Raw genomic sequence first — 45270 nt, forward strand, 5'->3', positions numbered from 1 at the left:
AATATGAATTCGTTGAAAATAAAAAATAAAGATTAATAATTGAGAAAAAACAAAATAGAGAAAAAATATCTAGTTAAAATTTAAAAACAAGAAAAATTAAGAAAAAATGGATTTATTGACAAACCCCTTAAAAAAAGTTATTTTGTGCTTTAAAAAAGAAAAAAAGAATATTTCTTATATTGATAAGATTAAACTAATCAACATGGAAATAATTGAGTAAATAAAGTTTGGTTCTGTTTGTTTAACAACAGTAGTGTTATTATTGTTTACTTTATTAGATTCAGTTACATTAAAGTCTTGATTTTCACTAGGATATGAATTTAAATAAATATCAATGTTAGAATGATTTTTATTTAAATTATTAAAGTAGTCATAATCAAAGTTACAATTGGAACATGATGTTTTTGCTGAAGTATAGGAAGACCATTTTTCGAAATATTCATCACTTTCATTTTCAAAATCATCAGTTTCGTTATCATATTTATCTAATTCAGAATCATCGTCTTCATCATCAGTATAATTTTCATCATCTTCATCATAGTTTTCTTCATTTTCATAGTCTACTTCATTTAATGAGTATTCATCTATTTCATTACTTGTATCATTTTCTTCGGATTCTGTATCTTGTGAGTATAAATCTATATCTAAATCATTAAAATCATATTCATAATCATATGATTCATTATTTTCATCTATCCAATCAATATCAGTATCTATTGTATTAGAATCTTGGGATTCATCATAATTTGTGTTGACTTGATCAATAGCAGATACATTTCCAATTATAGTTAAAAAAAACAATAAAATAATGAATATTCCTAATATTCTTGTAAATCTATTATATTTCATAACATATCACATCTGTGTATAATATTTTTTACATTGTATAGTATATATTACAAGTATATATAGTTTTTTATTAAATTAGTTTATAAAAACTTTAAGTATTTTTCTTAAATTTATTTAATTTTGATTTTATTATATTAATTTCTAGTTTAATGATGAAATTAATTATAATTTAAGAATCTTTATAATTATATGATTTTATTTATTAATTTCAAGCATGATTAATGATTTTGAGTTAATATATTTTAATTGATAATTTTTAAAAAAAAGTTTTATAGCTTAAAAAATAGAAAAGTAAAGTTTAAACTTTATTTTTCACGTTTAATTAGAGTAGGAACCACAATTATAACTAATGCTAATAGTAATATTAATGGATTACCAGTTGGTGGTAGGTTATTATCATTTTCACTAATAGTGTCTGTGATTTCCCTACCTGTTGCTGAACCTTTTGCAGATGTAATTTTGTTTAATAAATCATCATATGTATTATTAATATTTTCATCAATATCATATTCATCATCAGTATAATTTTCATCATCGGTTGTGTTATCATCTTCTGCTGGATTTTCATCATCGGTTGTGTTATCATCAGAATTAGTGTTATTATTTGGATCTGATAAAATATCTTCGTTTACTTGGCCAATGTTATTTTGAGAATCAGTTATTGGACTATTAATTTCAGCTGCACTAACAACACTAATTGAAATAATAGCTAACATTAATATTAATAATGTGGTTATTATTTTTCTATTTTTCATATTATCATCTCTTATTATTATTTAATAGATATGTTATTATAATAATATATTATCTAATTTGTTATTTATATATAAATTATATATATTTTTTTTAATGATAAAATAAACAAATTTAATCCCAATTATAATAAAAAAGCTTATTTTAAGAAATTAATTAAAACAAATATCTATTTTAAAAAAATTAATAAAAAATATATAAATTTTTATAAGTTAATGTAAATTTTTTAATAGTTAATTTAACATATTTGTTTTGCAAAATAATAATTGATTATTTTTGAGTATTATTTTTATTTAAATCGAGCATCGGACTTTTGAGACTTAGCTTTTTCATGTTTTGTTTCAAACCAGCCTATTTTTAATTCATCAATTGTATCTTCATATAATTGAGGAACATATGGTTTAATATCAAGAAGTGGTGTCCCATCTAAAACATCGATATTTGAAATATGTAGAATATTATCTTCAATTTTATCTATTTTTACAACACTAGAACCAATACGGTTTGGTCTTTTTGGGGATCTTGTTGCAAAGACTCCATGAGTATTATTATCCATAAATGGTTTTACTTCAAGCATATAACCATCAACTTCATGTAATAAATAAATTAAATGAATATGAGAAAACCCATCAAGATCTTTTAGTCCATCTTTGTATTTTTCTTTTATTTCGATTTTTCCTTTAATACCTTTGGCACCTGTTGGTTGAATGGGCATTCCTTCTATTTCTGTGAATTGAGTATGTATAGTACCAATTGATTCTAGTTCGATTTTCATAATTTATATATTCGACATTATTTTTTAAATATTTTCCCTTATAATTTCTTCGATATGAAGTAATTTAGGTAATCGATTAAATTTTCTTTAAATGATGTAAAAACGAAAGGATTATATACAATTCGATTTTAAATAAATAAATGAAGTTGATGAAATAAAGATATTTCACAATTATAAGTCAACTTATTTAAAAGAGGATTGATAAAATGGAACTTAGTGCAAGAAATCAATTAAATGGTAAAATTACAAATGTTGAGATTGGTGCAGTAATGGCTAGTATTAAACTTGAAGTAACAGAACCTGGTATAATTACAGCTATGATTACAAAAGAATCTGCTGAAAAATTAGGTTTAACTGAAGGAGATGATGTTACAGCTATTATTAAATCAACTGAGGTAATTATTGGAAAATAAATCAATGTGGATAGTGTTGGTATAATTAAATTCCAACATATCCTAGTAATATTAAGACTATTAAAATAGCAAAAAGTATTAAAAAGATTTTTTTAATTCTTTTAACAAGTGTATAAACAATTAAAAATAAGATTAATAATTTGATTATAAAAATTAATGTCAAAATTATCCTCCTGCAAGAATAGTTTTACTTCCTTGGTTAGAAATTTCTTCTTTTTTAAATTCAACATCGTACTTAACATTTTCAATAACTTCTTTTAATGCATCAAGGGTTTCTTCTCTATGTGATCCTAAAACAGCTACTAAAAATAAACTATCTCCAGTGTAAAATTCACCAATATAATGAATAACAGATATTTCATGAACATTAAATTTAATTTTTGCTTTTTCAACAATTTCCTTAATTTCTTTTAATGTTTTTTTCTTATTAGGTGTGGTTAGTATAAGTTTTTCTAAATCAAAGTTTTCTTCTTTTCCACGAACAATACCTTCAAAAGTAAAAATAGCTCCAGAATAATCAACTTTTTTACTTTTTTTTAAATCATCGATTAAATCAGCTATTGTTATTTTGTCCTCTTTTGCTTCAATTAATTTTACAACCATAATAATCACTTATTTATTTAAATCACTAATTTCTTTTATTGATAAGTTTTTTAATCTTTCAATACCATTTATCTCATTTATAACTTTAATAGTAGCATTAGGAACTAATTCTTCCCAGTTAGAATTTTCAATCATTCTTTTTCTAACTTCGGTTCCTGATAAATGAAATCTATCATAAAGTGGGGGATTTTTAACATTAAATCCATTTTCCTTAAATAATTGTTTAACTAAGGAATTACCTGAATAAACAACTGAAAATGGAGGAGTCATCATTTTAACATGAGATGGCCATATTGCATTATAATTAATATCTTCCATAGGTATAATATAATATCTACTTGGATCAATATTAGATTCAACAAATGCTTTTTTAAGCATTATTACACGTTCACCTGCAGTAAAAGGATTTTTAAGTTCATAACTTAATTGAGCACTACCAATTCCAATTATAATTTCATCAACTTCTTCTAAAATTTTATTAATAACTTGCATATGTCCTTTATGTACAGGTTGCATCCTACCAATTAATATTCCACGAACTTTATTCATTAATAACCACCTAAAATTAAGGTTCTAATTTATCTAAACATCTAATAAAATTATTTGCAATTTGTAATTTTTGAGCATATGTATCGTCAATAGAAACTTCCATTAATAATGTGTTAATTCCTTGTTTAGCAATAGGCTTTGTGACTTTTTTAGGGCTACTACCTTCACTAAATTTATAATCAACTAAACCTACATCATTACAAATCTCTTTTACATATGAATCTACTTTATCAGTTCTTTTAGAAAGACTAAATATAAAATAAGAATACTCATAAGTTGGATTTATTTCATGAACGTCAACAACAATAAAAGGATTGTCTTCTTTAATATTCGGTACAATAAATTTATTAGCTAATTTTTCACCAGCTAAACGAGTATCATCACGACTAGTAATATTATCTTTTGTTTGAACATAATAAATTACAAACTTTTTATTAAGGTTATTGGTTTCATTTGTAGTTATATTATGCAATGTTTGATTTATAGCTTCATGAATTTCATGTTCTCTTGGATGAACACCTAAAATTATTCCAATAGTGTTATTAGAAGAAGTATTTCCAGCTACAACTTTATAAACTGTTCCATTATTATTTGATCCAACCGTGGTAACATTATAACTTTTTGTAACTTCATTATGTGTTGTTAAAAGAAGTGTAATGTTGAAAATAACAATAGCTATTAGAATTACTAATATTATTTCATATTTTCTTTTTTTATTCATAATTTACCTAAAATTATTTTATTAAACCATTTTTTGTTTTTATTAATTAAAATACTTTGTTGCTATAACTAAACTTATATTAAACCCTTTTTAATATAATATATAATTGAATAAATTATGGAGATATCATAATGAAAACTAAAAATATAATTATAATTGCATTAGTTGCTATTCTTCTTATTGTTGCAGGAGCAGTATTTTCTTCAGGAATTTTAAAAAATGATGAAAGAATCACTACTCCATTTAAAACTGAGTTTATGGAAGGTAATTTTACTGGACATGTTAAATTAGTAAATGATTCTGAAAAATTTATGCATTCTTATGAAGATCATGAGAATAATATTACTTATAATATTTCTACTGTCGATAATGCTTCTGCTTTAATGGAAATTTATCAATTACAAGGTGCTAAAAACCCTGAAAAAAGAACATTTAATGGTACTGAATGGAATATTTACTTTACTCAAGCTGTTCCATCTAATAATTCATCAGATACTAGTGGTAAATCTATGAATATTATAATCTGTGAATCACAAAGTGAAAAACAAGGATATATGATTTACATGATTTTTGGGAATAATTCTAAAGTTAATTATACTTTAAACACATTTTGTGAAGCATATGAGGATTATGCAGAACCTTTAATTCAGAGTATAACTTTAAAAGAAAGTAAACATGTTCCAGCTATTAGTGAGCAGTTTGGTTTAACTGATGAGCAATTTGCTCAACAAATGGATTTAGTTCATCAATATATGGCTGGAAATACTTCTGCTTTAGAAACTGGAGAATAAGATGAGAATTACAGTTTTTCATGCAGATGAATGTGATAGAAAAAAATGCACCTCTATTAAGATGGAAAAGTTAGGATATTGTAAATTAATTTATGATATAAATAGAATACCATCAGGGTCTATTGTATTAAATCCTTATGCAGAAAAGGCTGTATCATATGAAGACTATAAATTTGTTGAAAAACGAGGAATTGTAGGGCTTGATTGTTCTTGGAATGAAGTTTCAAGTTCTAAAAAATTCTTTTCTTTATCAAAATATCATAGGTCACTTCCTTTTTTAATAGCTACTAATCCAGTTAATTATGGTAAACCTTGTATTTTATCCACGGTTGAAGCTATTTCAGCTACATTGTATATTACTCGTTTTAAAGATGAAGCTCATAAAATATTAGATGGTTTTAAATGGGGTCATACCTTTTTAGAACTTAATCATAATCTTTTAGAAACCTATAGTGAAGCTGATACAAGTGAGGAAGTAGTTAAAATTCAAAATGAATTTTTGGAATCTCATGAATGATTTTATATTAATTTTCTATGAGTCATATTATTTTATTTTCGAAGGAATTAACTAAAGCTTTAAATACTACTAAAACTAAATACTTTATTAATAGTTATAAGTACATCTTATGACATTTATTCTAATTTATTTTCATGATTACAAAGGGAGGAGTTACTTATGGCAAGATTTGAGGAAGCTGAAAACAGAATGTTCAATGTAAAAATTTGCTTAAAATGTAATGCTCGTAACCCTGCTGCTGCAACTACTTGCAGAAAATGTGGTTACAAAGGTTTAAGATTTAAAGCAAAAGAATCAAGAGGATAATCATATTCTCTTACTTTTTTTTATTATTTTTATTTGTTTTTGGGTTATTTTTTTATCACGATTAATTTAATATACTATTTTTAATAAAACTTATTTTAGGTTGTTCTTATGAATGATGTTGAAAATTATATCAAGGATATTTTAAAAGAAAGAAAAATTCATTTTACTTTAATAGATCCTGATGAACAAACACCAAAAGAAGCTTTAGAAATAGCCACTGCAGCTATTGAAGGAGGTACTGATGGTATTATGATTGGAGGATCTACTGTTGAAGGAGATGATGTTGAAAAGACTTGTAAAATATTGTCTGATAATATTGCTGTTCCAATTATTTTATTCCCAGGAAATATTAATAGTGTAAGTTCATATGCTGATGCAATATTTTTCATGAGCTATGTTAATTCTACAAATCCTTATTGGATTAATGGTGCTCAATCTTTAGCAGCACCACTTGTTAAAAAATCTGGAATTGAAGTTTTACCTATGGGTTATATGGTTGTAGAACCTGGTGGAACTGTTGGTTGGGTGGGAGATGCTAAATTAGTCCCAAGAAATAAACCTAAAATACCTTCAATTTATGCAATGTCTTGTGAGTTATTTGGAATGAAATTCTTTTATCTTGAAGCAGGCTCAGGTGCAGATAAAGCAATTCCTACTAAAATGATTGCATATTCAAAAAAAGCTACTGATGATATGATTCTTTTAGTTGGTGGAGGAATTCGTGATGCTGAGGCAGCTTATAGTGCAGCTCGTGCTGGTGGAGATATTATTGTAACTGGTACTGTTGTAGAGGAAACTAATAATGTTAAAACTAAAATATCTGAATTAACTCAAGCTATTAGAAAAGCCTCAGAAGAGTAGTTTTCAGCTACTCTTACATCTTATTTTTATTTAATTTTAAACATAGTCTTATTAGGTGTGCTTATGTTAAATTCATTATATATTAAAGCAATTGCTAAAAGAGGCACAATTAAAGAAATTATACCAAACAATGAATCTAAATTATCAATTGAAGATTATTGGGAAGATAAAAAAATTTTTGAAAGTCCTGCTAAGTTTTCTATTGGGGCAGGAGATGGAAGTTATAATAAAAAAAAATTTTTAAATTCTAATTTTTATGCAGTTGCAGCAGAATCGTTAATTTTTGATAATGAACTTAAACAAATAGAATATTGTGACTTAGAACAAATTGAACCTGTTTCTTTTCTTGATGAACTTCTAAGTTATTATATGTCTATTTTTGAGTTAAAATGTTCACTAAGAGCAATTCGAGATTATAATGTTGATTATTATTATATTGATGGTTCAATTTATGGAGATTTATTAAACCCTTATCCTAAAGGGGCTAAATCTCCTTTTAACTTTAAAGAAGATATTTCTGGTGATGTTTTAGATAGGTTTGTAAAGGCAATTCATGAAATGGAAGATGATGGTTTATCTTTTATGAAAATCAAAAAACATCCTTTATTAAAACCGTTTAATAAAAATATTTATGAAAGAGATTTATATTTATCTTCTTTTGAAAGATTATTAGTTTTAAAAGAATTATTGGAATATCCAAAACAAATAATATCTATTTCAAAATCTTCATCTGCTAATGATATTTTTGAGAGCAATATTCCAGATATAGCTATTTTTGATAAATACACTACAAAACAAGGGATTTCATCTAAAATACTTTATTTAACTGTTAGTAATAAGGTTAACGTTACTTTTCCAGTTTATGATAAATTTTTTAAGGAATTAATATTTACAGTATTTTATGCACGTTTAGAAGATAATAAAAGTGTATTAAAAATAGAACTTCCATATGAAGCTTCTCGTGATGAGGTTTATTCTATTGTGGAAAAAATTAAGAAGTATTCAACAGATGGTTATCCATATTTACTTAATAAAGCTCACAATGATGTGGTTATAACAGATAGAAATATTAAAGAACTAATTAAAATTGCTAAAATTAATGAAAAAACAAATAGGGAAATGTTAGGTTAGATATTATGACAATTGGAATATGTGTTGGTGAAACATCACTTTCAGAATTAACTTTTATTTCAAATGACATGCCTCGTGTAGGAGAGTATGTTTTAATTGATTATGATGGAAGAAGTGTTTTGGGAATGATTGAAAGTATGGTTCGTGGAAATGATGCATTAAATGCTGATGTTCATGATGTAAATGATATTAAAAAAATGACACAAATGATTGGTGATGATTATTATATTAGAGGTAAAGTTAAATTATTAGGTGATGTTAATGATAATTTAAGATTACCTAGAACTCCTGTACCTCCTGGAACACCAATTAAAATTGCTGATAATGAAATTCTAAAAGAAATATTCAAGGTAAATAATCCTTTAAGATTAGGAACACTTGTAAATCAAATGGATGTTGAAGTAAATGTTGAAGCAAATCCAATATTATCTAGACATTTAGCTATATTAGCCATGACAGGTGCAGGTAAATCAAATACAGTTTCAGTATTAATAGATCAATTACTTAAATATAATGTTCCAGTATTTGTATTTGATATGCATGGTGAATATAGAGATGCAGATTTTCCAAATGGGCTGGTTAATATAATTCAACCAAAGATAAACCCAATTTACATGTCTTTTTCTGAAATTAAAAACTTAGCAAACATTAAAGGTTCGGCTTATGTTCAAGAAAGAATTTTTAGGAAAGCTTTTAAAAAGGCTAAAGAAATAATTAGCTCAGGAACTGAACACACTCGTAATTTCTTACAAATTATCGAAGATGTTTTAAATTTATGGTATAACGATGATGAAAGAAGCGATAAAAACAAAATTGTTGATGTATTAAACAAAATTGAAGACTTAAAAGATAAATATGATAATTTATTTGATACAAATAAGGGAAATATTTTAAGTTCTATTAAAATTGGACATCTAAATGTATTAGATTTAAGTCAAGCTGATGAAAATGTTGCTAGTGTACTTGTGAGTCATATTATGAGAAATTCACTTCAAATGAGAAAAAATGCAGTTCATGGTAGTAATAATAAAACATTAGATTTTCCAGTATTTTATATTCTTGAAGAAGCTCATATTTTAGCTCCAAATAAAAGAGATACTAATTCTAAATTGTGGATTCAAAGAGTTGCAAGGGAAGGACGTAAATTTGGTTTAGGATTATGTTTAGTTAGTCAATCTCCAAAAACAGTTGATCATGATGCATTATCTCAAATGAATAACATGATTATTTTAAGATTAGTTGAACCTGAAGATCAAAGACATGTTCAATCAGCTAGTGAGAGTTTATCTCAAGATTTAATTAATCAACTTCCTTCATTAAATGTTGGTGAAGCTATTGTTTTAGGATTAATGAGTAGAGTTCCAACTCTTGTTAAAATTGATGAGTTTAAAGGTCGTAGACAGGGTGGAGACTTAGATATTATTTCAACGCTTTCAGATTATGATGAATCTGAAAAAAAAGACATTAAAAGACAAAATGAAGAATTAATGAACATGGGATATGATTATTAAAAAGAGTTTTATATAATCTATTCTTACTTCTTTTTTGATTTTAATTTTATTTTTCTTAAATTTTTTTGATAAAAACAAAATATTTATTATGGATAAAATTAAGAATATAAAAAGTAATATGATTTTTAAATTTAGGAACGTGATATGACTATGAATAGACGGAAAAAACTTATTATAGCAATCATTATTGTGAGTCTTATTGGTGTAGCTGCAGTAATAGCTAGTACATTTTTCGCTGGTCCTAGTTTAGATTTAGGTGATAAAAATATTTTAGTTTTAGCTAGTGATAAAAATGAACAGCCAGGTGGAGGTTTGGACATGGCATTTATGGTTCATTTGGAAAATGGAACTCTAAAAAATTACACTCCAATATATCCTGGTGGAATGACTCATCCTACAAAAGGAGCTTTAGGAAATCTTAAAGGACCAATGTATCTTCATGATTCTCTATGGGACGGACCTCAAAAAGGTATGCAATATGCAAAAGAAATTGTGGAAGCTAATACTGGAATGCATGCTGATGCTGTAGTGATTGTATATGATGTTGGATTAGATGCTATTATAGATTCTATTAGACCATTTAAAGTTGATGGGGTTGAAACTAATCTTACTGCAACAGATATCATAAGAGAAAATGATGCTTATCAAGGTTATGGTGGTGATAGGAGCATTGTTAAAGGAAACATGTCTAGATCCGATGCAGTACTTGTATTAGTTAAAGCATTATCTGATGCTGCTAAAGATCCTAATAAAAAAAGCACCATGATTAAAACATCTTTAGATGAATATTCTAAAGGAAATATTGTAATGACTCCTGAGGGTTCTTTTGTAAGATTATTGTCTACAAAAGGGTTTGAAAGTATTGTATGACATTTTTAAAATTAATAGTATGATTTTATTAATAAAAGAAATAAATGTTTTATAGACATTTTATTTCTTAATTATTTCATTTTTTTAAAACTTAATTAACTTTTTTTTGCTTTATTTATTAGTTTTGTGCAAAGTATTAAATATTTATTAAAGTATAATATTATTCAATTAAATGCTTTTTTAAGTGTTTAAATTGGTTATATAAACTAATTGTTGAAGGTAAATATAATGAAATTTGCACATTTAGCTGATACTCATTTAGGTTATCGTCAATTTGGCTTAATTGAACGTGAAAAAGACTTTTATGAAGTATTTGAAAAGGTTATAGATAAAATTATTGAAGAAAAGGTTGATTTTGTAATACATAGTGGTGATTTATTTGAATCTGCAAAACCATCTCCAATTGCACTTTTAATATTCCAAAAAGGATTGCTTAAGTTAAAAGGTGCAGGTATTCCTATGTATGCAATTGCTGGAAATCATGATATGGTTATGCGTAGTGGAGCAATTCCACCACAAGTTATTTTTAAAAAATTAGGTTTAAAAGTAATAAGTCCTATTAATACAAATTATATGCATGATGATGTATTTATTGCAGGTTTACCATATTATCCGGCTTCTCAGAATAAATCATTAAAAAGTAAATTAGCAGAATTATCTAAAAAAGCAGATAATCATAAAAAATCTATTTTAGTTTTACATCAAGGAATTGATAAATATTTCAATTTAAGCTATGAATTAGAAATTGGGGATATTCCTGATAATTTTGATTATTATGCTTTGGGACATCTTCATAAATATATTAATGATGATTTTGGAGAAGGTAAATTAGTTTATCCAGGTTCTAGTGAAATTTGGAAAACTGATGAATTAAAAGAATATAAAGAAAAAGGTAAAGGTTTTGTTGTTGTTGATTTAGATGGAGCTAAACCTCGCATTAAAAGAGTTAAAATTGATATTCCAAGGGAATTCATAAATAGATCTCTAGATTTTAAGAATTTAGAAAGTGGAATTGAAGGAATTAAAGAAACAATAAAAGATTTTGATAAAAAACCTATTTTAAACTTAACAATAAAGGATGTTGATTCTGATGTTGCTTCTGTTTATGAAAAAATTAATGAAGAGCTTGGTGATTTGTCTTTAATGATTAGACCTGAATTTAAAATGATTGGGGAAGATAATATTGATGATATTATTATTCAAAGTGATTCATTAGGTCCTAAAGAACTTATTGTAGATAAATTAAAAGAATTTGATAATGAAAATGTCACTAAATTAGCTATTGATTTATATGAGTATCTTTCTAAGGATAAATTATATGAATCCGAGGAGTTAATCAATCAATTTTTCCATGAACATTATAGATCAAGTGAAAATGTTGTTGAAGATGAAAATACACCAAAAGAAGATGTTCAAGTAACATTTAAAGAGGTTTTAGAATGATTTTCACTAAATTAAAGTTAAACAATTTTAAATCCTATAAAAATCAAACAATCAATTTTGATGAAGGAATCAGTGTTATTGTAGGTGAAAATGGTGCTGGAAAATCTACAATTTTAGAAGCTATTAGCTTTGCATTATTTAAACAGCACACAGCTAAAAAAATTGATGATCTAGTTAGAAATAATTCAAATGAAATGAGTGTTGAATTGGAATTTTTATCTAATGCAAGAATGTATAAAATTGTTCGTAGTAAAACCAAGTCTAAATTAAAATCATCGATTTATAAAAAAGCTTCTGCTGAAACAGACTTTGTTCACATATGTACTGGGGATAAGGAAGTATCTAATGAAATTTTACAGATTTTAGATATTGATTCTGATTTGTTTTTAAACGCAATTTATATAAGACAAGGTGAAATTGCGGAATTAGTTGATAAAACAGCTTCTGAGAAAAAACAACTGATAGGTAAGTTATTAGGTTTAGATTCATTAGAAAGATCTTGGAAAAATTTTTTACAATTTATTAATTCATATGAAAATCAACTTTCCGAACTTAAAGGTAAGCTTTATTCATCAGAAACTTTAATTGAAGATCTTAATTTGAAAAATGCAGAATTAAGAGATCTTAAAGATAGAGGGCATAATCTTGAGGCTCAAATATCTGAAGTTGATGAATTATTAAAGAGTTCTGTTGAAGATAAAAGAACAATGGAACGAGAAAAAGAAATCTATGAGACTCAAATGAATAATTTAAAATCCGAACAAAATACACTTAATGTTTTAGAAAGGGATAAAAAAGTTGTTCAAGAGAATTTAGATGAAATTAAAAATGCTGAAGAAGAAATTACAAGATTAGATAAGTATGTTTCTAAATTAGACGTTTATCTTGATTTTGAAAAATCTGTAACAAGTATTCAAAGACTAAAAGAAGATGAGGATAATATAGAAGAAACTTTAAAATCTATTTCTAAACAAAAATCCATGATTACTGATAAAAAAGAAGATTATAATAATTATTTAGCATGTGAAGAAGAAATTAATAAATTAACAAATCAAAAAAATAATTTTGAAAAAGAATTAGCTTCTATTACTAGACTTGAACAAGATAAAAAAAGTCTCCTTAAAAATATAGAAAATGATAGAAATGAGATTGAAGACTTTTTTTCAAGATCTAAAGATAAATTACAAGATAATGGATTATCTCAAGAGATATTGGCTGAAATTAGTGAATTTATTCAACTTGAAGAAGCTAATAATGATTTAATTAATGAAATTAGTTCAAAAATAGAAGATTTATCTAAAGATATTATTACTAAAAATGAGAATATTGTTAGTTTTAAACAAAACATTAAAGCTGCTGAAAAACCTTTAGAAGAATTGAATGATGTAGAGAATAAATGTCCTGTATGTCAGTCTGATATTGATGATAAAAAGAAATTTGAATTAATTGAAGGCTATTCATTAGAAATTGAAAATAATAAAAAGTTAATTTCTGAAAATGAAGAGAATGTACGTTTATTAACTAAAAATAAAAGTAGTTTTAATGAAAAACTAGACTTACTTCAAAATTTATCAAAAGATATTATTGAATACAAACATAAATTCAGTAATTTAGAAAAAGACTTAGTTAAACTTTCTGATATTGATGAGAGTCTTGAAGCTAAGGAATACACTACAAACAAACTTGGTGAAATTATCATTTTAATTGATAAACAAAAAACCAATCGTGAAAATTTCAGAGAATCTCATGAGAGATATATCCAAGCTCAGGGTGCTTTAGAAGTATTAGGTAGTGAAACAGAATCACAATATAAGCTTAAACAAATTAGAAATGAAATTGATAATCATGTTAAAAATATTAAATTAGCTATTGAACAAGATCCTCATTTAAGTGGAGATATTAGCACGGTTGAACTTCAAAATCGTATAACTGATTTAAAAGATAAAAAAGAAAAATATAATCAGCTTAAAGGTTTTGTTCAAAATAAAAATTCTTTAACTTCACAATTTGATGCTATTAAAGAAGATATTGGGGTTTGTCTTAATCAGATTGAAATTATTCAAAATAAAATTGATGCATCATCATATGATGGTGATAAGTTTGAACAAGTGATTTATCGTTTTGAAATGTATGGAAGACGCAGAGAAACCTTTAACAATGAACTTTCAGGAATTAAAGGAAGAGCTAGAGAATTAATAGCTACAGTTAAGAATTTAAAAGAAAAAATTGAAACTAGTAACAAATTCCAACAAGAATATGATGATATTTCAGATTATTTGTTTTTATTAAATCATATTAGGGAATTATATAGTAAAAATGGTATTCAAAAGGATTTAAGAAATATTTCAAGACCTTTAATCCAACAATACACTAAACAATTCTTTAATGAATTTAATTTTAATTATTCTGATTTAACATTAGATGATGAGTACAATGTAATTGTTTATGGACCAGAAGGAGAATCTTCAATTAGTATGGTTAGTGGTGGTGAGAAAATAGCTATTGCTCTTGCTTTAAGATTAGGTATTACTCAAGCAATGGCAAAAGGTGATTTAGATACTATTTTACTAGATGAACCTACAATTCATTTAGATAGTTCAAGAAGACATGAATTAATTAATTTATTAAAAGACATGACATTACTACCACAAATGATTATTGTAACTCATGAATCTCAACTTGAAAATGCAGCAGATAATTTAATAAAAGTTGAAAAAATAAATGGAATTTCTAAAGTAATAACCTAAATTAGGTTATTTATTTTATTTTTTTTAATCCATCTTATTATTACAGGAAAACGAGGATTAGGTAAAACTTAACTTTCAAATTTTATAATTGACTGCAAGAAAATTAGGTATTATTGAATTATCTAATTCTAAAAAATGAGGTGAATATCAATTTACTAATCATTTATATCCATTATATTAATTCTGCGAATACTTTACATAAATTATCCTAAAGTAATGTTAACTAAATTCAGAAACTGTGTTTCGTAGCTTGTGAAATTAATTATTTTTTTTACATTGTTTCATCAGCATTTTTAATAGCATCAACTATGCAGTTAGCGTTCCACCCAACAATGGTCGCTGCTTTGTTTTCTAGGATTTCTGGAACTTCTTCAACTCCATATGGTCTTACTAAAACAATTGGGATTTTATATTTTTCACTAGCTTCTAAAAGGGCATGAAAAGTTTCTTTATTTTCTTTATAAAGTCCAGATAATAATATGATTCTATCTACTTTATTATAAAACTCCTCACCAGCTAATGAATAGGATGAGGAAATGGATTCTTTCCATAAAAAATCCGTTTTAGAGTATACTTTCTCGATAAATTGTTGGTATTCTTTGTTTCCATCGTAACTGTTACTAATGATTAGATTGTAAATTTTATCATCTTTATCTTCTTCAAACATAAAACTCACCTTTTTGTTATTTATTTTATTTACATAATATTTATTAATTTTGAAAATGAATATTTACTATGTAATTATATTTTAAGGGATAATTTTTCATGAAAGCTGCAGTTATTGGTTTGGGAGTAGAGGGTAAAAAAGCTGTTAAATCTTTTCTAAAACATGGTTGGGAAGTTTATGCAACTGATTTAAATAGTAATATTGATTTATCTGATTTAGAATTGCCTATTGCACCAATTGATTTAATAAATGATGAACAAAGTATTTCAATTGTATCTGAAAAATTTACTGTTGATTTGGGATTTTCTAATTCTTATGCAATTGAAAAATGTGATGCAATAGCTATTAGTCCTAGTATGTTTGGAGGAGCTTTTGCTGATAGATTACTTAAAGATGGAAATTTAGTGTGTGATGTTGTAGATTCACATAAAAAGATTTTTACTATTGGTATTACTGGAACTAATGGGAAAACAACTACTGTTCATATGTTAAAAAGTATTTTAGAAAATGCTGGTAAGAAGGTTCTTGTTGGTGGAAATGGTGGTGGAGGTTTTTCAGGGTATTATGATTTAATTCTAGAAGCTAGTGAAGGAGATTACGATGTTTTATTAGTTGAAGTTTGTGATATGACTTTAAATTTCTGTGATTATTGTTTTGATTTTGATATGATTGGGCTTACTAATATTGGTAATGATCATATGGATGTTCACAAAACGATAGCTAATTATAAAGATTCTCTTGTTAAGTTTTTTTCAGGAAAAACAATTTTCACTGCTTTTAATCAAGATTTTAATAGTGATTTTAAGTCTGCAGCTATTAAAACAATTCCTTTTTTTGAATATAATGATGAAATTAAATTGGTTGGTAAGTTTAACTTACTTAACGCTGGTTTAGCAACAGCTATTGCTCGTGAGTTGAAAGTTTCTAAAGGAATTATTAGAGAAACTTTGACAGATTTTAAGGCTATTCGTGGTCGTTTAGATGTGTATAAAATTAATAACGCTTCTGTTTATGTTGGAAAAACAGATAATTCTGATGCTTTAGAATCTATTTTATCTGAAATGGATTTTTATGCAATATTTATTGGAACTCCAAGAGCTAATGAGAAACATAGATTGGATATTTTAGATGCAGCTGTTAAATATAATCCTGAAGTTATTGTATTGTTTCCAGGTTTAGATGATACTTTAGACGTGGCATTATACAGAATTAACTCTTTAGGTTATGGTGGTACAATTTTGACAGTTAATTCTCTTGATGAGATTATTGAACTTGTTGCAGAGTATTCTCATGAAGACGCAATTTTAATTGGTGGAAATGGTCAAAAAGCTATTACGGATATTCAAGAGAGAATTAAGCTAATTTCTGAAAAATTATGATGTATTAGTTTAACAAAAATTTTATATATTCTGTTATATTATAATTAATATTATTATTATCTATTTTAAGGTGACGTGATGAGTAAATGGCGAAATACTTCAGTTAAGATATTTTTATCAATATTTTTTATTTGCATTCTATTATTTGCATTCTCATTTGTTAACAGTACTAAATATACAGGACAATCAATTACTGATGCTTATGACTTACCTATAGGTCAATCTATGTTTGAAGGAGATTCTATTCTCGGTCAAAGAGATCCAATTGTACTTCCATTATTAGGCAATTTAAACTTTTTATCTCATGAATTTCGGGCTTTAGACATTAAAGATATTTTCATGACTTTGGAAACTGGTGTTGTTCAATTTGATTTTACTACTGTGTCTAGTGAAGGTATTGATGCATATGGAAATGTAGTTAATGTAGATGGACCGGGATATTTGACTTTAGAAGGGGATAAACTTGCAGTTAAAGAACCAGAAACTTATGTATGGGGATATAGTGCTCCGTATAAATATTTAACAAAAACATCTGCTGGTGTTGATGTTGTTGAAAATGGTACTGTTGTAGATTCTATTCCTGAAGATAAAATTAAAGATTATGAATTTGGTAATGATTATTTCAATACTTCAAATGTTAGATATTGGTATAATCATGAAGCAGTTGAAGGTTCTAATTATACCTTAGAAAAAGGAATAGTTGAATTTTCAGATGGAAGATCTGATATTAGTTCTGGTAACGTTTCATATATATTTGGAGAAGATGTAGCAGATTATGTTGCAGCTTATCCTGAAGGAACTCCTATTGTTCTGTATATGGGAAATACAACTAAATCTGATGGTGAAATGTACTATACTTATTTAGGTTCTTATCCACAATATGGTGATTCAGTAAGAGAATATAATGCAAGACAATTTGTTAAAGCATGGAATGGTACTATAATCCCACCTAATTCAACTAGTAATGGTAGGGATTACATTGATTTTGGTTCTGCTAAAGACAGTACTGCTCCTGGAGGAAGTGCTGCTCATGGTGTATGTCCACCAGCTAGAGCTTTAAGAGGAGTTGTTCTTGCAGAAGGTTTTAGTTTACCAACTGGAATGTCAACAGATGAAAATGCTGTATTATTTGGTTTTAATCCTGCAAGGGATATTAAAGTAACGAATAATCATGATTTTCCTGTTCAAATTGAAATGTGGACCGATGGTTCTGGTTCAGGTATGGCTATTTACGCTAAAATTATGAGATATCTCCCAAATGAGTAATATCTCTCTTTTTTTTTATTTTCATGTCAATTTCTTGTGTTATTACAGCGGCTGGAAAAAATTCCAGAATGAGAAAAGATTTAATTTCTCGAAATTTAGATTTAAAAAATAAACTTATTCTTCCTTTTAAAGATAAAACAGTTTTAGAGACAACAATTGATAATGCATTATCTGCAAATATAGATGAGTGTATTGTGGTACTTGGACATTATTGTGATGAAATAAAAGAAGTTGTTTTCAATAATTATAAAGATTCTGTAAAGTTTATAGAAAATAATCCTCACGATGTAGGTTTATCAACTTCTCTTTTTAATGGTTTAGCTAATTGTAAATATGAATTTGCATTATGCATTACAGCAGACCAACCAACAGTTACAACAGATACATTTAATGAACTTATTAAAATAAGTCAAAATTCAGATAATCCTTCAAAAACAATAGCTATTTTAAGAAGACAAAATCATGGTTTACTTGATTCTGCAGAAGGATTAGGAATGCCTTTTGTAGGTCATAGAATTAATTTAATGAATTATTTAAAAAACAAAAACGATAATTTAAATCCAATTTTAAGAAAAATGTTTGATGATGATTATACTTTTTATGGAATAAAAGAAAAAAATGAAAAAGAATTGTTAAATATTAATCATTATAATGATTATTTAAAGCTATTAAAATGAATCTAAGACATTGATTCTAAGCCAAAAATAACTTCATCAATTTTATCTTTACTAATTCCAATAATCATTTCATTATCTTGGATTTTGGCAGCTTTTCTAGAACCATCACAACCTAATGTAAAGTTAATGCTTTTATCATTGTATGGTTTTGAGAAAGTATCACCACATAAAGATTGAATACCTGCAAAAGTTGCTTCAACCTTAGTACCAGAAGAATATACGATACTTTGAGCTAAAATCATTCCATTAACAGGTTCAGTGATGATTTGGATTACATCAGCTTCAAAGTCAGCTTCATCTAAGGGAGCATACATTATTCCCCATCTTTTATCTTCAACAATTGAAAGCTCTTTGGTAAGACTTTTAGCGGTTTCTAAATCTTTAAATCTACCTAATGACAAATATTTTTCTCCATTAGCTAGTTTTGGAGGCATGTCTCTAAGACCAATAGCTCCAGCTCCACCTAAACATAAATGTTGGTCGATAGTTGTGTAGAATTTTTCACCTAAAGATGCATTTTTAACCATTTCGCAGTGTCTTATTTTATCGTTAAGTAGACTAATCCCTTCTGGAACATCCTCCTTGCTATTAATTAGTTTAATAGCTACTGGTTTAGATGTTAAATTAACTTTACTATTAAGTACCTCATAATATTTTTTATTATTTTCTAAGCCCATATTTTCACCTTTGATTTATTATTTGTTTTAAGGAATGTTAAAATCTTTGTTTTTTGCTTTATGTTTTTTACAAAAAGTTTTAAAATCACATGCATTACAAGTTCTCTCATCAGCATTAGCTTTCCAGGAATCTTGTATATTACAACCTTTAATTTCTTTAATTAGTGAATTTTCAATATTTGCTACAACGTTATCAAATTCTTTTAAAGCTTTTTCACGTTCTATTTCATTAATATTGATTATTCTAATTGATCTATCAATTTTAAATTTTTCTGATAGCTCAGGTACTTTTAAATCTTCATCCCAATTTTCAATTAATTCAATATCTTTTTTATATTCATTTTCATTTCTTGGAATATCTGTTAGGTTAGTGTGTAAATCTTGTTGAATTGCAAATAAATCTTCTTTTGAAGGAACTAATTCATTTAAATAAAATATTACTCCTGCTATAATAGGTTTTGAATCTTCTTGTTTGGATCTAAGCCAGGAATAGGTTTGTATTTGCCATTCATGTTGAAGCCAAGATTTATTATCACTTTTTTCATAATTCATAGGAGGTCTTTTCATTCCTTTATAATCTATTATTATTTCATATTCATCTTCTTCATTTATCTCGTCAATTTTCTTTTGAAATTCAGGGTCTTTTTTGAGAAATTCAAGGATTCTATTATTATAATTATCTAAAGTACTTTGTTTTTTTGTTTTATTTATTTTAATTGAACTTAATACATCTATAACTCCATTAATACCATAATAATTAGATCTACTTGTATTTTCATCATAATTAGGCATTTCACGTAGACCTTTGATTAAAAGCTCTGCTGAATCAATTAAAGGGAATAAGTGAGGTCCCCATATGTTAATTGCTTTTTCTGCTCTTGCGCTAGCTAATTTTTTATGGTTTCTTTCATCCAGATCTTCGATTTGCATGTTTACATCAGGATGATTAATTGTAAAAAAATGTTCTTCAGGGGGGTATAATCCTCTTACTTGTAACCTTAAATCAATCATATCTTCAATTGGACGAATGTCTTTTTTCCAGTCCCATGGAAATGGTATTTTTTCATGTTTCCATTTTAAAAAAGCTTCTTCCATCACTCCGTGTATAAATTCCCCAAACCAGAGTTGCACGGGCATTGAAGGTGGTAATGTACCTTTATTTTGATATCTATATTGAAGATTGCAGGTTAAAAATGATAATAAATCTCCAGTTAAGTTATATTCTGGAATCATATATGATTTTGATCTTGTTGATAATTTCATGTCAATACTTCCTTAAATTAAATAAATCTCTTTAAAACCATGATACTTTTCATTTCTACTCCATCCAAGAGCAATATTTGGAATAGTATAATGTTTATTTTTATTATTATATCCTTCAATAGCTTGATTTAGTCCAACTAATAATAATACATTTTTCGTTCTTGAAAAGGCAACAAAATAAAGGCGTATTAAATCATCAAAGCACCTGTCTTTTTCACTTCTAGATGATATTCCAAGTTCACTATATGCTCTAATACTATCTTCAATTGTTGTATTACTATCTAATTTTTTTGGAAATCTTAATTTTTGTGTATTAATGGTATTTTTTTTGAATTTTGAACCAACATCAACAATAACTAATGGAAATTCTAATCCTTTTGATTGGTGAATTGACATTATATTTAATCTATCTTCGGGTAGTGTTTCAAGAAGATCCTCATCAATTGTTATTCCTCCGGTTGAAAGTGGAATGAAAATATTCCAAATAGCTTCTAAAATTGAGTTTCTTTCATCTTCTTCTGTTTTAAATGAAATATTTGCAGAATATTTGTTAAAAAATCCTGTTTGAGTAATAGAGTTCATAATAGCTTCTAAATATACTATTCCTTCAACATCTTCTTGTAAAATTTCAATCCATGTAATTAATTTATAAGCTAATCTCATTAAACTAGTTGTATTAGGCCATTTGTCATATCCTCTTGGTTGTCTAAGTTGCCAAGATAATATAAATTCTGCTAATGTAATTGGTTTTTGTGGGTTGGGATTTGATTTTATAAATTCATGTGCTTGCATTCTCCATCGAAACATATTTCTTTTTGCTGTATTTGGAATTGTTTTATCACTTTTTTGAATTTTAGCTTCAGGATCTATACATTCTAACATTAATCCACAAAAAATACTTACTTCTGGAATATCTTGAAGATTTCTTCCTTTTGGATTAAAAATATCTATATTAAACTTTTCAAGCCTTTTTCTTAAGTTATAAATAAATGATTTATTTCCATTTTTAACTTCTTTAGGTGAATAAGATAAAAGAGCAATATCTGATGCAGAACCATATTCTCTATCTAATTTAAGTGTAATTTTTTCTATTTCTTTTTTTTGTCTAGATTTTTCATTAGCTATTATCTGAAATTCAGCAATACTAAAATTACCATTCAATTTTTCAAAATAATCCGAATCTAATACTTGGAGGACTTTTTGTTTTACTTCTCCTTTATTAACTAGTTTATGAATCAATTTAGACAAATCATTAGCTAGCATTTCTTGATTGTTTCTAAACATTCCTAAAATGGGCATATCATTATCTGCAAAGTCAGGTGCTATAATTTTAGGCTTATTATTTACTCTTGCATTTTGATATTCTTGATCTAGTTCTGCAAATTGATTACAATGATTTATAATGTTTTTTGTTGATCTATAATTTGTTTTTAAGTTAATTTCTTCAACATCAAGTTGTAATTTATCTTTTGCTCTTTTTTTGAAATCGGTAAATAATTCAACTGTAGCTCCTCTAAATCTATAAAGGGATTGATCATCATCTCCAACCACTGTTAAACTTCCACCATCTTTTAAAGCAGATTTTGCTATTGTAAAATAGATATCTTCTTGAATTAAATTTGTGTCTTGGTATTCATCAATTAAGATAATTTTCACGTCATCAAGAAAAACATCTAATTCATGATTTTTAAGTTTTTTTAAGAATTTATCTTCAAGCATTGCAAAATCCATAATGTTCCTATCTTTTAATTCATTTTCATATTCATTAATGCATTGAAGAGATAATTTAAGTCCTTTGTTGTCATGGCAATTATTATAAATTTCTAAAAAATCCACCTGATCATAATACATTCTATTTTTTATTTCAAGGAGGATTTCGCTCATAATAGAGGGTTCTTCTAATTTGTTTTTACCACTTATGTCTTTAAGATATTTTTTTAAATCTTCATTAAGGTATCTTTCATCTTTAAGTAGAATATTCATCATTGCTGATTTAGCAACAAATTCTTCAATTACCAATGTTTGGTTGGTTCCTGGTTTTTTATGAATTCTTAATAATTCTTCTGAAACACTATCTGTTGTACCTACATTAATTTGATTAAAATCTATTCTTTCAATTTTTGCGATTTTTTCAAAGCTTTCTTCACTAAATTCTCCTTCCATTTTTTCTATAAGATGATTTTTAATTTCATCTCCCCATCCTAATATACGAGAATATAATTCATTAGCTGCTTTTTTTGTAAATGTAGTTGATAATATTTTTTGAGGAGCAATATCGTCTACAAAAATGTATTTTAATATTTTTAGCACCATCACGGTTGTTTTTCCAGATCCGGGTCCAGCTACTATGAATAGTGACTGATTAGCTGGTGATGAAATAGCTTTTTTTTGGTCTTCATTTGAAGAAATATCTCTTTTTAATATATTAACTACAATTTCTTCAAATTCTTCATAGGTAATCATTTATTATTCCTCTTTAATTATATAATAATTAATTTATATGTTGTTATTGGTTTATAAAGTGATGTAGGGAGCATTTGTATAGTAATATTTTTTTAATCACATAAGTAATAAACATTAAATTTTTAAAAGTCTAAATTCAAATTTAATTTATAACAGTTACTAAGGAGTTTAATATGAAAGCAGAGTTTGATGCAAGTAATTTTCTAAATAAAATTAAAACTATTTCTAAAAGACTCGAAGAAGTAAGTGGAGAAAATACGATTCCATTTAATTTATTATTCAATGAAGAATTTCTTAAAGAATATAGTCGTTTTTCAAGTATTGATGAATTATTTGATGCATCTGGATTTGAGATAAACAATCAAGAGGATTTTGATAATCTTAATCTTGAAAAATGGGATGAATTTATTTCTCAAAATACAAAGTTTGATAATTGGAAGGATATGTTTAATAAAGCAGCTTCTGTGTATTTTACAAACTATATTTTTTGTGATTAAATTTTTAGGTATCTATAAATTTTATATATTAGGTTGACCTAACAATTTAATTGTGAAGATTTTAAATAATCTTCCATAATATGCGTGTAGTTAGGAAGTAAATTTCCTAACTTTAAATCAATATTCTTATTTTTAAACATATAATTTAAATATTACTTTGAATTAAACTATTATTTGTTAATTTAAGTTCAAAACCAATACTATTTATAATTAATTGGCTGTTACTATGTCTTCACCAAATATTGATATATTTAAAAATGATGTTCGTTATAGGGATAAAATTGCTCATGTTGAGACAATACCTGCTAAAAAAGCCACTTTTAAAAAAGTAGATGATTTAAATGAAAAAATTATTTATTACTTAGACTCTAATAGTGTTAAATTATATCAACATCAAGCTAAAACATATGAAGCTATTCAAAATGATGAAAACGTCATTATAACTACTCCAACTGCTTCTGGAAAAACTTTAGCTTTTAATTTACCAATTATGGAAACTATGATTGAAGATAGTAAAGCTACTGCATTATATATTTATCCTGCTAAAGCTTTAGCTAATGATCAATTACATGTTCTAGAAAAACTTGAAAATTCTTTAAATATTAATATTTATCCAAATACCTATGATGGTGACACTCCAAGGTCTAAAAAGCGTAAAATTCGTGAAAATTCTAGAATTATTATTACAAATCCTTATCAACTTCATTTAATTTTATCCTGGCATCATCAATGGGAGGACTTTTATAGAAATCTTAAATATATTGTTATTGATGAATCACATTATTATAAAGGAGTTTTTGGTTCAAATGTAGCTTTTTTAATCAGAAGACTTAAAAGAATAGCTAATTTTTATGGTTCTTATCCTCAATTTATTTTATCTTCAGCTACATTAGCTAATCCATTAGAACTAGCTAATATGTTAACTGGTGAGGATTTTGTTTTAGTGGATAATGATACATCTCCAAGTGGAGAAAAAGACTTTATTTTATATAATCCATTTAAGAATTATAGGCGAAATAAATCTAATAATTTTGATGCTCCATCGGTTCATATAGAAACAGAGAATATTTTTTTATATTTAATGCTTAAAAATATTCAAACTTTATGTTTTACGGTTTCAAGAAAAACCACAGAACTGATTGCTATGTGGGCTAAAAAAGACATGACTAAAGTTAAAGGAAAATTGGCTCATAGAATAACATCTTACAGAGCAGGATATCAACCTCATGAAAGACGTGAGATTGAAGAAGGCCTTAAAAGTGGAAAATATTTGGGTGTAACATGTACAAATGCACTAGAACTAGGTATTAATATCGGATCACTTGGCGCCGTTATAATTTCAGGCTATCCTGGAACCATGATTTCTACTTGGCAACAAAGTGGACGGGCAGGTAGAAGTAATCAAAAGTCATTAGCTATTTTAATCGCATTTGAAAATCAATTAGATCAATATTTTATGAATAATCCTAGTTTTTTCTTTGATAAACCTCATGAAAATGCAATTATTGATTTATCTAATTCAATTTTACAAGAAGCTCATTTATTATGTGCTGCTGATGAGTTAATTTTAAAAGAAGAGGAGGCTTTTAAATATTTCAATGTTGATTATGATATTATAGATAAATTAATTTCACAAAAGGAGTTATATCAAAATGCTAATGGTGATTTTGTATATCCTTATGATGATAATCCTGCAATGAATCATTCCTTAGACCAACTATCTGGTGATGAATTCAAAGTAATGAATAATGGAAAACTTCTTGAGATAATGGAACGCTCTCAAGTGTATAGGGAAGCTCATGAGGGGGCTGTTTTAATAAACCAAGGAGAAACATATATTGTAAAGAATATTAATTTTAATAGTGGATATGTAAATGTATTTCCGCAGGTCGTTGATTACCATACTATTGTTTTAAATAAAACAGAAATTAATATTGAACGTAAGTTATCTAAAACCAATTATGGTGATTTAGAAATTAATTTTGGCGAATTAACTGTTAAAGAAGATTATTATAAATATAAAAAAGTAACTTATTCAAAAACAATTGGAACTTTTGATTTGGATTTGCCTCCATTAAAATTTAGAACTAAAGGCTTATGGTTTACAATTCCAAGTACTGTTAAGGATTATTTAGAAGAACTGTACGAAGATGAAGATGAAGTATTTGAAGGAGGCCTTCATGGAGCAGAACACGCATTAATTGGACTATTCCCACTACATGTAATGTGTGATAGATTTGATATCGGAGGTTTATCAACAAATTATCATAATGACACAGGCGAAGCTACAATTTTTATTTATGATGGTTATGAAGGTGGTATTGGGATAACTGAAAAAGCAGTTGATGTGTTTACTGATTTACTAAAATCTACTTATGATTTATTAGATAATTGTAAATGCAAAAGTGGTTGTCCATCTTGTATTTATTCACCGAAATGTGGAAATGATAATAAACCCCTTCACAAAGAAGCTACTAAGTATATTTTAAAATATATGTGTAGTTTAGTTAGTGAAGATGTGAAAAGTGAAGTTATAGATGTGTCTAATGTAAAAATTGAAGAAGAATCATCTGTTGCTGATGAACTTTTTAATGAAGCACAAAATTTATTTACAAATGAAAAATATGATTCATCAAAAGAAATGCTCCATAATATTCTAGACATTGATAAAAAAAATCCAAATGCACTAGCTTTAATGGGTAAAATATTACACGTGCAAAAACAAGATGATGTAGCTAAATTTTTCTTAAAAAAAGCACTAAAAGTCGATTCAACCAATAAAATAGCTATTGAATTAGACTCTCTTTTAAATAATAAAAATGATATTAAAAAAATTTCAATAGATTCTTTAGACGATGTTGATGTTTTATTTGAAGAAGCATATGATTTATATGAACAAGGAGATTTAAGTTCTTCTTTAGATATTTTAGAAGAAATTAACAGTTTTGATAATAAAAATGTTGATGTATTGGCATTAATAGGACTAATTTATAATGATAGTCATGTATTTCCAAAAGCTATTGATTATTATAGAAAAGCATCAAAAATAAGTAAAAATAATGATCATGTTCGCAAATTAAAATTTAAATTAAGCTAATGCTTAAAATAGATGGTTAAATATACTAATAAGCCTTTATTTCTCTTTGCTTCAAATTAATCACTGTTATCATCTGTTTTTTTTTTAAAAAATGTAAATTAAATAATATATTTTATTTATTTTCTATTTAAAGTATTTCTTCATGTTATTTATTGTTATTTCGTTTAATTTTTAAAGATAATTTGTATAATTTTTAAAATTTTAAGCAAAAAAGAGAGATTAACATGTATTAATCATAAGGATTAAAACCATCTGATAATTCTTCACGAGCTTTTTCAAGCATTTCTGGAATGTCAATTTTTTGAGTACAATAATCAATACAACTTCCACAATATGTGCATTCGTCTGTTGGTACTTTTTCATGTTCTAATTTAGCAAAAAATAATGTGTATATATTACTTGGACTTTGTTTAGATAAATTATAGATTTTAAAGTATTCAGGTATTGGAATCATTTCAGGACAATAATCAACACAGTAATTACACTCACTACATGGTACTGCAAGAGTATTTCTTAATTTTAAAGCAATATTAGATAAAAATTCTTTTTCTTCATCATTTAAATCTTCAAAGTTTTCATAAGTTTTACAATTATCAATTAAGTCGTCCATATTGCTCATGCCACTTAAAACAATTTTCACATGTTCTAGCGATGCACAAAATCTTAAAGCAAAACTAGCGATGCTTTTATTAGGATTAAAATTTTTAAATTCATTTTTAATTTCATCAGATGTATTTACTATTGTTCCTCCTTTTAAAGGTTCCATCACATATACATCTAAATCGTGTTTAACACAAAGATCATAACAGTTTTTAGCTTCAATTACAGGATCTTCCCAGTCCATATAATTGAGTTCTAATTGTACAAAATCAAGACCTTCTCCATATTCATCTAAAACTTCTTTTAATAATTCTGCACTATCATGGAAACTAAAACCAATTTGCTTTATTTTTTCTTCTTTTTTCATTTTTTTAACAAATTCGAATGCTTTTGATTTTTTAGCTTTTTTAAGAAATGGTACATTAATATTGTGAACATGGAATTTATCAAAATAATCAATTCCAAGTCGTTCAAGCATTTCATTGAAGTATTTGTTGTTATCTTCCTCTTTTTCTAAAAGCCAAGTTGGCATTTTATCGGCTATTTCAAATGATTCTCTTGGGTATCTCTCAACTAGGCCTTTTCTTAAAGCTATTTCAGATTGTCCATTATGATATGCGTATGATGTATCAAAGAAATTATATCCTTTTTTCATGTAATAATCTATCATTTGGTTAAATAACTCTTGATTAATTGATGTTGGATTGTTTTCATCTGTTAATGGTAGTCTCATACAACCAAAACCGAATTTTGAATTTAATGGCATATTTATCACTCTCCTATGATGATTATTTAATACTAATAAATATATAAATGTTGCTAAAATCAACAATATGCTTTCAATGTAAATTCAAGTTATTTATTAAAAGATGTTAAAAAAAGTATTATTTTACTTATTAGCAGTAATATCTATTTTTAAAAAGGTTTATAATATAGCTAAACAATATCTAATATATTAATAATAATATTTTTCTATAAAAGGGAGAAAAAATAATGCATGAATTATCAATGGCTCAAGGAATAATTGATGCAGTTTTACAAACTGCTGAAAATAATAAAGCAATGGAAGTCAATGAAGTTTACATTGAAATAGGCAGATTAGCTATGATTAATCCAGAACAACTAAAGTTTATGTTAAGTGTTTTAGTTGAAAATACGATAATGGAAGATGCTAAGATAAATATAGAAGAAATACCCATTGAAATTAGATGTTCGCAATGTGATTTCCATGGAAATGCTATACTTGATGATGAGGATCATTATGCTCCTTTAGTTAAATGTCCTGAGTGTGATAGTCAAAAAATAAGTATTTTAAATGGTAAAGATTGCATTGTTAAAAATATTGTTATTGAAAAACCAGATGATGATTAGGTGGAGGATAACTATGCATATGGTTGCAGATGTAGATGTACAAAAAAATATTATGGATGCTAATAAAAAATTAGCTGAAAAAAATAAAAAAAATCTTGAAGAAAAAGGAATTTTCTGTGTTGATTTTGTAGGAGCTATTGGTTCTGGTAAAACATCATTAATTGAAGATATCATTGATAATACTGATGATAAGATTGGAGTAATTGCAGGAGATATTATAAGTAAATTCGATGCAGGACGTATTAAAAAACATGATGTTCCAGTAGTTGGGCTAAATACTGGTAAAGAATGTCATTTAGATGCACATTTAGTAGGTCATGGAATTGGTGATTTACCATTAGATGATATTGACATTCTTATTGTAGAAAATGTAGGTAATTTAATTTGTCCTGTTGACTTTGAATTAGGTTCACATATGAGGGTTGTTGTTGTAAGTGTTACTGAAGGTGATGATACTGTAGAAAAACACCCATTAATATTCCAAACTTCAGATTTAGTTGTAATTAACAAAATTGATTTAGCTGATGCAGTAGGAGCAGATGCTGAAAAAATGGCAAATGATGCTAAAAAATTAAATCCGAATGTTAAAGTCATTCAATCTAGTTTAAAAGAAGGAATTGGGCTAGATAAAATTATTAAAACTATTTTAGAAAAGAAAAATAATGCTTAAATAAATCGGTGGTTTCATTGAAAATATGGATAGATATCTCAAATGCTCCTCATGTAAGATTTTTTAAAGATGTTATTAAATATTTTGAAGCTGAAGGAGAGGATGTAATTGTTACAGCAAGACAATTTGGAGATATTCATAAATTAATGGAAATATATGATATTGACTTTATATCAGTTGGAAAACATGGTGTAAGTTTGTATGATAAACTCAAAGAGAGTACTTCAAGAGTTTATAACTTAGTTGATGTTATTCATGATGAAAAAGTAGATGTTACCCTTAGCAAACATTCTATTGAACTTCCTAGAATATCATTTGGATTAGGAATTCCAAGTTTATATATTTTAGATAATGAACATGCTTTAGCTGCAAATAAATTAACTTTACCATTGTGTGATCGGATTATAACTCCTAAAATAATTGATATTTGGAAATTAATGAAATTTGGGGCAGATCCAAATACTATTATTTCTTATGAAGGTACTTCTGAATTAATGCATTTTAAAAGTTTTAAATACAATGATAATATTTTCAATGATCTAAATTTAGATTTAAAACATCCAAAAACAATTTTGATGAGACCTGAACCTTCACTTGCATCTTACTTAGATGCAGATTGTCATAAATCGGTTTTATCTCCTATAGTTGATGAGTTAAAAAACTATGCTAATATTCTTATTCTTCCAAGATTTAAAGAACAAGCAGAGATTTTTGAAGGGATTGAGAATGTTTCAATTTTAAAACCGCCTGTTGATACTTCTAGTATAATTAAAAAAGCTGATTTAGTTATAGGAGCAGGAGGAACAATGAATAGGGAAGCTTCTATTTTACAAACTCCTGTTATTTCATGTTATCCTGGTGAAACGTTATCTGTTGACCAGTATTACATTAATAAAGGATTAATGTATAGGTCAAATGATTCTGATGAGGTTATTGAACAGGCATTAAATTTTATAGTTAATCCTCAGGAAAAAATTGATGTAAAAACAGATGATTTATTCCAAATCATCATTAATAATGTTTACGATTTAGCAAGAAATGGTAAATAGTTATTTATATTAAAATGTTTAAATATTTATTATAAATATTTGATTATTATGGGCTGGTAGCTCAGATGGTAGATCGTCGCCTTGGCATGGCGGAGGCCCCGGGTTCAAATCCCGGTCAGTCCACTTTAATTATTTAAAAAATAAAGATAAATTTGTGATTAGAATATGTTATTAATTGCTCAAAATCATTTACAACTAATTGTAGAAGTTGCAATACTATTATTTGTTACTTTAGTATTTTGCCTTAACTTGATTCCTTTATCATTAAGCGTTGTAACATTTTTATCTTTGTTCTTAATTGGAGGATTTACCCTTCTTTTTGGAGCAGATATTGCACTACTTGTTATTTCAGCAAGTCAATCTGAGTTTACACACCCATTTGGTCCACTTGCACTTTTAGGTGCTGTAACTGCACTTGCTTCGCTGAAAGTGATGAAAGAATCGGGGGTTGATGTTAGACCTCTTAGAAGATTTGTAATATTATTCATTGCTGGTATTACAGTATTTGGTGGATTAATGCACAGGTCTTTTTTATTATTATGGATTTTAGGGTTATTCCTTGGTTATTTTATTATATCAAAATCATTCAGAGGAAAATCTTTCTTAACTGGTAAACGTATATTAACTTTCTTAGGATTAGCTGGTGTTAGTTTTGTACTTCTTGAAGTTGTAGCTAGAGTAACTGGTATGACTATTTTTTCTCCACTTTTAAGATTAGGTAGGATTGAGCAATATTCTATCTCCAGTATTAAAACTGTATTAAATAATATACAATTAATTGGACATAGTGGAAATGCCTCTTATTGGGGAGCAGAGGGAACTGCATTTGCAGAAGGTTATATTACATTACCAATGCAATTTATCTTATTATTTGGTCTTCCTTTCCCAATGTTCTTTGGTATATTAGTTAACCAAAAAGATACAATCGATTATATGCTTCCAGGTATTTTAGGATATGGATTTGATTTTGGTTATTTAGGTCTTATTGGATTAATGATATTTGTATTGGGAACAATTATTATTGGTTTTAAAGTCTTAACTATGTATAGGGAAAAAAGAGAGAGAAATAATAAAAAATATTTGGGAAAAGAGGTTTTATTAACTGGTGCATTATCTGCATTTTGTGCCCAAGCTTTAATTGGTTTATTTATATTTAATAGGTCAATTAATGGTATGGCTCTATTAACATTCATATTCCTTGGAATGTTGGTATTAGCTAATGTTGTTACAATAAAAACAAGATCATAAGGAGTAGTTATTATGAAAGCTTTATTATTATTGGGCTGTCCTGAAACTCCAGCTCAAACTCCATTAGCAGTTTATGCTTCATATCAATTAACTGAAATGGGTTATGATGTTACAATCGCTGCAAATCCTGCTGCTACTAAATTAGTAAGAGTTTCAGATCCAGAGAAACATTATGTTCATAAAATGATAGATATTGACAAATCTCTAAGTAAATTAGAAGAAGGCCAATATGATTTATTAGTTGGTTTTGTTCACAAAGATGCAGCAGCTTCTTACTTTGTAACATTTTCTCAAATTTTACAAACAAAATCAATAGCCTTAGTATTTGAAAGAGATGCAGATTTAGTTGAAGAATATGCAGACATGGTTTCACAAAATACTGATGCAGAAGTAGTTGCTGTAAGAGCATTCCATAACCCAACACCAATCAAAGTTAGATTAGATAAAGTATTAAAGGAGTTGTAGTAATATGTCTTTTTGTTTGGATACTTATCTCCAACAATCTGATAATTATGAAATTCATGCTGCAAGAGCAGGATTTAAGGATTGTGCAATGATTATTAGATTTAAATCAGATGAAATCATTAATGTCAAACCGGGAGATGAAGTATTAGGAGTTAGAGTAATTGGAATTCCACCAATACCGATTGGAATTGACAATGAAAAACACACTGTTTTTATTCCATACACTAAACCTTGTCATGGAACCTCTGTTGTTGAGTTGCCTATTGATGAAGAAGAAATTAACAAGATTAGAAAATTAAAAATTGATTAGATTATTATGATATCCACTGTTGTAGGTAGTTTTCCTGCTGAAAAAAAAGAACCATCTTCATTTAAAGATAAATTATTAAATTCGTTTGGAAAATATGATCCTTTTAAGGAAGCTATAAAAGAATGTGTTATAGCTCAACTTGATGCAGGAGTGGATATTATTTCTGATGGTCAAGTACGTGGGGACATGTTATCCTCATTTACAAGATATATTCCTGGAATGAAATTAGAAGAAGGAAATACTGTAATTTTTTCTAAAATAAGAAAACCTACAAAAGAAATATCCATTAATGATTTAAAATATGCTAAGGGTGTTATGAAGGATTATTTTAATGGTAATATTCCTCCTGAAAAGGGTATTAAGGGAATTATCACAGGCCCTTCTACTATTGTCCATTCTTCAAGTATTGAATCTTTTTATAAAAATAAAGAAGATGCAATCATTGATTTAGCTTACAGTTTAAAAGAAGAAGTAATGGCTATTGATAAGAAAGTTAAACCTAAATATATTCAAATCGATGAACCTTTTTTATCAACAGGAATGGTTGATTTAAAAATAGCTAAAAAAGCCATTGATATTGTTGGTGAGGATTTAACAGTTCCATTAGCTATGCATGTTTGCGGTAATTTAAAAAATGTATTCGAACAATTAGCTAATTTCAATGTTGATATTTTAGACTGTGAATTTGCTGGTAATGATGTTAATTTCAATGTTTTAAAAGATAATCTTTTTTTGGTTAACAATAAAAAAATTGGGTTTGGTTGTTTAGATACTTCTTTAAATGAAGTAGATTCTTTTGATAAAACCAGTGAATTAATATCGAATGGTGTTGAGCTTTTAGGAAAAGATAATATTTTATTAGATCCTGATTGTGGTTTAAGAAGAGCTCCAAAAGATGTTGCATTTAAAAAACTTAAGCTTATGAATGATATTAAGGATAAATATTAACTTGTTTTTTAATGCTTATAATAAATTGAATGTTCTACTTTTTTATTATCTTCTACTTTTATTGATAATAAAAATTTTAGAGTAGGATTTCAACAAATAAAAAATAGTGATGGGTTTATATAAAACTCATCTGTATTCATGTTTAAAGCTTTTATCATATAACTTAGATGCATTAAAATCGCCTGGTTCTAAAACATCTCCAACTACAATCATTGCAGTTTTTGTTATGTTAGCTTCTTTCACTTTATCTGCAATATCTGCAAGTGTTCCTCTAATTATTTGTTGGTCTTCCCAAGTAGCTTTTTTCACAACTGCTACTGGAGTAGTTTCTTTATAACCAACAAGTAATTCTTCAACAACTTTTTCAATCATTCCAATTCCTAAGAATATGCACATGGTTGCATGGTGTTTAGAAAAACTAGCTATACTTTCAGATCTTGCTTTTGGAGTTCTACCTTCTGGTCTTGTAATAATAACACTTTGAGATATTTCTGGAAGTGTTAATTCAGCTTCAAGCACACTAGCCGTTCCGAATAATGAACTTACTCCTGGAATAATTTTATATTCAATATTATTTTTCTTCAGTTCTCTAATTTGTTCACCAATAGCTCCGTAAATTGCAGGATCTCCTGTATGGACACGAGCTACTAATTTATCTTCATTAGCAGCTTTAGTAATAATGTCATTTGTTTCTTCTAGATTAAGATAAGCACTATTATAAACTTTGCAATCTTCTTTTTTTGGATTTAAAACTTCTTTATTAACAAGTGAACCAGCATAAATAATTACATCAGCTTTTTCAATAACCTTTCTTCCTTTAACTGTTATTAAATCAGGGTCTCCTGGACCAGCACCAATAAAAATAACTTTTCCTGTCATAATATAATTTTTATATCTTAATTCTATTTAATAATTATGTGATAATTTTATTCTCTAATTTAAACAAAGTTTATTAATTTTTAAAATAATTAAAAACTATGGATAAAAAAGGTTTTATTTCTCTTGAATATTTATTTTCTTTTTTCATTATATTAGTTATAGCTTTAGGGCTATTATTTTATGCACAATCAACAATTGAATCCAGTATCAATATTGAAGATAATATTCATCATCGTTTAATTTTAGATAATCTATCTAATTTAATAAGTCAAGTTAATTCAAATGGTGATGGTTATTCAAAGCGTATAAAACTTCCTTATGAAGGTTATTATAAGATTACTGTTGAAAAATCAAAGTTAACTATTGAATATAATAATAAAAAAGGAGAAACACCTATGAATCTTTTAGATTTAGATTCAAAATATATTTTATATAGTGGTAAAAGTTATTTGATTAAAAAAGAAGATGAAAAAATAGTGATTATATGATTAAAGAGATTAATGGTCAAATTAGCGCTGAATACTTGTTGTTAGTTGGTTCTTTAATGGTTGTAATAATTTTAGCTATTGTATTTGTAGCTAATAATCAGGAATTATCAATAGCTATGAGTGCTTCTCGTAGTGGTGTAGCTGAAGGTTCTCATTTGTCTTCAAGTGCAATTTATCCAAAAAACGCATACAATGAATATGAAAAATCTAAACTAGCAATTTTAAGACCTTATTCAATTGATATTATTAATATTACTTCTAAGCAATTAGGACACGATACTAATTATGATAAGGATAAAATACAGTTTAAAGTTTATGCAGTTTCAAGGGATGGTTATACAAAAAAAGAATTAGATTTAATCGGGGATAGAATTAATTATAATCTAAGAAAATCAATTGCTTTAAGTTTTAATTCTACAAAATCTACAAATAAATTGTATAATCCTGTTTTTTCACCTCATTATGTATTTACAACAGCTAATGTAGGTTGGGTTTAAATAGTATTTTTAATAAATAAAATATTTAATAATTAAGGATGAAATCATGTATTCAGATGAAGAAAAGATAAAATTAATGAAAGATTTAAAAGAAATGGAAGAATTTAAAGCCGATGTTGATGATGAAGGTAAACTTTTACAAGAGGATTTGATTAAATTTTTTGTAGATGGTATTGGGGATAAAGAAGATTTATCATTAAGAGTTGAACTATATCTTTATGCATTTAAGCTATTTACAAGAAGATCTGTTCAAATTAATAAATCGGATTTTGTTGTTTATTTAAATGCTTATGATGTTGAATATGATCTATTAAAATTAGTAAAAAATGATTTAAATAACTTTGAAATAGTTATTTCTACTGAATTGGAAAATAACAATCCTTTTTTAAATTTAAACTTTATACTTAGATATTGAATACTTTTCGAGCATTGTTGGTAGTTACTTTATCAACAATATCTAAGTCAATATTTTGAATTTCAGCTATTTTTTTACAAGCATTAACCACATTTGCAGGTTCATTTCTCTCTTCTTTTGTCATAGCTAAATAGGGACTATCAGTTTCAGTTAAAACATGGTCTAGAGATATATTTTTAATCAAGTCCTGATGTTTTTGGGAATAACAAAGCATTGTAGAAAAACTCATATAATAATTATCTCTTTCCATAATCCTACGAGCAGTCTTTAAACTACCTCCATAGCAATGAAAAATAATATATGGAATATCTTCATAATTTAAGACTAAATTTAAAGCTTTTTTTTCACAATCTCTTACATGCATAAGTAAAGGTACTTTATAGTCATTAGCTATTTCGATAAATTTTGTAAAAATTTCTTTTTGCCTTTCTCTTAGTGATTTGTCTTTTACATAAAAGAAATCCATTCCAACTTCACCAATAGCTACAATATTTTTAATATTATCAATTAAATGCTTTTGAGATTCTTTTAATTCACTATCACTGCAATTTTGAGAACTTACTGGGTGAAAACCAAGAGAAGGATAAATAAAAGAAGCATGTTTATCTGAAAGTTTAATTACATCATGATTGCTTTCAAGACTGATTCCAGATACAATAATAGCATCTAATTTTTCTCGTGCTCTTTTAATTACTTTGTCTCTATCGTCATCATATTCTTCAAAATCAATATGGCAATGAGTATCTATCATATTAGTTAGACTCCAAATCTTCTCTCTCTTTCTTGATAAGATCTAATAGCTCTTAGAAAATCAACTTTTCTAAGTTCAGGCCATAAACTTTCACAAAAATAAAGCTCTGAATATGATGACTGCCAAAGTAAAAATCCACTTAAACGTTCTTCACCGCTAGTTCTAATGATTAAGTTTGGATCAGCAAGTCCTGCTGTGTATAAATTTTTATTTACTAAATCTTCATCAACATCATCAATTGTGATTTTTCCATCCTGAACTTCTTTTATAATCTTTTTAATTGAATCGATAATTTCTAAACGACCATCATAACCAATAGCTATATTTAATAATCTTTTATTATAATGTGCAGTAGCTTCCTCTGCTTCATGTATAGCTTTTTTTACATTATCTGGGATTAAATCAAGTTTGCCCACGACTTTTACTTTAACTTCATTTTTATGAATTTTTTCATGGGTGACTAATCTTTTAAAATTAACTAAAAATAATTTCATTAGCCCTTCAACTTCCCTTTGAGGTCTGTTGAAATTTTCTGTTGAAAAAGCATAAGCAGTAACAATTTCAATTCCAAGTTCAATACTCCAATCAAGAACTTTTTCTAATGTATCTACTCCAATTTCATGGCCTTTAATAACATCTATATTTCCTTGAATTTTAGAATAACGCCTATTACCATCCATAATTATAGCTACATGTTTTGGCATTTTCTCTTCGTCTAAATTACGAGAAATAAACCATTCATATATTCTATAAATTATATTTTCTTCCATTATTATCCCTTTTTAAAATATACTAATATAATATATTGTAATTTTATATTTTTAAATATTAGCTAATTTGTAAGCTAATTTTAAGCTTCTAAGATAACCAGTTGTATTTTGGTCGCGGCTGGTATCAATGTAAATACTGTTAATTCCAAAGGTTATAGCTCCATTACTTGGCCAATCATCTAGTAAAACTAAGGTTCTAAATATAATGTTTCCTATTATTCCATCAGGAGCTATAATAATATTACATTTATCTTTTATAGCTTGTTCAACCAGTATATAGTAGTTTTTAACTTCAAAATCAGTATTGTTTTCAATTAATTCGCATAATTTCCAAGCATTATCTATTGATTTAGATATTTTAGCACTTCTTCCATAATCCCCTTTTCTACCACCCGCGAGAACTGCAACTTTAGGAGTTTTAGATAATTTTTTTAAGAAATTTCCACACATAATGCTGGTTTTAAGTTTGTCATTTAAGGTTTTTCCTTCATCAATTCCAACAGGTGCTAATAAAAATTCATAATCATCTCCATTAACATATGTTGCTCTTGAAATAAATTTGAATTCATTATTTAACTTTTTCATCACGCCAGATGCTTTAAGAGAACCTCTAACTACTCCATCAATTTCATTATCTAGGATTGATTTAACTATGTCATCATCATTATCGATTAGTTTTATTTCTACATTTGAGTTTTCAGCTAAAAAAATATCTACTGCTTTTAAAACAGCTTTGTTTTCACCAACTCCAATAGCTATACTTTTCATTATTTAATTATTAGTTTTTATTATAAATTAAATTATCCGTATTTTTTTTGTGTTGTTATTTGTTAGATTAATAAAAACTTATGCATAATTGATTAAAATTAGGAAATTCTTTTTGTAATTTATTGTTTGTTTTGATGGTTAATTATATTAAATGTAAAACTTACATATATAGCATTCGGCACTGAAAATTATAAATGCTATGGTTTGTAAATATATGTATTATATCAAGCCGAAAATTAATTGATGAGTATCCAGAGATTATTTCAGATATACAAACTGAAATTAAAAAATTAGAAAATGATACGAGAGTTTTAAATAAATTATATGTTATTTTAGATGTTTTGCATGATGAACCCATAAAAGACATTATAAATAAACATGGAATTAGTCAAGGTACGGCACATAATTGGATTAAACAATGGAATAATGGAGGAATGGAATCATTAAAAAGAAAAGAAGGATCTAAAGGCCAATCTAAACTAACTGAAGAACAATTCATGATACTGGATAAAGCTATACAAGAAAATAATTTAAATACTGCAAAAGAAGTAAAACATGAAATAGAAACTTTATTTGATGTAAAATATAGTATTCGCCAAATTGAAAGAATTATGAAAAAATTAGGCTACACATACACCAAACCTTATCAAATTTATGCTAAAATGCCAAAAGATGCTGAAAAACAGTTAAAAAAACACACGACATCTAGATTTTAGAAAATTTTATACTAGTATTTTTAGATCAAACTTATTGCCAAAATCAAGACAACAGTCAAGGATGTTATAATAAAAAAGGCACAAAAAATATAAAGGAACAACCAACAGAAAGATTATCCATTAATGCCCTTGGTGTGCAGTCAATTAACGGAAAATCAATTTTATCTTATTTAGATAATACTAAAACATTTGAAATGATGAAATTTATGATTAACATCACAATTGAAAACATAAAAAACAATGAACTAAAATTAAAATTAAAAAAAAATAATCAATAATTAAGAACTAAGCACTAAAAAAATATTAAAAACTATAAATCAAGAAGAAAACTACTATAATAATAATATCTACTCTAAAAAAACTATCAAATAAAAACAAAACAATTAATAAACAAATATAAAAGACTTAAAAAAAATCCATTAAATCTTAAAACAAAAATCAATGTTATTAACATTATTTTCAGATAAAAAAACTTCAACATGAGTTAATAATGGAAAAACCAATTAGCAATAATATTAAATACATTATTATAGTGTCCATCATGCGATTTTTTTCACAAAACTATGTAATATTTTAAATATGGATTTAATATATTTACCTCCATATTCTCCAAAATATAATCCAATAGAGCATAGTATGGAGAACAATAAAATCAAAAATTTCTCGAAAATTCATTACAAACATGAAAGAACTAAAATTAATCTTTAAAAATGAATTTAAAGAAGTAATCAACAATAAAAGTTACTGGAAAAAGTGGGTTGGAAAATTCCTATAAATTTTATAATTTCCCATGTCAACTACTATAACGTAAAACATACTTCATTATTTCATAAGTAAAATTATTATTGATTACAAAAAAAGTATCCTTCTTAATTTTAAACCAAAAGTAAAACCAACTATAAACATATACTATACAATAAATTTATAACTGTATATTAATCTGAAATTATATAATTTATAAAAAATTACTATATGTATAAATATCCGATAATTTTATATGTTCCTATAAATATAAAACATAGTATATACTATAAACTGGGGGACTAAAATAATGGTTAATATATTAGCAACAAGTAAAGTACAAATAAATTACCAGACAACAATACCAAAAGAAATAAGAAAAAACTTTCAAGTAAATAATAATACTATAATTGAATGGAGTATAAATGAAAAAGGCAAACCAGAGCTAAACTTTAGACGAAGGAGAAAACTCAAAGAACTAAAAGGTTTAATAAAATTAGACCATAATACAGATAGTGTGCAATTAAAAAGGGAGTTATACAATGAGTAAACCTTACTTTTTAGACACTTCATTTATTATAGCTTATGCTATAGCTACTGATAATCATCATATTAAAACCGAACATTTAGAAGACATTATTTTAAATAACCCCTGCCATATAAATAATGGTATTCTAAACGAATGTATTACAGTAAGTTACAATAAAACCAAAAGCCTAAAAATAAGCCAAGAAGTTTATTATATCATTATTGACAATTTCAAAATTTTAAATGAATACAATATAGTAAATTATAATGCTAAAACAATGGACTTATTTAATAAACATAATGGTAAATTAAGCTTTACAGATTCTGGTATAATTACCACTATGAAAGAAAATAATATATTTGATTTACTTACTTTTGATACTCAATTTAAAAAGGAAAACTCAATTAATGTAATAGATAAATAAACCTTTTTTTTAATGCTGGATGGTGTCCGTCAAAATTAATTTTTTGATGTTTTTCAAAAATCTGAGTGTTGGCAGAAATTATTTAGTTTTAATTAATGTTCATTTTTTCTCCTGTTTTTCCATTATTTTTTAAATAGTCTTCATTTTTATATTTTATTATTTTTTTCATGTAAATTTCGCTTCTTTTTTTAATTTAATTAGTTAAATTCATATGGATTTTGAATGATTATTTATTATTCTTAATTTAAGTTGTTAAAGTCTATTTATATTTGAAAATACAAGTATATATGTAGTTATGATTTATTTTATGATTGTTTGAATTGAATATTTTTGTGTTTTGATTATTATGGTAATGAAAATGATAAACTTATTTAATGATATCTAATAAATATAATAGCTATCAATTTTTAATGGTGTAATTTTTCATGGAATTTTGTCCTAAATGTGGAGCAATGTTAATACCTAAAGATGGAAATATTAAATGTAAATGTGGTTTTGAGAAATCTCTTTCAAATGATGAACTTGAAGAACAGTATAATTTTGAAGCAGAGAAAAATTCTCAAGTTGAAGTTATTGTTACTGATAATAAGAATGTTACATTGCCTACTACTAAAATAACTTGTTATAAATGTGGTGGAACTAAAGGTTATTGGTGGACTGTACAAACCAGATCTGCTGATGAAGCTCCAACTAATTTTATAAGATGTGCGAATTGCGGAAACACTTGGAGAAGTTCAAATTAAAAAATTTAATAATAACTATTATTTAATATATTAGTATGGAGAATCTTCGAAAAACATTGAGGTCTATTGTTAAAGACCCCCGTCATTTTTTTAAACTATCAATTCAGGGTCTTCTTGTTGGAATATTTTCAGGATTAATGGTTTGTCTTTACAGGTTTCTTTTAGGAGCTTCTGAAAGTATTTTAAGAGATTTTTTACCTTTAATTAATAGTAATATATTTTACATTATTATGTGGTTTTCTTTACTTATTGTTTTAGCTTTAATTTTAGCATATCTGGTTAAGTGGGAACCAAATAGTGCAGGTAGTGGTATTCCTCATATTTATGCTGAGGTAAAAGGTCATATGGAAGTGAATTGGAAAAAGTCATTATTTGCTAAGATTGTTGAAGGTGTTGTGACTGTTTTAGGTGGTTTATCATTAGGTCCTGAGGGTCCATCTGTTCAAGTAGGAGGAATGGCTGGTAAAGGAATTTCAAAACTCTTTAACGGTTCTAAAACCGATGAGATTAGATTAATTTTAGTAGGTTCTGCAGTAGGTATTACAGCTGCATTTAATGCACCTTTGGCTGGTGTTGTTTTTATTCTTGAAGAAATTAATCATGGATTTGATAAAACATTAATTTTTATAGCTTTAATTGCAGCTATTGTTTCTGATTTTATTTCAAAAGTTATTTTTGGACAATCTACAATATTAAATTTTCCTGTATTGAATATTCCTCTTGGAGATTACTGGTTATTGCTTATTTTAGGAACTATTATCGGTTTACTTGGTTATTTATACAATGTAGGCATGATAAAATCAAGTGATTTATGGAATAAAATACCTGAATTTCCATTAGAAATAAAATTTATAATAGTGTTTTTGGTTTCCGGTGTTGTTGCACTTTATATTCCGGAGGTTCTTGATGGTGGACACTTTATGATGGATATACTTACAATAGCTGTTCCATCTTTAGGAGTTTTATTAGTTTTATTCATTGCAAAATATTTGTTTTCATTATTTTCATTTTCATCTGGTGCTCCAGGAGGTATATTTTTACCAATATTAGTCATTGGAGCCTATATTGGAGCTATTTTTGGAGCAGTTGCAATACCAGCATTAGGTCTTGAAAATGATTTGATTTATAAATTTATCATTATTTCAATGGCGGGATTTTTCACTGCTACTGTTAGATCTCCAATTACAGGTATTGTGCTTTTATCTGAAATGTCAGGATCTACTGAATCTCTTGTAGCTATGATTATTGTGTGTCTTATAGCTTATGTTATTCCTACATTACTTAATAATGAACCGATTTATGAAACTTTATTCGAAAGATTGTTAATAAAAGAAAATCAGGAATTTGTAAGACAACCTTCAAAACATGTTTTATCAGAATATGTAGTTCCTCTTGATTGTGATTTTATTAATCAAGAAATTCATAATATACCTTTTCCAAAAAATGCTATTGTAGTATCCATAATTAGGGATGGTAGTTATATTATTGCTCGTGATGATTTAAAAATAAAATATGGTGATCAAATTCATTTTTTAACAGATGTTAATGATTATCCTTATGTTCATGAAGAGATTGAATTTTTAATTAATAAAGATTAATTCTAATGAGTTATTGAATTTTAAAATTTGCTAAACAAAATTTAAATTTAATTTATTTTTTACAATTTTTTATATGTGCTTTTGGCCTTTTTATTGCCAAATCATAATGACTGGAAGTTGTACTCGCAAAATATGATCTAATGTACTTACTCCAACCCACTTATATATTTTTTAAGAATAATTCTGCATTGTTAAATTCCTAGCTAAATACACTACTTTTTCATGTGGCTCTGACCATTTTTTAGCATCTTCTAGTGTTGTATTAGGTCTAGTCATAATTTTCTAATTATCAATAATTATTGAATTAGTTAAGTTTAATAAAGTTCTTTTTTGTCAATTCATCGCTTAAAATACATGTAAATTTTATTATAATGATTAAGAGGATATAAATTTCAAATACTATGTTATAAGTAGTTAATTTAGAATATTGAAAACAATGTTTAGCAGATAGCTCATAAAAAATGGTTCTGATTAAAAACAAAAACAAGAACTAATAAATTTACAATCTCAAATCTATTTAGGCAAATATAAATAATAATAATAATAAAATTTTACCTAATAACTTAATGTTTAAGTTAATATTTTATGAGGTTAAACTATGGTAAGTGTAAACTTAGAAGCTAAAAAAACCGTAGATGTAATGATTGAAAAAGCAGATGAATTAAACATTGAAATTGTAACATTAGATAATGGCGCTACTGTTCTTGATTGTGGTGTTAATGTAGATGGAAGTTTTAAAGCAGGTGAACTTTATACCAAAGTTTGTCTTGGTGGTCTTGCTGATGTTGGAATTTCAATTCCTGGTGATTTATCTGAAAAATTCGCTCTACCTTCTGTAAAAATTAAAACTGATTCTCCTTCTATTTCTACTTTAGGTTCTCAAAAAGCAGGCTGGTCTGTATCTGTTGGAGATTTCTTTGCTTTAGGTTCAGGTCCTGCAAGAGCTATTGCTAAAAAACCAGCTGAAACTTATGAAGAAATTAATTATGAAGATAGTGAAGCTGATTTAGCTATTTTAACTTTAGAAGCTGATGTATTGCCTGGTGATGATGTTGCTAAATACATTGCTGATGAGTGTAATGTTGATGTTAAAAATGTTTATTTACTTGTAGCTCCTACTTCATCTCTTGTTGGTTCTATTCAAATTTCTGGTAGAGTTGTTGAAAATGGAACTTATAAAATGTTAGAAGCTATTAAATTTGATGTAACAAAAGTTAAACATGCAGCAGGTATTGCTCCTATTGCTCCTGTTGATCCAGATGGGTTAAAAGCAATGGGTAAAACCAATGATGCAGTTTTATTTGGTGGAAGAACATATTATTATGTAGAATCTGATGAAAATGATGATATTGCAGATGTTGCATCTAAATTACCATCTTCAGCAGCTGATGGGTATGGAAAACCGTTCTTTGATGTATTTAAAGAAGCTGAATTTGATTTCTATAAAATTGATAAAGGAATGTTTGCTCCTGCAGAAGTTGTCATTAATGATTTAACTACTGGTAAAATTTATAAAGAAGGATTTGTAAATGTTGATTTACTTAAAAAATCCTTTGGTGTTGATGAATAAATATTCATCATTTATTATTTTTTTTAAAAAACAATTTAATTACTTTTAAATACTCCTTTTATCAAATATAAATTCATCTTTTAAATAAAAGGTGATAATTATGAACATAAGTGATATGTTAGGAGATTCTTTTAGATATGCAATTTCAGATTATAAAAAATTTTTAATTTTTGGAATAATTGTTTTACTAGGAAATTTATACTCTGTTTTTCAAAATTGGAGTTTAAATGGTGCTATTCTACTTATAGGATCTATTGTTAGTTTAATTTTTATATTTGTAGTAATAGGTTATCTCATTGCTGTCAAGCTAAGGTTTTCAATATCTTATTTTTTTTAATTTTTGCCTTGTTTTATTTAAATTTTTTGTTTAATATTTTTGTTTCTTTTATATAAACTTTTAATTTACTTATATCTAATTTTAAGTATTTTTAATAGTTAGTTTTATTAATTAGTAATTATAAATATTTATTTAACAATATTAGTTTATTTTAACTGATTATAGTTGGATTAAGGAGTTGTTCTGTCATGGTTTTTGAAAATTTAGTTTGTGGAAAATTAGGAAATTTTAATAATTTTGTAAACAGAAAATATTTATTAAGTGGATGTTGCATTTACTCGGAAAGGAAAATTAAGTTTATCTTCAGTGATTAAATTTCCTTTATGTAATCATAAAAAAAACGACTTCTTTGGAGATAAATCGTTTTTTAAGAACAAAAACAAAAGATAGGGGTGTTAGAATTAGTAAACAAGCAGTTTCGGAAAAAAATGCAATTCATAGATCCACAAGTTTATATATGACATGAATGATGATTTAGTTTCGAGTATTTATGATCAAAATTAGATGAAATGCCTTTATTTAAAGGATTGCACGTATGTGCAATTGATTCATCGATT

General features: G+C 26.5%; 46 protein-coding genes, 1 tRNA gene and 1 pseudogene. 33 read left to right on the forward strand and 15 right to left on the reverse strand.

Annotated features, from left to right (window positions below; translation table 11 throughout):
* Positions 1-174: 174 nt before the first annotated feature.
* From MBORA_RS00925 to tsaA, 3 genes are all read right to left on the reverse strand, one after another.
* Positions 175-849 carry a hypothetical protein gene (locus tag MBORA_RS00925; protein ID WP_063720104.1) on the reverse strand — a complete coding sequence of 225 codons (675 nt, stop codon included), beginning with the start codon at positions 847-849 and terminating at the stop codon, positions 175-177.
* Between the two features lie 305 nt (positions 850-1154).
* Positions 1155-1604: a hypothetical protein gene (locus tag MBORA_RS00930; protein ID WP_042692663.1), complete on the reverse strand. Its 450-nt coding sequence runs from the start codon at positions 1602-1604 to the stop codon at positions 1155-1157.
* Positions 1605-1891: 287 nt separating this feature from the next.
* Complete coding sequence (tsaA, locus tag MBORA_RS00935) at positions 1892-2377, reverse strand: tRNA (N6-threonylcarbamoyladenosine(37)-N6)-methyltransferase TrmO (RefSeq protein WP_042692660.1); 486 nt, start codon at positions 2375-2377, stop codon at positions 1892-1894.
* A 206-nt stretch (positions 2378-2583) separates the two neighbouring features.
* On the opposite strand from tsaA, the gene MBORA_RS00940 reads away from it, so the two are divergent.
* On the forward strand, positions 2584-2790 hold the full coding sequence (locus MBORA_RS00940) for a TOBE domain-containing protein (RefSeq protein ID WP_042692658.1): 207 nt from the start codon (positions 2584-2586) through the stop codon (positions 2788-2790).
* 165 nt (positions 2791-2955) lie between these two features.
* Here MBORA_RS00940 and MBORA_RS00945 read toward each other — a convergent pair whose 3' ends face one another.
* Genes MBORA_RS00945 through MBORA_RS00955 form a run of 3 tightly spaced genes read right to left on the reverse strand, consistent with a single transcriptional unit; the run spans position 2956 to position 4663 of the window.
* Positions 2956-3393: a molybdenum cofactor biosynthesis protein MoaE gene (locus MBORA_RS00945; protein WP_063720105.1), complete on the reverse strand. Its 438-nt coding sequence runs from the start codon at positions 3391-3393 to the stop codon at positions 2956-2958.
* Positions 3394-3402: 9 nt separating this feature from the next.
* Complete coding sequence (locus MBORA_RS00950; protein ID WP_042692653.1) at positions 3403-3942, reverse strand: nicotinamide-nucleotide adenylyltransferase; 540 nt, start codon at positions 3940-3942, stop codon at positions 3403-3405.
* Positions 3943-3958: 16 nt separating this feature from the next.
* Positions 3959-4663: a hypothetical protein gene (locus MBORA_RS00955; protein WP_042692649.1), complete on the reverse strand. Its 705-nt coding sequence runs from the start codon at positions 4661-4663 to the stop codon at positions 3959-3961.
* A gap of 131 nt (positions 4664-4794) precedes the next feature.
* Here MBORA_RS00955 and MBORA_RS00960 point away from each other — a divergent pair, with 131 nt between their 5' ends.
* From MBORA_RS00960 to MBORA_RS01000, 9 genes are all read left to right on the forward strand, one after another.
* On the forward strand, positions 4795-5454 hold the full coding sequence (locus tag MBORA_RS00960; protein WP_042692645.1) for a hypothetical protein: 660 nt from the start codon (positions 4795-4797) through the stop codon (positions 5452-5454).
* A 1-nt stretch (position 5455) separates the two neighbouring features.
* Complete coding sequence (locus tag MBORA_RS00965) at positions 5456-5971, forward strand: DUF367 family protein (RefSeq protein WP_042692643.1); 516 nt, start codon at positions 5456-5458, stop codon at positions 5969-5971.
* Positions 5972-6130: 159 nt separating this feature from the next.
* On the forward strand, positions 6131-6277 hold the full coding sequence (locus MBORA_RS00970; RefSeq protein WP_042692640.1) for a 50S ribosomal protein L40e: 147 nt from the start codon (positions 6131-6133) through the stop codon (positions 6275-6277).
* Positions 6278-6385: 108 nt separating this feature from the next.
* Entirely contained in the window at positions 6386-7138 is a 753-nt protein-coding gene (locus MBORA_RS00975; protein ID WP_042692637.1) for a phosphoglycerol geranylgeranyltransferase, read from the forward strand.
* A 63-nt stretch (positions 7139-7201) separates the two neighbouring features.
* Positions 7202-8269 carry a DNA double-strand break repair nuclease NurA gene (locus tag MBORA_RS00980; protein ID WP_063720106.1) on the forward strand — a complete coding sequence of 356 codons (1068 nt, stop codon included), beginning with the start codon at positions 7202-7204 and terminating at the stop codon, positions 8267-8269.
* A 5-nt stretch (positions 8270-8274) separates the two neighbouring features.
* Entirely contained in the window at positions 8275-9780 is a 1506-nt protein-coding gene (locus MBORA_RS00985) for a helicase HerA-like domain-containing protein (protein ID WP_063720107.1), read from the forward strand.
* 150 nt (positions 9781-9930) lie between these two features.
* Positions 9931-10650: a DUF4012 domain-containing protein gene (locus tag MBORA_RS00990; RefSeq protein ID WP_042692633.1), complete on the forward strand. Its 720-nt coding sequence runs from the start codon at positions 9931-9933 to the stop codon at positions 10648-10650.
* 228 nt (positions 10651-10878) lie between these two features.
* Entirely contained in the window at positions 10879-12093 is a 1215-nt protein-coding gene (locus MBORA_RS00995) for a metallophosphoesterase family protein (protein ID WP_042692631.1), read from the forward strand.
* Positions 12090-14840, forward strand: coding sequence for an AAA family ATPase (locus tag MBORA_RS01000; RefSeq protein WP_063720108.1), 2751 nt, complete (start codon positions 12090-12092; stop codon positions 14838-14840). The genes MBORA_RS00995 and MBORA_RS01000 overlap by 4 nt, the downstream gene beginning before the upstream one ends.
* 271 nt (positions 14841-15111) lie before the next feature.
* Here the strand turns inward: MBORA_RS01000 and MBORA_RS01005 are convergent, their stop codons facing one another.
* The gene (locus MBORA_RS01005; RefSeq protein WP_042692628.1) at positions 15112-15507 is read right to left on the reverse strand and encodes a hypothetical protein; all 396 of its coding nucleotides are present in this window, start codon (positions 15505-15507) and stop codon (positions 15112-15114) included.
* Between the two features lie 98 nt (positions 15508-15605).
* Between MBORA_RS01005 and MBORA_RS01010 the strand changes: the two genes are divergently transcribed.
* The 3 genes from MBORA_RS01010 (at position 15606) to MBORA_RS01020 (ending at position 18829) form a co-directional block, all read left to right on the forward strand.
* On the forward strand, positions 15606-16886 hold the full coding sequence (locus MBORA_RS01010; protein ID WP_042692626.1) for a Mur ligase family protein: 1281 nt from the start codon (positions 15606-15608) through the stop codon (positions 16884-16886).
* A gap of 78 nt (positions 16887-16964) precedes the next feature.
* Positions 16965-18152 carry a hypothetical protein gene (locus MBORA_RS01015; RefSeq protein WP_042692624.1) on the forward strand — a complete coding sequence of 396 codons (1188 nt, stop codon included), beginning with the start codon at positions 16965-16967 and terminating at the stop codon, positions 18150-18152.
* Positions 18153-18175: 23 nt separating this feature from the next.
* Positions 18176-18829, forward strand: a complete 654-nt coding sequence (locus MBORA_RS01020; RefSeq protein WP_063720109.1) for a nucleotidyltransferase family protein — start codon at positions 18176-18178, stop codon at positions 18827-18829.
* 2 nt (positions 18830-18831) lie between these two features.
* On the opposite strand, the gene MBORA_RS01025 is transcribed toward MBORA_RS01020, so the two are convergent.
* Genes MBORA_RS01025 through MBORA_RS01035 form a run of 3 tightly spaced genes read right to left on the reverse strand, consistent with a single transcriptional unit; the run spans position 18832 to position 23232 of the window.
* Positions 18832-19506: a DUF169 domain-containing protein gene (locus tag MBORA_RS01025; RefSeq protein WP_042692621.1), complete on the reverse strand. Its 675-nt coding sequence runs from the start codon at positions 19504-19506 to the stop codon at positions 18832-18834.
* A 27-nt stretch (positions 19507-19533) separates the two neighbouring features.
* Positions 19534-20769, reverse strand: coding sequence for a PD-(D/E)XK nuclease family protein (locus MBORA_RS01030; protein WP_063720110.1), 1236 nt, complete (start codon positions 20767-20769; stop codon positions 19534-19536).
* 12 nt (positions 20770-20781) lie between these two features.
* Complete coding sequence (locus MBORA_RS01035; RefSeq protein ID WP_063720111.1) at positions 20782-23232, reverse strand: DEAD/DEAH box helicase; 2451 nt, start codon at positions 23230-23232, stop codon at positions 20782-20784.
* 173 nt (positions 23233-23405) lie between these two features.
* Here MBORA_RS01035 and MBORA_RS01040 point away from each other — a divergent pair, with 173 nt between their 5' ends.
* Entirely contained in the window at positions 23406-23729 is a 324-nt protein-coding gene (locus tag MBORA_RS01040) for a hypothetical protein (RefSeq protein ID WP_042692618.1), read from the forward strand.
* 226 nt (positions 23730-23955) lie between these two features.
* Positions 23956-26241, forward strand: a pseudogene (locus MBORA_RS01045) (DEAD/DEAH box helicase); the annotation flags it as partial.
* Positions 26242-27055: 814 nt separating this feature from the next.
* Here the strand turns inward: MBORA_RS01045 and MBORA_RS01050 are convergent.
* Positions 27056-28192 (reverse strand): aldo/keto reductase, encoded by a 1137-nt coding sequence (locus tag MBORA_RS01050; RefSeq protein WP_042692616.1) that lies wholly within the window; start codon positions 28190-28192, stop codon positions 27056-27058.
* 227 nt (positions 28193-28419) lie between these two features.
* On the opposite strand from MBORA_RS01050, the gene hypA reads away from it, so the two are divergent.
* The 8 genes from hypA to MBORA_RS01090 all read left to right on the forward strand — a co-directional run bounded on the left by hypA (position 28420) and on the right by MBORA_RS01090 (position 33487).
* Positions 28420-28797: a hydrogenase maturation nickel metallochaperone HypA gene (gene hypA / locus MBORA_RS01055; protein WP_042692613.1), complete on the forward strand. Its 378-nt coding sequence runs from the start codon at positions 28420-28422 to the stop codon at positions 28795-28797.
* A gap of 13 nt (positions 28798-28810) precedes the next feature.
* Entirely contained in the window at positions 28811-29467 is a 657-nt protein-coding gene (hypB, locus tag MBORA_RS01060; RefSeq protein ID WP_063720112.1) for a hydrogenase nickel incorporation protein HypB, read from the forward strand.
* Positions 29468-29475: 8 nt separating this feature from the next.
* A complete protein-coding gene (locus tag MBORA_RS01065) occupies positions 29476-30516 on the forward strand; it encodes a DUF354 domain-containing protein (protein ID WP_042692609.1) in 1041 nt (346 codons plus the stop codon).
* 50 nt (positions 30517-30566) lie between these two features.
* Positions 30567-30639, forward strand: a tRNA-Ala gene (locus tag MBORA_RS01070).
* A 42-nt stretch (positions 30640-30681) separates the two neighbouring features.
* Positions 30682-31764: a hypothetical protein gene (locus MBORA_RS01075; RefSeq protein ID WP_042692607.1), complete on the forward strand. Its 1083-nt coding sequence runs from the start codon at positions 30682-30684 to the stop codon at positions 31762-31764.
* A gap of 12 nt (positions 31765-31776) precedes the next feature.
* Entirely contained in the window at positions 31777-32229 is a 453-nt protein-coding gene (locus MBORA_RS01080; protein WP_042692604.1) for a DUF1890 domain-containing protein, read from the forward strand.
* Between the two features lie 4 nt (positions 32230-32233).
* Positions 32234-32539 (forward strand): DUF1894 domain-containing protein, encoded by a 306-nt coding sequence (locus MBORA_RS01085; RefSeq protein ID WP_042692601.1) that lies wholly within the window; start codon positions 32234-32236, stop codon positions 32537-32539.
* 6 nt (positions 32540-32545) lie between these two features.
* Positions 32546-33487: a methionine synthase gene (locus tag MBORA_RS01090; RefSeq protein ID WP_063720113.1), complete on the forward strand. Its 942-nt coding sequence runs from the start codon at positions 32546-32548 to the stop codon at positions 33485-33487.
* Positions 33488-33613: 126 nt separating this feature from the next.
* Here MBORA_RS01090 and cobM read toward each other — a convergent pair whose 3' ends face one another.
* On the reverse strand, positions 33614-34366 hold the full coding sequence (gene cobM / locus MBORA_RS01095) for a precorrin-4 C(11)-methyltransferase (RefSeq protein ID WP_042692599.1): 753 nt from the start codon (positions 34364-34366) through the stop codon (positions 33614-33616).
* A gap of 98 nt (positions 34367-34464) precedes the next feature.
* Between cobM and MBORA_RS01100 the strand changes: the two genes are divergently transcribed.
* From MBORA_RS01100 to MBORA_RS10935, 3 genes are read left to right on the forward strand one after another with little or no spacing between them, the layout of a single operon-like run.
* Positions 34465-34854, forward strand: a complete 390-nt coding sequence (locus MBORA_RS01100) for a hypothetical protein (RefSeq protein ID WP_042692596.1) — start codon at positions 34465-34467, stop codon at positions 34852-34854.
* Positions 34851-35351 carry a hypothetical protein gene (locus tag MBORA_RS01105; RefSeq protein WP_231475798.1) on the forward strand — a complete coding sequence of 167 codons (501 nt, stop codon included), beginning with the start codon at positions 34851-34853 and terminating at the stop codon, positions 35349-35351. Before MBORA_RS01100 ends, MBORA_RS01105 begins: the two co-directional genes overlap by 4 nt.
* A 46-nt stretch (positions 35352-35397) precedes the next feature.
* Positions 35398-35766 (forward strand): hypothetical protein, encoded by a 369-nt coding sequence (locus MBORA_RS10935; RefSeq protein WP_042692593.1) that lies wholly within the window; start codon positions 35398-35400, stop codon positions 35764-35766.
* Here the strand turns inward: MBORA_RS10935 and MBORA_RS01115 are convergent.
* The 3 genes from MBORA_RS01115 to mtxX are packed head-to-tail and all read right to left on the reverse strand — an operon-like array spanning position 35756 to position 38055.
* Positions 35756-36517 carry a TatD family hydrolase gene (locus MBORA_RS01115; protein WP_042692591.1) on the reverse strand — a complete coding sequence of 254 codons (762 nt, stop codon included), beginning with the start codon at positions 36515-36517 and terminating at the stop codon, positions 35756-35758. The genes MBORA_RS10935 and MBORA_RS01115 overlap by 11 nt on opposite strands.
* A gap of 5 nt (positions 36518-36522) precedes the next feature.
* Positions 36523-37287 (reverse strand): polyprenyl diphosphate synthase, encoded by a 765-nt coding sequence (gene uppS / locus MBORA_RS01120; RefSeq protein WP_042692589.1) that lies wholly within the window; start codon positions 37285-37287, stop codon positions 36523-36525.
* Between the two features lie 51 nt (positions 37288-37338).
* On the reverse strand, positions 37339-38055 hold the full coding sequence (gene mtxX, locus MBORA_RS01125) for a methanogenesis marker protein Mmp4/MtxX (protein ID WP_042692585.1): 717 nt from the start codon (positions 38053-38055) through the stop codon (positions 37339-37341).
* 194 nt (positions 38056-38249) lie between these two features.
* On the opposite strand from mtxX, the gene MBORA_RS01130 reads away from it, so the two are divergent.
* From MBORA_RS01130 to MBORA_RS01160, 7 genes are all read left to right on the forward strand, one after another.
* On the forward strand, positions 38250-38771 hold the full coding sequence (locus MBORA_RS01130; RefSeq protein ID WP_052331786.1) for a helix-turn-helix domain-containing protein: 522 nt from the start codon (positions 38250-38252) through the stop codon (positions 38769-38771).
* 1051 nt (positions 38772-39822) lie between these two features.
* Complete coding sequence (locus MBORA_RS01135; protein ID WP_042692582.1) at positions 39823-40062, forward strand: AbrB/MazE/SpoVT family DNA-binding domain-containing protein; 240 nt, start codon at positions 39823-39825, stop codon at positions 40060-40062.
* On the forward strand, positions 40055-40465 hold the full coding sequence (locus tag MBORA_RS01140) for a type II toxin-antitoxin system VapC family toxin (protein WP_042692580.1): 411 nt from the start codon (positions 40055-40057) through the stop codon (positions 40463-40465). Before MBORA_RS01135 ends, MBORA_RS01140 begins: the two co-directional genes overlap by 8 nt.
* Before the next feature lie 425 nt (positions 40466-40890).
* The gene (locus MBORA_RS01145) at positions 40891-41208 is read left to right on the forward strand and encodes a transcription factor S (RefSeq protein ID WP_042692579.1); all 318 of its coding nucleotides are present in this window, start codon (positions 40891-40893) and stop codon (positions 41206-41208) included.
* A 35-nt stretch (positions 41209-41243) separates the two neighbouring features.
* Positions 41244-42806: a ClC family H(+)/Cl(-) exchange transporter gene (locus MBORA_RS01150; protein WP_042692577.1), complete on the forward strand. Its 1563-nt coding sequence runs from the start codon at positions 41244-41246 to the stop codon at positions 42804-42806.
* A 598-nt stretch (positions 42807-43404) separates the two neighbouring features.
* Complete coding sequence (gene mch / locus MBORA_RS01155) at positions 43405-44376, forward strand: methenyltetrahydromethanopterin cyclohydrolase (protein ID WP_042692574.1); 972 nt, start codon at positions 43405-43407, stop codon at positions 44374-44376.
* 100 nt (positions 44377-44476) lie between these two features.
* Positions 44477-44713, forward strand: coding sequence for a hypothetical protein (locus tag MBORA_RS01160; protein WP_063720114.1), 237 nt, complete (start codon positions 44477-44479; stop codon positions 44711-44713).
* The last annotated feature ends 557 nt before the right edge of the window (positions 44714-45270 follow it).

The organism is Methanobrevibacter oralis (assembly GCF_001639275.1).
Taxonomy (GTDB): Archaea; Methanobacteriota; Methanobacteria; order Methanobacteriales; family Methanobacteriaceae; genus Methanocatella; species Methanocatella oralis.

Coding starts and splice junctions, on each gene's coding strand:
- MBORA_RS00925 (WP_063720104.1), bottom strand. CDS start 849: ATGAAATATAATAGATTTACAAGAATATTAGGAATATTCATTATTTTA.
- MBORA_RS00930 (WP_042692663.1), bottom strand. CDS start 1,604: ATGAAAAATAGAAAAATAATAACCACATTATTAATATTAATGTTAGCT.
- tsaA (WP_042692660.1), bottom strand. CDS start 2,377: ATGAAAATCGAACTAGAATCAATTGGTACTATACATACTCAATTCACA.
- MBORA_RS00940 (WP_042692658.1), top strand. CDS start 2,584: ATGGAACTTAGTGCAAGAAATCAATTAAATGGTAAAATTACAAATGTT.
- MBORA_RS00945 (WP_063720105.1), bottom strand. CDS start 3,393: ATGGTTGTAAAATTAATTGAAGCAAAAGAGGACAAAATAACAATAGCT.
- MBORA_RS00950 (WP_042692653.1), bottom strand. CDS start 3,942: ATGAATAAAGTTCGTGGAATATTAATTGGTAGGATGCAACCTGTACAT.
- MBORA_RS00955 (WP_042692649.1), bottom strand. CDS start 4,663: ATGAATAAAAAAAGAAAATATGAAATAATATTAGTAATTCTAATAGCT.
- MBORA_RS00960 (WP_042692645.1), top strand. CDS start 4,795: ATGAAAACTAAAAATATAATTATAATTGCATTAGTTGCTATTCTTCTT.
- MBORA_RS00965 (WP_042692643.1), top strand. CDS start 5,456: ATGAGAATTACAGTTTTTCATGCAGATGAATGTGATAGAAAAAAATGC.
- MBORA_RS00970 (WP_042692640.1), top strand. CDS start 6,131: ATGGCAAGATTTGAGGAAGCTGAAAACAGAATGTTCAATGTAAAAATT.
- MBORA_RS00975 (WP_042692637.1), top strand. CDS start 6,386: ATGAATGATGTTGAAAATTATATCAAGGATATTTTAAAAGAAAGAAAA.
- MBORA_RS00980 (WP_063720106.1), top strand. CDS start 7,202: ATGTTAAATTCATTATATATTAAAGCAATTGCTAAAAGAGGCACAATT.
- MBORA_RS00985 (WP_063720107.1), top strand. CDS start 8,275: ATGACAATTGGAATATGTGTTGGTGAAACATCACTTTCAGAATTAACT.
- MBORA_RS00990 (WP_042692633.1), top strand. CDS start 9,931: ATGAATAGACGGAAAAAACTTATTATAGCAATCATTATTGTGAGTCTT.
- MBORA_RS00995 (WP_042692631.1), top strand. CDS start 10,879: ATGAAATTTGCACATTTAGCTGATACTCATTTAGGTTATCGTCAATTT.
- MBORA_RS01000 (WP_063720108.1), top strand. CDS start 12,090: ATGATTTTCACTAAATTAAAGTTAAACAATTTTAAATCCTATAAAAAT.
- MBORA_RS01005 (WP_042692628.1), bottom strand. CDS start 15,507: ATGTTTGAAGAAGATAAAGATGATAAAATTTACAATCTAATCATTAGT.
- MBORA_RS01010 (WP_042692626.1), top strand. CDS start 15,606: ATGAAAGCTGCAGTTATTGGTTTGGGAGTAGAGGGTAAAAAAGCTGTT.
- MBORA_RS01015 (WP_042692624.1), top strand. CDS start 16,965: ATGAGTAAATGGCGAAATACTTCAGTTAAGATATTTTTATCAATATTT.
- MBORA_RS01020 (WP_063720109.1), top strand. CDS start 18,176: ATGTCAATTTCTTGTGTTATTACAGCGGCTGGAAAAAATTCCAGAATG.
- MBORA_RS01025 (WP_042692621.1), bottom strand. CDS start 19,506: ATGGGCTTAGAAAATAATAAAAAATATTATGAGGTACTTAATAGTAAA.
- MBORA_RS01030 (WP_063720110.1), bottom strand. CDS start 20,769: ATGAAATTATCAACAAGATCAAAATCATATATGATTCCAGAATATAAC.
- MBORA_RS01035 (WP_063720111.1), bottom strand. CDS start 23,232: ATGATTACCTATGAAGAATTTGAAGAAATTGTAGTTAATATATTAAAA.
- MBORA_RS01040 (WP_042692618.1), top strand. CDS start 23,406: ATGAAAGCAGAGTTTGATGCAAGTAATTTTCTAAATAAAATTAAAACT.
- MBORA_RS01050 (WP_042692616.1), bottom strand. CDS start 28,192: ATGCCATTAAATTCAAAATTCGGTTTTGGTTGTATGAGACTACCATTA.
- hypA (WP_042692613.1), top strand. CDS start 28,420: ATGCATGAATTATCAATGGCTCAAGGAATAATTGATGCAGTTTTACAA.
- hypB (WP_063720112.1), top strand. CDS start 28,811: ATGCATATGGTTGCAGATGTAGATGTACAAAAAAATATTATGGATGCT.
- MBORA_RS01075 (WP_042692607.1), top strand. CDS start 30,682: ATGTTATTAATTGCTCAAAATCATTTACAACTAATTGTAGAAGTTGCA.
- MBORA_RS01080 (WP_042692604.1), top strand. CDS start 31,777: ATGAAAGCTTTATTATTATTGGGCTGTCCTGAAACTCCAGCTCAAACT.
- MBORA_RS01085 (WP_042692601.1), top strand. CDS start 32,234: ATGTCTTTTTGTTTGGATACTTATCTCCAACAATCTGATAATTATGAA.
- MBORA_RS01090 (WP_063720113.1), top strand. CDS start 32,546: ATGATATCCACTGTTGTAGGTAGTTTTCCTGCTGAAAAAAAAGAACCA.
- cobM (WP_042692599.1), bottom strand. CDS start 34,366: ATGACAGGAAAAGTTATTTTTATTGGTGCTGGTCCAGGAGACCCTGAT.
- MBORA_RS01100 (WP_042692596.1), top strand. CDS start 34,465: ATGGATAAAAAAGGTTTTATTTCTCTTGAATATTTATTTTCTTTTTTC.
- MBORA_RS01105 (WP_231475798.1), top strand. CDS start 34,851: ATGATTAAAGAGATTAATGGTCAAATTAGCGCTGAATACTTGTTGTTA.
- MBORA_RS10935 (WP_042692593.1), top strand. CDS start 35,398: ATGTATTCAGATGAAGAAAAGATAAAATTAATGAAAGATTTAAAAGAA.
- MBORA_RS01115 (WP_042692591.1), bottom strand. CDS start 36,517: ATGATAGATACTCATTGCCATATTGATTTTGAAGAATATGATGACGAT.
- uppS (WP_042692589.1), bottom strand. CDS start 37,287: ATGGAAGAAAATATAATTTATAGAATATATGAATGGTTTATTTCTCGT.
- mtxX (WP_042692585.1), bottom strand. CDS start 38,055: ATGAAAAGTATAGCTATTGGAGTTGGTGAAAACAAAGCTGTTTTAAAA.
- MBORA_RS01130 (WP_052331786.1), top strand. CDS start 38,250: ATGCTATGGTTTGTAAATATATGTATTATATCAAGCCGAAAATTAATT.
- MBORA_RS01135 (WP_042692582.1), top strand. CDS start 39,823: ATGGTTAATATATTAGCAACAAGTAAAGTACAAATAAATTACCAGACA.
- MBORA_RS01140 (WP_042692580.1), top strand. CDS start 40,055: ATGAGTAAACCTTACTTTTTAGACACTTCATTTATTATAGCTTATGCT.
- MBORA_RS01145 (WP_042692579.1), top strand. CDS start 40,891: ATGGAATTTTGTCCTAAATGTGGAGCAATGTTAATACCTAAAGATGGA.
- MBORA_RS01150 (WP_042692577.1), top strand. CDS start 41,244: ATGGAGAATCTTCGAAAAACATTGAGGTCTATTGTTAAAGACCCCCGT.
- mch (WP_042692574.1), top strand. CDS start 43,405: ATGGTAAGTGTAAACTTAGAAGCTAAAAAAACCGTAGATGTAATGATT.
- MBORA_RS01160 (WP_063720114.1), top strand. CDS start 44,477: ATGAACATAAGTGATATGTTAGGAGATTCTTTTAGATATGCAATTTCA.